Source organism: uncultured Corynebacterium sp. (assembly GCF_946998835.1).
Classification (GTDB): Bacteria; Actinomycetota; Actinomycetes; order Mycobacteriales; family Mycobacteriaceae; genus Corynebacterium.
Window position 1 is genome coordinate 57,672 of record NZ_CAMQAZ010000005.1, and the last position, 57,671, is coordinate 115,342.

Consider the following 57,671-nt stretch of genomic DNA (forward strand, 5'->3'; position numbering starts at 1 on the left):
CGAAAAAATGAAAATTGTCATTGCGGATGACTCGGCACTCCTGCGGGAAGGGGTCGCGGGGCTCGTCGAAAAGCGCGGACATGAAGTGATTGCGATGGTCAACACTGCCCATGGCCTGGTGGCGGACATCGATGACCGTTTTGAGGACACGGGCGAGCTGCCAGATCTGGTGATAACCGATGTGCGCATGCCGCCAAAGATGAGCGATGACGGCCTGCGGGCGGCGGTCGAGTTGCGGGAGCGTTATCCGCAGCTGAATGTCATGGTGCTGTCGCAGTATGTGGCGCCGGCGTATGCGCGTGAGTTGTTCTCGCCGGGCGGTGGCGCTGGGGTTGCTGGGGTTGGCGCTGCTGGAAGTGGTGCGGCTGGGGGCAGTGGTTCGAGTGGCGGGACCGGGTACTTGCTCAAAGACCGCGTTGGCCAGGTGCTGGACTTCTTGGGTTCGCTCGAAGTCGTCGCCGGTGGCGGCGTGGTGATTGACCCTGATGTGGCGACGGCGCTGATGCAGTCCGGCAAATCGGGGCTAGCCAGCTTAACGGCGCGCGAACGCGAAGTGCTAGAGCTGATGGCACGCGGAAAGTCCAATAAGCAGATTGCCGATGACCTCGTGCTTTCCGGGGCGGCAGTGGCGAAACACGTGTCCAACATCTTTATGAAGCTGCATCTGGAGCCCGGCGAGGAAAACCGCCGCGTGCGAGCAATTTTGGAGTTCCTCACGGCGACGTCGGGGCAGATTTAGGGTCGGCAGCAATCGCACCTCTCGCAAAAGCGATGAAAAAATAAGTGTTGATTGTGGCACGAGTCACAATTTAAAGTTGGCTCATACGTTTGCTGTTTCCCTATCGAAAGGACATGTCTACATGACTGTTTACGCCAACCCCGGCACCCCCGATGCAATCTTCACATACAAGGAGCAGTACGAGAATTTCATCGGCGGTAAGTGGACACCTCCAGTAGACGGGCAATACATGGACAACTCCACCCCGGTTACGGGCGAGGTTTTCTGCCGGGTTCCGCGGTCTAACGAGAAAGACATTGAGCTCGCCCTCGACGCCGCGCACAAGGCGAAGGACTCCTGGGCCTCGGTTCCTGCGGCCGAGCGGGCACTGATTCTCCACCGCATCGCGGACCGTCTGGAGGAAAACCTTGAGAAGATTGCCGTCGCCGAGACCTGGGAGAACGGCAAGGCCATTCGCGAGACCCTCGCCGCTGACATCCCGCTCGCAATCGACCACTTCCGCTACTTCGCCGGCGCCACCCGCACGCAGGAGGGGCGCATCTCGCAGATTGACGACAACACGGTCGCCTACCACTTCCACGAGCCACTCGGCGTCGTCGGCCAGATCATCCCGTGGAACTTCCCCCTCCTGATGGCCGCTTGGAAGATCGCCCCGGCCCTCGCTGCCGGCAACTGCATCGTGCTCAAGCCTGCAGAGCAGACCCCCGCGTCGATCCTCATGCTCACTGAGATCATCGCCGATCTGCTTCCGGACGGCGTCCTCAACATCGTCAATGGCCTCGGCACCGAGGCCGGTGCTGCGCTGACCGCAAGCGACCGGATCTCCAAGATTGCGTTCACCGGATCGACTGCCGTTGGCCAGGTGATCAATAAGGCAGTGTCCGACAAGATTATTCCAATCACGCTGGAGCTCGGCGGCAAGTCCCCATCCATCTTCTTTCCCGACGTCATGGACGCCGACGACGCGTTCCGCGAGAAGTGCATCGAGGGCTTGGCCATGTTCGCGCTGAACCAGGGCGAGGTCTGCACCTGCCCGTCGCGAGCCCTGGTCCACGAAGACATCGCTGATGAGTTCCTGAAGCTCGCGGTCGAGCGCGTCAAGCAGATTAAGACCGGCAACCCGCTGGATACGTCGGTACAGATGGGCGCCCAGGCCTCCCAGGAGCAGCTGGACAAAATCTCCGGCTACTTGGAGTCCGGGCCGAAGGAGGGCGCGGAAGTTCTCACCGGCGGCAACGTCGCCAAGCTCGAAGGGCTGGAGGGAGGCTACTACGTCGAGCCGACAATCTTTAAGGGCAACAACTCGATGCGATTCTTCCGCGAGGAGATCTTCGGCCCGGTCCTGGCCGTGACGACCTTCAAGACTCTGGACGAGGCTCTCGAGATTGCCAACGACACTATCTACGGTCTTGGCGCCGGCGTGTGGAGCCGCAACCAGAACAACGCATACCGCGCTGCCCGCGGTATCCAGGCTGGCCGCGTGTGGGTGAATAACTACCACAGCTACCCTGCTCACGCAGCCTTCGGCGGTTACAAGCAGTCCGGCATCGGCCGCGAGAACCACTTGATGATGCTCGAGCACTACCAGGAGACCAAGTGCATGCTCGTCTCTTACGACGAGAACCCGACTGGCCTGTTCTAAGAATCTATCCCTTTGGGGCTAGGCGGTTTGTCGATTCCGATTCACGTCCGACGAGGGTGACGGCAATTGCCTCTGCTCCAACACCCTCCGCACCCGGCAGGTTGCAATGGTCGGCCTTAACCTGACGCACCAGGCGATGGCGACTCCAAATTTAGAGGCCTAGCTCACGGCCGCCAGCTAGGCCTCTCTTTCTTTCTTCACTTTCCGGCGCCACCTGCACACCCGTTTAATCGCGGCACTGGCGGCCCATCCGCCGAGAAAAAGTAGCGGGATGTAGAAGAACACGACATAGGCGACCACCAGGCCGTCCTGGCCATCGGGCGGCGTGGTGAGAAATAGGAATACCAGATCGCCAAGCGCGGCAATTCCTGCGCCGGTAGCTGCTGGGACAATGCTCCGAGCGCTGGTCATCCACCGAGCCGACGAGCTATCACCGGCGAAAACGGCTATTGCTCCGACCAGCATTACTGAGACCAACATGGACACAATCCACGACGCAATTCCTTCGTCGTAGGCGAGATTGGGCTCGGGCAAGATTAGTCCACCCAAAACACTCCACGCGACCGCGGCGAAAAAGGACGCCAGCAAGGGGCGGGTTATACTGTCGAGCCTCATGCGTCCCAGGTTACGTGAGATGACCTCCAGAAAGACCGAATTTCCCCTCCCCAGTGGAGAATCGAGTCACGCCCACAAAACAAAATCCTCCGAGCATAAAGTGGGGTAAGTAGAAAAACTGGCAACCCGAAAACTTACGGGCTGCAAATGTGAAACTGTGCGAATTTATGACACTTTCAAGCAATTTTCCGAACCATTTTTGACATAAACGCAGCCAGTAACTCGGATCGGCCCAACGCCACCAGTCATAAACGTGGTCAGTAACTCGCATTGGGACTAAACGGAAAAAGGTGCCTACCGGCGCAACGCCGAGCGGACACACTTTTTGCTACTTAACCCGATTTTTTAGTGGATTAACACTGCGAATAAAAAAACCAGGCCAGAGAAAAACTCCCTGACCTGGCTTAATGGCTCCTCCAGCTGGACTCGAACCAGCAACCCTTCGATTAACAGTCGAATGCTCTGCCATTGAGCTATGGAGGAATATCCACCGCACAGAAACCAACGAAACCGAGCAAACCAAACCTCGGTCGCGCCGTTCCCTGCGACGGATAGATACTTTACCCAGACCCCTCCCAACTCACAAATCAGCTGGTAGTAGGGCATTTTTCGCTACTCAAATACAACCTTGACCGCCTCTGCTTGCAGTTCGCGGCGGTACTGCTCCATCGCGAGCAGGTCCGCGAACAGTGAGTTGTAGGCGGTTTCGTCGTCTGAGGGGCGCATCCGGGAGAGCATCGCTTTCAGCTGGGCAATCTGGTCACCGACCCACACTTCCTGCAGTCGCGCCAGAATCGCCTGCGAATACGGGCGCAAGGTCTCCTCATCGACAGAGATTTGCTCCACGCCCAGCTCAGTCACAAGATGCTTGACGACGTCCTCCCGCGCCTTATCCATGATTGCGGTCGCCCAGCTATGTGGCTGCGTGGCAGCTTCCCCGCAGGCACCACCTGCAGCCATGATGGCGTCGAATACTGCTCGGTAGGTCGGATGTCCGAAGGTCTCGGGTGCGAGCGCATCGAATACCGGGCCGGTGGTGGCGGGCTCCTGAATTGCCAGCTTGAGGGCCTCACGCTGCGCATAGAGCACAGGGTCCCGCGGGTTTGGATACGGCAGTGCCGGATTTTGCCGGCGCCGCGCTTCCTCCGCCTCCTCGCGGGCACGGGCTTCTTCTTGGCGACGCTGGTAGGGCGTGCGTTTTTCATTCTGTGGCCGATTGGCCTCCTCGCGGACGCGCTGCACCAGCTCGGCCTCATCATTCCAGCCGATCCAGCCGGCGACTTCGCGGGCATACTCATCGCGCAGCGCTGCGTCCTTGAGCTGAGCCAGAACAGGCACCACGCGGCGCAACCCGGAGACCCTGCCATTAGCGGTGGTCAAGTCATAGTCGGCCAGAAGTGTGCGGAGGACAAATTCGATCAATGGCCGTCGTGAAGCGACGAGATCGCGGACTGCGGCCTCGCCCTTCTTCTGGCGCAGATCACACGGATCCATGCCGTCAGGGGCAACCGCGACGTAGGACTGGCCGGTGAAGTTCTGCTCTCCCTCGAAGGCGCGCATGGCGGCCTTCTGCCCCGCCTCGTCGCCGTCGAAGGTGTAGATGAGTTCGCCGCGGAAGAAGTTGTCATCGAGCATGAGACGGCGCAGCAGCTGGAGGTGTTCCTCGCCGAAAGCGGTACCGCAGGAAGCAACGGCAGTAGTCACACCCGAGGCGTGCATGGCCATGACGTCAGTGTAGCCCTCAACGATTACGGCCTGGTGGCCAGCAGCAATGTCCTTCTTTGCCAAATCCAGGCCGAAGAGCACCTTGGACTTCTTGTACAGCATGGTCTCAGGCGTGTTCATGTACTTGCCCAGATTGTCATCGTCGAAAAGCTTACGGGCGCCGAAGCCGATGACATCGCCCGACATGTTGCGAATCGGCCACATGAGACGGCGGTGGAAGCGGTCAATCGGCCCCATCCGCCCCATCTTGGAAAGCCCCGCCTTGTCCAGCTCTTCGAAGCTAAAGCCCAGGCGCTGCAGGTGCTTGGTCAGGGTGTCCCAGCCGGCTGGCGAGTAGCCACAGCCGAACTGTGCCGCGTGCTCGGCGGTGAAGCCACGGTTTTCCAGGAACTCGCGCGCAGGCGCTGCTGCTTGCGTGGAAAACTGCTCGCGGTAGAACTTCTGTGCCTCGCGGTTGGCGGCGATGAGACGCTGGCGGGTTCCCGGCTCCTCGCGACGCCCCGTGCCACCGCCCTCATAGTTAATGTGGAAGCCAATTTTCTCCGCACAGGCTTCGACGGCCTCCGGGAAAGACAGGTGCTCCATCTCCATGAGGAAGCTGAAGACATCACCGCCTTTGCCGGTGGAAAAGCAGTGGTAGTAGCCATGATTGGGGCGTACGTGGAACGACGGCGTGCGCTCGTCCTTAAAAGGCGAAAGCCCTTTCAGAGAATCCGCGCCAGCCGGTTTGAGGTTCACGTATTCTGCAACGATCTCCTCAATCGGAGTCCGCTCGCGGATCGCCGCGATATCGGAGTCCGGAATTCTTCCCCTAGCCATGAAAATAACCTTACCCAACCCGTCCAATCGGCCTCAGCGCGGAGGTTTCGCTTAACGACGAGCCCTCCGCGTCCCAGCCCATAACGTGCCGACTGTGACAGATATGGAAAGATACTAGCCATGGCTGAGTGGAAGAAGATTGCGAGCGGTGTCGGCGCTGCCGCCCTAGTGCTGGCTGGTAGCTATCTGGGGCTCGATGGCGGAGATCAGAACGCATCGGGGTCGGAGGGCTCACAGGGGGCGCAGAATTCCGAATCGCAGAATTCCACCGCCTCCAGTTCGAAATCGAGTCCGAAGCCTGGCCCCAATTCGGGCGGCAACAAGCCAGGTGCCAAGGGTGCCACCTGCGCAGTAGATACCCTGCCGGAGGAGGCCGACGATGTTATCGACCGCATCCTGACCGACCAGGACCACATCTACTCGCAGCACGACGGCAAGCACTTCGGCAACTACGAGGGACGCCTGCCGAAGGAGCGCGGTGACTACTACCGCGAATACACTGTGACCACCCCGGGCAATTCCAGCCGCGGTGCGCGCCGCATTGTGGTCGGCGGCGGAACCGAAAATGACCCGGATGTCTGGTACTACACCGATGACCACTACGAGAGCTTCTGCGAAATTCCAGACGCGGAGGACTAGACAACTATCCCCACGCTGCAGCCACACCGGCAATATGGCGATCGAGCCGCTCTACACGCGACTCCGTCATCGACGCCAGCTGGTCAACAATCACCCGCAGCCGCGCTTGGTCACTCTCCGCGCGGGAATAGAGCCACTGGAACATCGGATCAAGCGTTCCCGGAGCACCCTCCTGCAGATACTCGGCCACCCGGAAAAGGCGATCGCGCTCACGCTCCTGACGGCGAATATGACGCGGAAGATCCATCACATACAGCACGGCGATGGTCTTCAGCATGGTGACCTCGGCCAGAATCGAGCTGGGCACGGCAAGGTCCGCGTCGTAACGCCCGAGCGGAAGCGTCGACCCGGAGGCAGCACGCGTACCCGCGACGGAAGCCGTGACGAAGCGGCCAACCAGCTCCGAGGTCATCCGTTTCAGCGCGACCAGCGAGCGCAGTGAACCGTCGTAGGACGCCGCAGCGGAGACCACCGGCAAGCTGGCAAGACGCCCGGCAGCTTCGACGAGCTCCGCTGGATCGCCACCGAATGCGGCAGCGCCCTTGTCAGCGAGCGCGGCCAGTTCCACCGTGTCCCACAGAACGCCAAGGTCAACGCGGCCAGAGACGATGCCATCCTCGACATCGTGGACGGAATAGGCGACATCGTCAGACCAGTCCATAATCTGCGCCTCAAGACACTGCTTGCCGTGCGGAACGCCCTGGCGAATCCACTGCAGAATCGCGGCATCTTCCTGATAGGCGCCGTACTTGTGCCGCAGCTGACCATCGGGACCGATTGGTGTCCACGGGTACTTACAGGCTGCATCGAGCGCCGCCCGAGTGAGATTGAGTCCGCAGGGCTCCCCTGTGCCATCGAGCACCTTCGGCTCAAGTCGAGTGAGAATACGCAACGTCTGCGCGTTGCCCTCGAACCCGCCGCAACCAGCGGCGATCTCATTGAGGGCGCGTTCGCCGTTATGACCATACGGTGGGTGCCCAATGTCATGCGTCAGGCCGGCCAGCTCCGCAAGATCTTCATCAGCACCGAGCTCGCTGGCAATTCCACGGGAAATCTGCGCGACCTCCAGCGAGTGAGTCAGGCGCGTGCGCGGAGTATCGCCCTCCCCTGGCCCCACGACCTGGGTTTTGTCCGCCAGTCTGCGCAGCGCTGCGGAGTGCAAAACGCGGGCGCGATCTCGTGCAAACGCCGCCCGATGAGATTCCAAGGATTGCACCCCGGGCAGCAACGACTGCTTCGGAGACTCCTCAACAATACGGGCAAGTTCAAAAGATGAATACGAAAATTTACCGGCCACGTAATTATTCTTACGTATCCTTGTAGATATGTCTGACAGGAATCGCGTGTTTCGCCCCCTTTACCTTGCCGCATCGGGTGCTTTCCTCGGCCTGAGCATGCCTCTAATCACTGCTGCACTACCGACCCAACCGCCGGTTCATGCACCCGCTTCACTTCTGGCAATCGCGCCGTCAGCATCGCTCGCACATGCTGAGGCGCCAACGGACGTATCCGGTGAGGTGGCCGATCTCGCCGGCGTTTTGAACGGCGGTGAGGAAGCTCGTCTGAAGGAACAGATTCAGCAGCTTAAGACGGATAAGCGACTCCTGTTCTCGGTGTATTACATCAAGAGTTTCGACGGCATTCAGGGCGAGCAGTGGGCGCAGCAGGCTTGGGAGCACCTCGGCGCTGCCGACAACCGCGGTGTCCTCGTCGTCGCGGTGGAAGACCGCAACCTCGGCGCTTTCGTCGGCAATTCCTTCCCCAGCAATGCGGAAGCTGTCAACAGTGCAGCTCAAGGGCAGCTGCTAGAGGGCGATAACTGGGCGGCTGCGGGTGAAGCTGCCATCGCCGAGGCAGGCGGTGGCAGCGGCTCCGCCGGTGGGTGGGCACTCGGCGCCGGCCTGGGTGGTGCCGCCGTCGTCGGTGGTACCACCTGGGCCGTGGGCCGCCGCAATAAGAAGAAGCGGGATGAGGAGGAAATCGCTCGTGGCCGCAACATCGACCCCGAGGATGTCTCTTCGCTGGACTCGCTGAGCACCAGCTCGCTCGACGTTCTCGCACACGATGAAATTGTCAGTACCGATGAGTCCATCCGCAAGGCCAGCACCGAACTAGACCTCGCTCGCGGTGAGTTCGGCACCGAGCGCATCCGCAGCTTCGACAACGCGCTGAAGCACTCCCGCTCCACGCTCGAGCGCGCGTTTACGCTCCGCCAACAGCTTGACGACGGCTCCGTGACCGACGAGATCGAGCGGCGCAGTGTTCTACTGGAGATTATCTCCACTTGTGGTGTTGCCGATGATCAGCTCGACGGCGAGGCGGAGAATTTCCAGAAGCTCCGCCAGGAGCTGATGAATGCGGAAGAGACCATCGGGAAGCTCACCCAGCGCAGCATCGAACTGCGCTCCCGTATGCCGCGTGCCAGCGAGATTCTCGAAGGTCTGCGCGCGCGCTATGAAGAGCAAATGCTCAGTTCGGTCACCGATAATGTCGACATGGCCACAGAGCACCTGAATCAGGCAGAGCAGTCCATGGCTGAGGCCCGCCGCATGGCTGATTTGCCCGCTGGTCAGCAGAGCGGTCTGATTGATGCACTGTCAACTACCGACTTTGCTCTCGCCCAGGCAGATAGCCTATTGGGTGCCATTGAACACGCTGATAGTGATATTCAAGCGGCTGTCGCCGGGCTGTCCTCCCTCATCGCGGAGGTACGCGGCGAAATCGACGAGGCTTCGCACCTGATGTCTGCACCTCAGGGAGCTAACATCAACCGCGAGCGTCTCAATGCGGCCATTGAAGCTGGCCGTGAGGCACTCGGTGTTGCGGCCAATAAGTCCGATGTGGATCCGCTGAGTTCGTGGACCGCGCTGACCGATGCCGATGAGTTGCTCGACGAGGCACTGGACTCCGCGCGTGACAAGGCTGCGTCGTTTGCTCGCGCTACCGCCACCTTGCAGCACAGCATGCAGGATGCCGACAATCACATCCGCGCTGCAGCTGATTTGATTGCTACTCGTCGTCGCGTGGTCGGCGCTGAAGCTCGTACCCGCCTCGCGGAGGCGCAGCGCGCCTACAGTTCCGCCCAGGGCTTGGCCAATGATGACCCGCGAAAGGCTCTGGCCTACGCACGCCGTGCCCGCAAGCTCGCCGCCGAGGCTGCGGACCTGGCCCGTCGGGATATCCGTCGCTACCAGAACCAGCGCCGCGGTGGCGGAAGTAACGGTTCAATGGTTGCCGGCATGGTGCTGGGCAGCATGCTCAGCAACAACAGCGGCTTTGGCGGCAGCGTCGGAGGATTCGGTGGAGGTTCTAGCCGTCCAGGCGGCTCCGGCAGCACCATGGGCTTCTAGGCGCCCGCACCGCATCACCCCGCACCGTATGAACCCCAACGGCTGGATACGACAACCGACCGCAGGATTCTAGATTCGCACCTGACGTGGCCCATCCACGGACCACGTCGCCAAGGCGGCGGCAAGGAGCCAGTCGTCGAGGTTATCCCGGAGGTCTCCCTCCCCGGCATAGACACCAAAACACCCGCGCCCGAGACTGTCCTCTCGGATGATTCGGGCGAGCTCATAGCCCGGTCGCTCGCTGTCGAAGACTGTGCGGATTCCTCGTCCTTCACTGACCAGAACGAAGGAAACTTCTTCGTCCGGGCTCGTCATGACCAGCGTGCTAGTGCTCAAGAACCGGGCTTTTACCTGCCAACGACGCCCTTGCGGCGATATCACCCAGAAAGCACTAAAGACCCCGTCCTGACAGTTCCAGCCGTCGGACAGGGTCTTTTTGCTCTCGTCGTAAACGACGCCGTCTGCAATAGTTGCTACACGATCCACACCCAAATCATATAGGCAATGAGCACAAGCAAGCAGACAGTGAGAATCCAGCTTGAGGAGACCATGCGGGACTCCAGCACTCGGCGGGCACTGTAGACCAGGAAGATCTTCTCCTCTTCCGGCAGCGCACGGCCCTCATCGGTGTCGAACTGCACCTCTGCGTGGCGCACGCCGCGCGACGCACCGGTGAACTGGCCCCATTTCTCGCCGGTCTTCGCATTCTCGATCACGTAGTTCGTCGAGCCCTCACACACCAACTTTCCTTCAGGACGATCCGGCCCAAAGGTCACTGAGAGCTGCTTGGCTCGCGAAATCTTGTCACGGTCAGACGCAACGGTCGAGAACACACGGCCGTCGGGAAGCGTGGCGGAAACACGGTGATCAGCAGAGGCGTCAATGACCCACTCCCCTTCCGGGGTGTTGAGGCGATCGCCCTGCTCATCACGAATATAGGTGCCGATTTCGGCGCTTTCCTTCAGAATCGGCCAAGTCTGCTCGGACTTTTCCCGAGAGCCATCGCCGAGACTATAGGACTCCCAAAAAACTTCTTCGGCCATTAGCAGCCCACCAGGCGACCGGCGAGGTAGCTCTCCAGCTCGTCAATCTTGACGCGCTCCTGCTCCATGGTGTCACGGTCACGGACAGTCACGGCGTTGTCCTCCAGGGAATCGAAGTCAACGGTGACACAGTACGGTGTACCAATCTCATCCTGGCGGCGGTAACGACGGCCGATGGCGCCGGAGGTGTCGTAGTCGACCGCCCAGTGCTGGCGCAGCTTATCGGCGACAGCCTCAGCGGTCGGAGTCAGGGTGTCCTTCTTCGACAGCGGCAGAACGGCAACCTTAACCGGCGACAGGCGCGGATCCAGCTTCAGCACGGTACGGGTATCAGTGCCGCCCTTTGCGTTCGGGACCTCTTCTTCGGTGTATGCATCGCACAAGAAGGCCATCAGAGCGCGGGTCAGACCGAAGGACGGCTCGATGACATATGGGACGTACTTTTCGCCGGTGACCTGGTCATGGTAGCGCAGGTCCTCCTTGGAGTGCTCGATGTGGCAGCCGAGGTCGTAGTCGGTGCGGTTGGCCACACCCATCAGCTCGCCCCACTCGTTGCCCTGGAAGTGGAAGCGGTACTCGAAGTCGATTGTGCGTGCAGAGTAGTGCGCGCGCTCATCCTTCGGAACGTCGAACTGACGCATGTTCTCCGGGTTAACGCCCAGGTCAATGAACCAGTTCCAGCAGGCGTCGACCCATTCATCGAACTTCTCTTCAGCTTGGTCCGGTGCGACGAAGTACTCAATCTCCATCTGCTCGAACTCGCGAGTACGGAAGATGAAGTTACCCGGGGTGATCTCGTTGCGGAATGCCTTACCGGTCTGGCCGATACCGAACGGCGGCTTCATACGAGCCGTGGTCATGACATTCTTGAAGTTGACGAAGATGCCCTGGGCGGTCTCCGGGCGCATGTAGTGCAGACCCTGCTCGTTGTCGACCGGGCCGAGGAAGGTCTTCATCAGACCAGAGAACATCTGTGGCTCAGTCCAATTACCCGGCTGACCGGTCTCCGGGTCCGGAACATCTGCCAGACCATTGGCCGGCGGGTGACCGTGCTTGGCCTCGTAGGCCTCCAGCAGGTGGTCAGCGCGGTAGCGCTTGTGGGTGTGCAGGGACTCCACCAGCGGGTCGGTGAAGGTAGCGACGTGACCGGATGCTTCCCAGACCTGGCGCGGCAGGATAATGGAGGAATCCAGGCCAACAACATCCTTGCGGCCAGTGACGAAGGTCTTCCACCACTGGCGCTTGATGTTTTCCTTCAGCTCCACACCCAGGGGACCGTAGTCCCATGCCGAGCGGGTACCGCCGTAAATTTCACCACACGGGTAAACGAATCCCCTGCGCTTACACAGGTTGGCGACGGTATCGACAACTGACTTAGGTGCCACGGTCTAGACCACTCCTTATAAATGGCTTTGTATCGCACACCGCACGGATTTTCCGGGCATTCAATTTAGCCCGCTACGCACAGCGAACGACTTAACGAAAAGCAAAATGTCCCGGCCTTCAGAAGACCAGTTAAAAGTTCCCCTACACTCTAGCGCATCTTCTCCAACCGATACCGGGTAGTGTCATTTACATGGCTGGCGAAGATATGCACGAAGTTGGTTCTGGCGAAAACTCTCGTAGTGCGGGCTCCCCTGCTAGCTCTGGGGCACACGCCTCCGCACGACCGACCGCCACCCGCATCGGCCAGCGCAACACTCGTCAGCGTCGTGCTGTCGTGTCAATCATGAGTGAGGCACCGAACTTCCGCTCCGCGGCTGACATCCATAAGTCGCTGACGGAACGTGGGGACAAAGTCGGCTTGACGACGGTCTATCGCACACTCCAGTCCCTTGCGGAATTGGACATCGTCGATGTGCTGCACAACGCCTCCGGGGAGGCACTCTACCGACTGTGCGGTGACCACCACCATCATCACCTGGTGTGCACTGATTGCGGCGCCACCGTTGAGGTCGCCGGCGGTCCTGTCGAACAGTGGGCGCACAATTTGGCGCAGGAGCACGGTTTTAGCCTGACCGGCCATACTGCCGAGGTCTTCGGGCTGTGTGGGGACTGCCAGAAGAAGCAGCCCAGCTCTCACAAATAACGCCTCTAGGCCTTGCCGAACCTGCGGTCACGCTTGGCGTATTCCACCACGGCGGCACGCATGTCATCCCGGCCGAAATCCGGGAACAGTTTGTCCTGGTAGACCATCTCCGCATACGCGGACTGCCAAATCAGGAAGTTCGACGTCCGCTGCTCGCCCGACGGCCGCAGGAAGAGATCGACATCCGGCATGGTCGGCTCGTCCAGGAACTGCGCGAAAGAATCCTCAGTCAGGTCGTATTCGCTGAGCTCCCCCGCGGCTGCCCGACGAGCAATCTCTTTCGCAGCGTCAACAATTTCAGCGCGGCCACCGTAGTTGACGCACATGTACAGAGTCAGCGCGTCATTATCCTTCGTCTGCTCCTCGGCAATCTCGAGTTCCTTAATCACCGAGCGCCACAGACGCGGACGACGTCCCGCCCAGCGCACGCGAACATTCTTCGAATCCAGCTCATCACGACGTCGACGCAGTACGTCACGGTTAAAGCCCATGAGGAAACGGACCTCATCGACCGAACGGCGCCAATTTTCCGTGGAAAACGCATAAGCCGACAGGTGCTTGACACCCATCTCCAGGCAGGCATCGACGCACTCCATCAGTACGGCTTCGCCGCGCTTATGCCCCTCAGTGCGCTTGAGCCCACGCTGCTGCGCCCATCTACCATTGCCATCCATCACGAGCGCGATGTGATTGGGCACGAATTGCTGCGGTACAGGAGGATTCAACACGCCTCCTATTGTGCCCCAACGCTACTGTTTACTGCCAAAAAGCATCCACATGTTCTAGCGCCGGCACCCGGCGGCCAAGGTAGTACTGCAGGTACTTCGCCGTCAGGGTACGCGCCGTCGCCATTCGCCCCTCAAATTCGCTTGACGACGTATCGATGCCCGACCACTGCTCATGAGCAAGTTGCCACATCAGATGCAGAACCTCAGTCGACGGAGTATCTGCACCCGGTGGCCGGCAGTTAGTACACACTGCTCCACCCAGCGCGGGGGAAAAAGCATGATGAGGCCCAGCCTTTCCACAGCCAGCGCATTCAAAGAGACTCGGCTGCCAACCAGCTTGCGCCATTGCCCGCAGGATGTAGGAGGTCAGCAACAAATCGGGACGATGCCGCCCGACCGCAATATCATCGAGCGACTGTGTGGTGAGATCCCACAATTCGGGAGCTGGCACTTGCTCCTCGCCGACAATACGTTCGGCAACGTCCAGGACTGCACACGCACAGGTGTAGCGCGCATAGTCGTCGACAAGCGGTGCCGCCCACGTGCGCACAGTATCCGCGCCCGCGATGGTGGACAGCCCACGACGTGGATAGATGTTGACATCCACGTCGACGAATGGCGACAGGCGGGAGCCGAAGCGGCTCTTCGCGCGGCGTACCCCTTTGGCGACACCGCGGACGAGACCGTGGTCGCGGGTGAAAAGGACGATGATGCGGTCGGCTTCGCTGAGGTCGTAGCGGCGTACGACCAGCGCACGGTCGCGATACGGCTCGACCAATTCTTTAGAATCCCAACTTGCCCAGCTGCTTCGGGTCCGACTGCCAGTCCTTCAACACCTTTACCCGCAGGTCAAGATAGACATTCTGGCCGAGCAGCGCGATGAGCTCCTTGCGGGCCTTGTGAATGGTGGTGCCCATGCGTCGACCGTCGCGCCCCATGAGAATGGACTTCTGCCCTGGGCGTTCGACATAGATTACGGCGTGGACGTCGAGCACACCCTCCCGGTCCTGGCTCGGCAGCACCTCATCAATCTGAACTGCCACGGAGTGCGGCAACTCATCGCGCAGACCACCGAGAGCGGCCTCGCGAATCAGCTCTGCCATGCGGGTATGCAGATCCTCGTCGGTGATGTGATCCTTCGGGTACAGACGCGGCCCCTCCGGCAGCTGGGAAGCCATGACATCAATCAGTGTATTGATGTTCTCGCCGGACTTCGACGACAGCGGCACCAGCTCGGCATCCGGTCCGAGCAGCTCCTGCAGCTCAATTAGGCGCTCGATAATGGTGTCTCGCGAAACCTTATCCACCTTGGACACAATGCCCATGATGTTCTTGCAACCCTTGGAGACGTTCTCGTAAATCCAGCGGTCGCCGGGACCAATTTTCTCATCGGCAGGAACGACCACCGCAACCAAGTCCACATCCGAATAGGTTTCCTGAACCATGTCATTCAGGCGCTCACCGAGCAGCGTGCGCGGCTTGTGCAGCCCCGGCGTATCCACGACGACAATCTGGCAGTTGTCGCGGTGAACCACACCGCGCACCGGGTGGCGCGTGGTTTCCGGCTGGTTCGCCGTAATGGCGATTTTCTCGCCCACCAGCGCATTGGTCAGCGTGGACTTGCCGGTGTTCGGACGCCCCACAATGGAAACGAACCCGGAGCGAAAGCCCTCCGGCGCGCTGTAATCATCAGCATCGCCGCCGAGTCCGGCATTGGCCAGCATGTCATCAAGATTGCCCATCAGTATCTTCTTCCTCGGAGTAGAACTCCGCAGTCGGCTCCACCACCACAGTGCGTACCCGCATACGACCACGACGGTCACGGGAGCCCTCGGCGGTAAACTTCAGTCCCGCATATTCTACGTACGAACCCGGCAATGGCACACGTCCAAGTGCATAGGCCAATAGACCAGAGACTGTATCCACCTCATCGGTGACCTCATCATCGAAGACGAGTTCGCGCCCGTGGGCCTCGTCGTAAAGCTCTATGAGCTCGCCCAAGCTGAGGCGCGCCTGCACGCGGTAAGAGGCATTGCCCAGCGGTTCGATGGGCGCCTGCTCGGCCTCGTCGTACTCGTCAGCAATTTCACCGACGATTTCCTCAAGAATGTCCTCGATGGAAATCAGGCCGGCGACAGAACCGTACTCATCAATGAGAATGGCGATGTGGTTGCGGCTGCGCTGCATCTCATCGAGCAGGTCATCCAGAGGTTTGGAGTCCGGCACGAAAACGCAGTCACGCATGACCTCGGAGACGCTGACACCGCGGCCGCCGTCGGTACGCGAGTAGGTCTCCTGGACAATGTCCTTCAAGTAAATGACGCCGACGATATCCTCGACGCTTTCACCAATTACCGGCAGCCGCGAGTGCCCCGACTTCACGCACAGCGCCACGGCCTGACCGCAGTGCTTATCAGCCTCAATCCACACCATCTCCGGGCGCGGAACCATAACAACGCGTGCCGACGTCTCTGCGAGATCGAACACCGACTGAATCATGCGGCGCTCATCGTGTTCCACAATACCGCGCTCCTGGGCGATATCGACCATCTCGCGCAGCTCGACTTCAGTGGCAAACGGACCATCGCGGAAGCCACCGCCAGGGGTGATGATGTTACCGAACCAAATCAGCAGCTTTTCCAGCGGACCCAGCACCTTGGCCATAAAACTCAAGATGACCGCGGTGGCCAGCGAAATCGAGTACGGGTTCTTTCGACCCATTGTGCGGGAAAACACACCGAGAACCAGGAAGGTGAACAGAGCCAGCAACGCCACGGCAGCCGCAATGGCCCAGCTCTCCGGCTCGAAGAACTTCAAGCAGACAGCTGCAAGTGTGACTGCACCGATGGATTCGCACAGTGTCCGCAAAATCACCAGCACATTGACGTGCCGGGCACGGTTTTCTACAACCTTGAGCAGCGCATTAGCACCCGCGACTTCGTCGCGTTGCAGCTCTGCGACGCGCGCACGCGAGATGCCTGAGACCGCAGTCTCCACTGTGTTGAGTCCGCCAGCGCAGATCATCGCCACGACGGCGACAATTACCAAAGTGATCATCGCTCGTTAGAACGCTCCGGGAACGCGTTGGGGTTAATTGGCTTTTCGGAAAAGCTCACGCCACGACGATCGATGTCGTCGTACCAGTCCGCCAACAGCCCATTCTGCAAGGAGAACATCTGGCGCTCTTCCTCGGCCGTGACGTGGTCATAGCCGAGTAGGTGCAGCACGCCGTGCACAGTGAGCAGAACTAGCTCGTGGCTCAGTGGGTGACCTGCGCGCTCGGCCTGGCCCGCGGCAAACTCGGGGCACAACACGATGTCGCCGAGCATGGCAGGACCCGGGCTGGCCGCGTCAGGGCGGCCTGAGCCGGGAGTGAGCTCATCCATCGGGAAACTCATCACATCCGTGGGCCCCGGCAGATCCAGCCAGCGCACGTGGAGGTCCTCAATCGTCTTCAAGTCGACAATGTGAATGCTCAGTTCAGCTGCCGGATGCACGTCCAGGCGGCCTAGCGCATAACGGGCTACGTCGATAAGCGACTCTTCATTGACGCCCTGACCGGACTCGTTGAAAACTTCAATGCTCATGTAAATTCAGCGTCCTTTATCACTTTGTGGCGGACTGTCGCTTGCGTGAGGACTCGGCGCCCTGCTCAATGCCCTCGTTATAGGCATCGTAGTCATCGTAGGCCTCGACAATTGCGGTGACCAGGGGGTTGCGCACGACGTCGGCGGCGACGAGGGCGGGAAACGCAATTCCCGGCACACCACGCAACACCTCGCGTGCGACGGCCAGGCCAGACTTCTGTCCGCGGGGCAGGTCGACCTGGCTGGCATCACCTGTGATGACCATCTTCGAACCGAATCCCAGACGAGTGAGGAACATCTTCATCTGTGCCGGAGTAGTGTTCTGTGCCTCATCGAGAATGATGAACGCATTGTTCAAAGTACGACCGCGCATGTATGCCAACGGTGCAACCTCCACTACCCCGGTTTCCATCAACTTAGGAATCAGGTCCGGTTCCAGCATTTCGCGCATCGCATCGTGCAGCGGCCGAAGGTAGGGGTCGATCTTTTCGTGCAGGGTGCCTGGTAGGAAGCCCAGGTTCTCACCGGCTTCCACCGCCGGTCGAGTCAGAATAATACGCTCTACCTGCTTATTCTTCAGCGCAGCAACGGCCTTAGCCATGGCCAGGAAGGTCTTACCAGTACCGGCGGGGCCGATGCCGAAAACCACGTTGTAGCGGTCGATGGCATCGACGTAGTTCTTCTGCCCCTCAGTCTTAGGACGCACGGTCTTGCCGCGGTGCGTCACAATCCCGCCACCGAGTACCTCGCTGGCGGATTTCTCACCGCGATCGACAATGCCCACCGCGTGCCGCACCGACTCCGGGGAGAGCTCATGGCCACGCCGAGCCATTGCCTCCAGCTCCTTGAACGCGCGGGCGGCCAATGAGACATCAGCCGGGGAGCCCTTGATTGTCACAACCCCGCCGCGGACATGGATATCCGCTGCCAGTAAGGATTCCAACAGACGGAGATTCTGATCCGCGTGACCGACCACAATCGGCGCGACGTTGTCATCGAGTTCGACCACAGCGGTGGTACGAGCAGCTACTGAATACTTTGTCATTATGCGTCTATCCTACTGACCACTCGCAGGTGTGCCGCCCCACCGCTTCGTCAGCGGCCCCAGCGCGCTGAGAGCGGCAGCTCCAGCCAGGGCGCTGCGCAGAACCGTCGGGCCGAGCACTACCGAGCTCGCACCAGCGGCACGGAAGGCCTCGAGTTCCCCAGGGCTGACTCCCCCTTCCGGGCCGACAATGAAGATTGCCCGGTCGGCAATTGCTGCCTGTGCGGCAAAGTCCACGAACGGTGTCGTTTCCTCCTCGTGCAGAACCGCCACCATGCCACCGTCGGCCACGGTATCCCGGATGAGCTGCTCAATATCGGCGGAGCTGTGCAGATCCGCGACCGGCGGAATCCATGCACGGCGAGCCTGCTTGGCAGCCTCGCGCGCAGCCGACTGCCACTTAGCGCGGGCCTTGGTGACCTTCGCGGTCCCCTGCCAGCGAGCCACGCAGTTCAATGCCGCCCACGGGACAATCTCATCAACCCCGGCCTCGGTCATCAAGTCGACAGCGAGCTCAGCACGATCCGACTTCGGCAGCGCCTGCACCACGGTGACATGTGGCTTTGGCCGTGCGCGTTTTTCGGCAGCGACCACGCGAACATGGACTTCACGCGGATCTACGTGCATGAGCTGTGCCCTCGCCACCAAATCCGCACCATTGGCCAGGAGGATCTCGGAGCCCTCCTTCAACCTGCGGACGCTGATGTGCTTCGCCTCCGGCCCGAGAACTCGAATAATCTCCTCCGGGCGTGGCAGCTCGGTGAAATCACCGAGGAATACGGGCAAACTCATGCGTGCTTCACACTCACTGGGGGGAGGGCTACGGGAGGGCGTGTTTAACGTCGGCGGAAACGGGAGAAGAAACCGTGCCGCTCACTGGAATTTGACACCTTGGCATCGTCATCGCGGTGATCGCGCAGCTTCTCTAGCAATTCACGGGACTTGCGGTCCAGTTTCGTCGGCACCGTGACATCGACATGTGCGACCACGTCACCGTTGCCCTCGCCGCGCAGATGCGGCATGCCCTTGCCAGACAGGCGAATCTGCTCTGCCGGCTGAGTTCCCGAATCGACCTTGATGGTCATCGGCTTACCCAGCAGGTCCTCGACCTCGAACTCAGTGCCAAGTGCGGCATCAACCATGGGCACCTGGACGTTAAAGTGCAGGTCATCGCCCTCACGCTCGAATACGGGGTGCGGATCCATGGCGACCTCGACATAGAGGTCACCAGCCGGACCACCGCCAGGGCCGACCTCCCCCTGACCAGCCATGCGAATACGCATGCCATCAGAGATACCTGCCGGAACATTCACCGTCAGGTCACGGCGAGCACGCACGCGGCCGTCACCACCACAGTTGGTGCACGGATCCGGAATAATCTCGCCGGTGCCCTCACAGCTCGGGCACGGCCGCGAGGTCATCACATTGCCCAGGAAGGAACGCTGGACCTGCTGAATCTCGCCGGTGCCCTCACAGCTGGTACACACCTTCGGCTTGGCCTTCGACTTCGAACCGGTTCCCTCACACTGGTCACACAGCACCGCGGTGTCCACTGTGATTGGCTTGCGGACACCGGTGAAAGCCTCATCGAGGCCAAGAGAAATACGCAGCAGCGCATCTGCACCTGGCTGTACGCGCGAGCGACGCTGACGCGTGCCGCTGGCACCTCCGAAGAACGCCTCGAAGATATCGCCGACTCCGCCGCCACCGAAACCGCCGAAGCCACCGCCTGGCATGCCACCCTGCGGATCGAGAGGGTCACCTCCCATGTCCACAATCCGGCGCTTCTCAGGATCCAGCAGGACCTCGTTCGCCTCAGAGGCCTCACGGAACTTCTCTGCAGCTTCTTCATCACCCGGATTACGGTCTGGGTGGTACTTGAGCGCCAGCTTTCGGTACGCCTTCTTAATCTCAGCGTCCGTAGCGTCCTTCTCCACTCCGAGGATGCCGTAATAGTCGCGTGCCAACTTTAGCTACTTCCTTTCAATACCCGGCCAACGTACTGTGCAACAGCAGCAACCGAGGAAATTGTTCCCGGATAATCCATAAACGTGGGGCCAACTACTCCCATACCACCCAAAATTTCGGTGCCGGTGCCGTAGCCAGTTGAAACCACTGAGGTAGCGCGCAGCTCCTCGTCCTCGTTTTCCTCACCGATGGAAACGCGAACGTGGTGCAAGTCCTGCGCCGCTGACAGCAGTTTCAGCACGACCACCTGTTCCTCGAGAGCCTCGAGAACCATGGGCAACGTAGAAGGCAAGCGACCGGCCATATTACCACGGGTCAAGTTCGACGCTCCGGCCAGGATGAGCCTGTCATTCGGCTTTTCAATGAGCGACTCCACCAGCACAGTCGAGCAGCGGATGATTACATCCCGCAGATCGCGCGGGGCGTTGGCCGCAAGGTCGGAAATCGCAATCGACGCGTCGGCAAGCGTGTGCCCCGACATCGCGCGGTTGAAATGTTCGCGCAGCAGCGGCACCAGATCGGGATCCATCGGCGCGGGCAACTCAACATTCCGCTGCTCCACGCGCCCGGTATCGGTGATGACCACCAGCAGCAGCCGCGCATCAGCGAGCTGGACGACCTCGCAGTGACGGACGCGGGAGACCTCCAACGTCGGCACCTGCACCACCGCAACCTGACGGGTTAGCTGAGCGAGCAGCTGCACACTGCGGCGCAGGACGTCCTCCAGATCGACGCCGCCTTCGAGGAACTCCAAAATGGCGCGACGCTCCGCCCGAGACAGGGGCTTAATTTGCGAAAGGCTGTCCACAAAAAGGCGGTAGCCCTTCTCAGTCGGGATACGCCCCGACGATGCATGCTCCTGCTGGATATAGCCCTCGGCCTCCAGCACCGCCATGTCATTCCTGATGGTCGCCGAGGACACGCCCAGATTGTGGCGCTCCACCAGAGCCTTCGAGCCGACGGGCTCCTGGGAGGCTACGTAATCCGAGACAATTGCCCGAAGAACTTCCTGCCTGCGCTTATCCGTCTGAGATGACATGCGGATAGTTTAACTAAGGATGTCAACAATTATTGCGTCGGCCAGCAAACGACCGCGATTTGTCAGCTGAATCCGCTGGCCACCATCACCGGAAACAAACTCCACCATGCCCGCTTCCGCTTGCCGACGTGCCTTCCCCAGCTCATCCTCGCCGAGCAGATTGGCATCAATGCCCTCGGCCAGGCGCAGGCCCAGCATGATTTTCTCAGTGTGCCGATCTTCGGCGGTCAGCTCCTCTGAGTCCTTAATCGGCAACTCACCGCCGGAAATAGTCGCCGCGTAGCGAGCCGGATGCTTGACGTTGTAAAACCTCGTGCCATCCAGATGCGAATGCGCACCGGGGCCCGCACCCCACCAATTGCCATCGCGCCAGTAGAGCATATTGTGGCGACACTGGCCGCCCGGTTTCGCCCAGTTGGACACCTCGTACCAGGAGAAACCGGCCTGACTCAGGGCGGCATCGATGCGCTCGTAGCGGTCGGCGAGATCGTCGTCGTCAGGCATGGGCAGCTCCCCGCGACGCACCTTGCGCGCCATCGCGGTACCGGGCTCAACAATGAGCGAGTACGCCGAAACATGATCGACATCGGTGGCCAGGACGGCCTCCAACGTCGTATCGAGATCGGTCATCGACTCCCCCGGCGTGCCGTAAATGACGTCGAGGTTGATGTGCTCAAAACCGGCCGCGCGTGCCTCCGCTACCGCTGCAGCAGGACGCCCCGGTGTGTGCGTGCGATCCAGCGTGGCCAGCACATGCGGCACCGCCGACTGCATGCCCAAGCTCACCCGGGTAAACCCCGCCTCGGCCAGGCCGTCGAAAAACTCCGGGGAGGTCGACTCGGGATTCGACTCGGTGGTGACCTCGGCATCGTCGGCAAGCCCAAAGCTGTTGCGCACACCGTCGAGCAGACGGCGAAGACCGCTCGCCCCCAACATCGACGGCGTGCCACCGCCGATAAAGACCGTGTCGGCGCCCCGCGCGAGTTCGGGGTGCTTTACGACGGCCATCTCGAGCTCAGCCACAATGGCATCGAGGTAATCCCCCTGTGTTGCGCCACTGCCCAGCTGCCCTGGCGTGTACGTGTTGAAATCACAGTAGCCACAGCGGGTGGCGCAGAAGGGGACGTGTAAGTAGACACCGAAGGAATCGGTGTGTGCGGAGGCTTCGCTCACGCATGCTCCTTGGCTCGACGTTGCTTGACGCGGCGGACAATTTCATCGATGCGGGCGCGCTCCATGAGAAACTCAGGGGGCCTACGGCCGCGCAGCGCATTGGCGACAGCCGGATGGGTCTCAGGAACTGCGACACACCAAGCGGCGGCAGCCGACAGCGCGCGGCGACCGGACTGCGCGTAGAGCTGCGTAAGCACGACACTGCCGAGATTTTCCACGCCTCGGATGTTCTCTGCAGAGACCCAGTCGGCGAGTTCTTCCAGGTAGGAGGCCACGGCATCGGAACGAGCAATCATTGCCTGCGTTACTGTCGGGACCGCGACGGGATGCCTCAGCGGTGCCGGAATTAGCGATAGCGACTGCACGTCCGGCGACTTCGGTGTCGGATGTGGATGCTGACGTAGCGCCGAACCGGAGGACAGCGTACCGATGCGCCCCGAGCGAATACCGGAGGTGAAAGCTTGACGCAGCCCATCGAGTTCACCAATCAGGGGGCGGCAGTCTTCGACAGCCTCATCGACGATGTCAGCGAGCTCGAGGACGCATTCGTCAACTAGCTCACGGTCCACATCGGCGACCGCCTGAGCGAGGTGCTCGATGTGTTCGGCAACTTCGTCACCGATGTCGTAGAGCTCTTGGGTCACTTCGCGCAGGCGTAGCCGAGCATCGAAGTGGTTAATCATTGCCCGCCCTCCCACGACATCTTTGATCTCGGTGACATCATTGCTGTTTTTCAGCTTTCGAACATCGACGAACACCGCCAAACATTGGCGAATACCGGAAAGCTCCGGCGAATTTCGGCGAATTTCGGCGTTTCCGAAAGCTGAAAACTCCTTAAAAATTTCTAGCGCCCCTCACCTTAATGGGGTGAGGGGCGCTAGCCCGGTAACAACACGCTGCCGTTTTCTACCGACAGCGGGCCAATAGCGTATTAGCGCTGGTAGAGGGCCTCAATGTCACGCGAGTAGTTGTCCATGACAATATTGCGCTTGACCTTCATAGTCGGGGTCAGCTCGCCGCTTTCCTCAGTGAAGTCGCGGTCCAGGATGTGGAACTTCTTAATGGCCTCTGCATGCGAAACCAGCTCGTTAGCGGAGTTGACGGCATCCTGAATCTCGGCGCGCAGAACCGCACTGGAGGCAGCGAGCTCACGAATCGAGGTGTGCTCGGAAACAGAGTGCTCAATCTTCCACTTCTCCAGTGCCTCCTCATCAAGGGTGACCAGCACGGAGACGAACGGACGACCATCGCCAATGACAACTGCCTGGGACACCAGTGGATGCGCACGCATGCGGTCTTCCATCGGGCCCGGTGCGACGTTCTTACCGCCGGCGGTGACGATGAGGTCCTTCTTGCGGCCGGTGATCTTCAGGTGGCCTTCCTCGGTCAGCTCACCGAGGTCACCAGTCTTGAACCACTCACCGTCGATGAAGGCATCCTTGGTTGCCTCTTCGTTCTTCCAGTAGCGGTCGAATACAACCGGACCACGCAGCAGAACTTCACCATCGTCATTGATGGCGGCGGAGCAGCCACCTACCGGACGACCAACGGTACCAATGATTTGCTCGCTCGGGTTGTTCACAGTGATGGCAGCCGTGGACTCGGTCAGACCGTAGCCTTCGTAGACAGGCACACCGAGACCACGGAAGAAGTGGCCGAGGTCAGAGGACAGAGCCGAACCACCGGAAATGGTGTACTGCACCGCGTCACCCATAGCTGCGCGAATCTTAGCAAACAGCAGGCGATCGTAAAGCTGGCGACGCAGCTTCAGTACGCGCGACGGACCTGCCGGAGTATCCAGTGCCTTGGAGTACTCAATGGCAGTGGCTTCTGCACGCTCGAACATAGCCTGACCAAATGCGCCCTTCTCCTTCGCGGAGGCGTAGGCGGAGTCGCGGACCTTCTCAAACACGCGCGGCACACCGAGAATCAGGTGCGGGCGAGAACGCTGGAATTCCAGGGTGACGGTCTTGGTATCAGCCCAGTGAGACTGGGTAGCACCGGCGATAATCGAAGCCAGGGACACTGCGTGTGCCAGGACGTGTGCCAGCGGTAGGAAGGTCAGAATGCGGTTACCCGGACGGGCAATCAGACCAATCTCGTTGGTGAGGATGGCGCGGGCCTCCGCCAGCCAGTTGCTGTGCAGGAGCACGCACCCCTTCGGACGGCCAGTGGTACCGGAGGTGTAAATTACGGTTGCCAGGTCGTCGGCCTTGGTGTCCTTGATGCGACGCTCGACCTCGTCGCCGTCAATGTCGCGGCCTTCGTAGCTAATGGTGTCGGTAGCGGAAGCGTTAATCTCCAAGACGCGACGCAGCTGGGACTCACCCTCAGGGTTCTCGGTACCCTTTTCGACCAGCAGCGGCTTCATGCGGTCGGTGTGCTCACGCGACTCGGTGAATGCGAAAACCGCACCAGAGTTTTCAATAATCCAACGGATCTGGCCAGAGGAAGAGGAGCCGTAAATGGGGACAACAGCAGCGCCAGCCATCCAGATAGCGGTATTGATCAGGTTCCACTCGTAGCGAGTCTCACTGAGCAGCGCCACGCGGTCGCCCGGCTGAACACCGTTGGCAATAAGACCCTTGGCAACTCCCTTTGCCTCGTCATAAAACTCCTGAGCGGTGACATTTACCCACTCAAAGTTCTTCGGACGGGTGAAAAGCACCAGCTTCGGGCGCTTTTGCACCAGCTCCTGCAGCGAGGTAATGATCGTTTCATTCTCGCCGATGACGTATTTCGCCTCAGTAGTATATTCACGCATCGAGTTACAAACCCCTACTTTCGGTAGTTCTGACCGTCGTTAGTTTCGTTAGAAATCAACTTAGAACATGAAACCCGGCACCGTTGTGATTTCGGTAAATATTTCGGCAACGAAGTGATTTGTCTTACTTCTGGCAAAGTTTTTCTAAAGTGGCATGATGGAAAGGGTGACACAGGCAGCTTCCAATCCTCCCCTTTCCTCTCCACTCGCCGACCTAGCCAAAGATGTCGGTGTTGGTGTTTCCTACTACTCCACCGAGGGACAACTAGTGCACGTCTCCCGTGAGACGGTGCTGAAGACCCTCGCTGCTCTCGACATTGATTTAGGCTCAAATCCCAGCGATGCCGACATCAACGAGGCGCGTCGTGTGTGGGCAGATAAGCAGTGGTCTCGACTTCTCCCACCCGTCGTTGTCTCACGCCGGGGCAACTTCCACCGAGTTCTGGTTCATGTTCCAGACGGCAGCAATGTCGGCGTGACTGTGAAATTGGCGGACGGCGCCGAATGGCCCTGTGCTCAGGTCCATCACTTGGTGCCGCCGCGCCAAGTCGGCGATGTGCTGATGGGCGAAGCTGCTTTCGCGATTCCAGAGGATTTGCCGCTCGGTTGGCATCGTTTACGGGCGGTCAATGGTGACAATGTCGCTGAGTGCGATCTAGCCGTAACGCCGAACCGTCTCTCCACTGCGGACAAGTATGTACAAAATCCAGCACATGGAATCATGGCGCAGCTGTACTCGGTGCGTTCCAGCCGCAGCTGGGGTATCGGCGATTTCGCTACTCTCGGCGACTTAGCTCAGGTCAGCGCTCAGCATGCGGGCTCCGACTTCGTTCTCATTAATCCATTGCACGCCGCGGAGCCTCTACCTCCGGTGGAAGACTCGCCGTACCTGCCCACCACGCGCCGCTACGTCAACCCGCTCTACGCTCGCCCAGAGCTTATCGACGAGTTTGGGTACCTGGACAAGGACGAGGCCGATGAAGCTCGCGCGTTGGCAGCTTCTTTCCACCAGCTCAATCGCAGCCCGGATGAGATTGACCGCAACCCCATCTACGCTGCAAAGCTCAAGGTTTTGCGTGCAATTCACAAGATTCCGCTGTCAAGCGCCCGCCAGGCGGAGTTTGACCGCTGGCTGGAGGCCGAGGGCCGAGGTATTTACGACTACGCGCAGTGGTGCACCGAGCGTGAGCTGGCCGACCGCACTGCTGCCCGCAAAACCGGTGTCAACGACGGTATCGAGTTGGTGCCACCGCTGGGCAACCATGCCAGCGTCGAGTCGCTACGGGAGGAAATCTTCCACTTCCACCTCTGGGTGCAGTGGATTCTCGATCAGCAGCTCGGCCAGGCACAAGAGGCCGCGTTGGATGCGGGTATGCGCATCGGCATCATGGCTGACCTCGCCGTCGGCGTGCACCCCGGCGGTTCGGATGCGAAGAACCTCGCCGACTGGCTCGCTCCAGCCATCTCGGTTGGTGCCCCACCGGATGGTTTTAACCCGCGTGGCCAGGACTGGTCGCAGCCGCCGTGGAACCCCCACAAGCTCGCTGAGGCCGGTTACCGTCCATGGCGCGACATGCTGCGCACAATCCTCCGCCACTCCGGAGGTATCCGTGTTGATCACATTCTGGGCTTGTTCCGACTCTGGGTCATGCCGCGGATGGAGTCGCCTGTCAACGGCACCTACCTGTACTTCGACCACGAGGCAATGGTTGGCATCCTCGCGCTAGAGGCCGAGCTCGCCGGTGCCGTCGTCGTAGGCGAAGACCTTGGCACTTTCGAGCCGTGGGTGCAGGACTACCTCGCTTCGCGGGGAGTTATGGGTACCTCGATCGTGTGGTTCGAGTCCGAAGGCGACCATCCCAAGCCTCCGAACGCATATCGCCAACTGTGCCTATCTTCTGTCACTACGCACGATTTGCCGCCGACAGCGGGCTACCTCGCAGGCGAGCACATCAAACTGAGGGAGCGTCTGGGACTCTTCCTTTCCGATGTCACGGAGGAAGACCGCCGAGATTTCGAGTGGGTTCGCAAGGTGTTGCGCGCCGCCAAGAATAACGGGTGCTTTGCTGGCACCGCAGCAGCAGACATGGATGTCGATGCTCTGACCCGCAACAACCTGCCACCGATTGATGCCCTGGTCACAGGTCTGCACAACTTCCTTGACCAGACTCCTTCTGCACTAAAGTGCGCGGCGCTGGTGGACATGGTTGGCGATCGTCGTACTCAGAATCAGCCGGGCACGACCCACGATCAGTACCCGAACTGGTGTATCCCGCTGACAGATGCCGAAGGCAAGGCCGTGCTTGTGGAGGACCTTCCTCGTTTTTCGGGCTTCAGGCGCTAATTGGTTTGCTCTCGAACTGGCGTAATTGCTCACCGAAATCGGGCTTATATGGGCTTATATAAGATGCCGTTCCTTATATAAGCCCATTTTTCATTCAATCCACCGGAATGATACACGCATGTACTAGCCGCATGTAGGTGAGCTTTCCACGCAACTCATAACAGACCCCGATGCCCCCAGATGCGCAGGCCAGATGAAGAAAAACGGCACCACCACCAAAGGAACCGTCAGATGGCGATGTACCCCCAACTGCGGTAGTGAACTGCTCCACAATCCGGCGTTAAGTAGCAAAACTGACAACCCCAAACCTGACAACCCCAAAAATTATGGGCTGCACATGTGAAACTGTGTGACTTTATAGCACTTTCAGGCAGTAGGTTCAGGCCATTTTGCTATAAGCGGGGTCACTAACTCGATTTGGCCCACCGTCGCTGACATTAGCGAGGTCACTAACCAGCATCGACCCACCACCGCCAGCTATAAACGCACTCACTAACTCGCTTTTTTTTGGGGGGGGGAAAGAAGCGAAAGGTTCCCACCCCGAGACTCGCCGGGCAGACACACTTTTAACTATTAACCCTCGAAAGCCAACACGACTGGGGGCTCTCTCGGTGAGCAAAAGTGCGGGCTATAAGGCGGGCTATTAGGTGCTGACCATGTAGGCGCGGCGTGTTGGGTCAGGTCCCAGTACTGAAACCGAACTTAGTACTGACGCCGAACTTAGAACTGGAAATCAGTGACTGCGCCAGCAATGAGAATGAGAAGAAGCAAAACGATTAAGGCAAGTAGGACCTTTGAGTGCCTCGACCGATGCATGCTAACTCAGCTCCCTACTACGACTGCGAAATATGTGTGGACGACCCAACTTTAGCCCGTTGGGCAAATTTCCTAATACTTTAAGACATACCTTAAGTCAGAGGCGGACTTCCGACACGTACGGGGCTACCAGTGCTACGCCGCGCTTACCCGTCGCTGTCCGCTTTTCCACGCACCCGCGAGGGCTCCTGCCGGCGCACCCGCGGCTCCCGCGAACGTTCCTGCCAGCGCGACGACCACTGCCACAGGCGGCCACTGACAACATCGATAGCGCCGACCAGGACGAAGGCGACCACCCCTCCGACCACCAGCAGAACTGCGCATAGCACGCTGACCTGCGCAAGCAGTGGCAACTGAATCAGCCACTGCCCTACCCTGTCGAATACTTCTGCCATGGTTGTCAACCTACCCTGCCGGATACCGGAATAACTAGCGGGCGGTGGTCGCGGTGCTCGTCGTCAAGCGCAAATCCGCGAAACGCGAAGCTAGGCATCGGCGCCCAACAGACCGCGACGTTCGAGGAGTGGCTGAATATCCTTGTCGCGGCCTCGGAAGGCGCGGTAGGCGGCCATGAAATCGATGGCGCCACCGCGGGAGAGAATCTCCTCGCGGAAGTGGCTGCCGCCGCGGATCGTGGCGCCTCCGTTGTCGGTGAACCATCCAAAGCCATCGGCATCGAGAACCTCTGCCCACAGGTAGGAGTAGTAGCCCGCCGAGTAACCGCCGGCGAAGATGTGGTTGAAATAGCGGGAGCGGTAGCGCGGAGCCAGGTGCGGGATGTCGAGACCGAGCTCAGCAAGTGCTTCTGCTTCAAAAGCGTCAACGTCAGTGACCTTCGCCGCTTCCTCCTCGGTGAGGCTGTGCCACGCCAAATCGATAGCGCACGCCGCGAGGTATTCGACCGTTGCGAACCCCTCACCAGCGGTGCGGGCCTTCTTCACCGACTCGACCAGCTCCGCCGGAATCGACTCACCAGTGCGAACGTGGACAGCGTAGTTGGCCAGAATAGACGGCTCGAGAGCCCAGTTCTCGTTGATCTGTGAGGGGAACTCCACGAAGTCGCGCGGGACGTTGGTGCCCGAGAAGGTCGGGTATGTGACGTCGGAAAGCAGACCGTGAAGGGCGTGCCCGAACTCGTGGAATGCGGTGGTGACCTCGTCGAGTGTCAGCAGCACCGGGGTTCCCGGCTCGGTTTCGGCAATGTTCATCACATTGACCACAACCGGCAGGCGCCCCAGCAGACGCGACTGGTCTCTAAACGAACTCATCCACGCGCCACCGCGCTTGGTCGGACGTGAGAAGTAGTCCGTGATAATCAGGCCGATGGTCTCGCCGCCACCCTGGCGCACCTCCCACACGGTCGTGCCCAGCGCGTATCCCTGCAGGTCATCGCGCTTGACTACCTCGATGCCGTAGAGCTTGCGCGCAGCGTAGAATACGCCATCTTCGATGACGCGGTGCAGCTCGAAGTAGTTCTTGAGTTCCTCTGTGTCGACCGCGAATTCTTCCGCTTTACGACGGCGCTCCCAGTACGGCCAATCAGCGCCGTTAACCGCCTCATCGCCGGCCATATCTGCGACCCGCTTATACTCGCCCTCTGCGTTGGCGACGGCAGCTGGTGCCAGGTCTGCGATGAGTTTGCGCGCAGCGTCGGCGGTGGTGGCCGTCTCCTTCGCGATGACGTAATCCGCATGCGTGTCATAGCCCAGCAGTTTGGCGCGCCGGGCCCGCAGGCGCGCCATTTCCAGCACGATGTCGGAGTTGTCGAATGTGCCGGAGTCAGCGCCCGCGCGCCCCAGCGAGGCTTCGTACAGCTTGGCACGAGTTGCGGGATTATGCAGGTCAGCGAGCTGCGCGGGAGTTGATGGCAGGTCGAGCGGAATCAGCCACGGTGCATCGGTGTCTGCCTTTTTCGCGTAGGCGGCGAAGGAGGCAATGGCGTCGTCGGAAAGCCCGGCGAGCTCCTCGCGGTCGTAGATTTCCACAGCACGGGCGACGGTGTCCTTCAGCAGGTTTTCACCGAAGGCGGTGGACAGCTCGGACAGGCGGGAGTTGATGCGGCTGAGCTCGGCCTTGTCTTCATCGCCAAGATCCGCACCGGCGCGTTGGAAGTCCTCGCGAACCTTCTTCAGCAGTCGCTGTGCCTCTTCCGGGTTGGTGGCATCGTCGACGCTGTCGATGGCGTTGATGCGCTGCCACAGGTCACTGCGCATGCGAATCTTGTCCAGATGCGCCGAAAGCTGCGGGGCAATCTCGGCTTCAATTTCCATGCGGACATCGGTGGCATCCGTGCCTGCAACGTTGAAGAAGTAAGCCGCGACGCGGTCCAAATCCTGGCCCGCCTTTTCCATCGCCTCGATGGTGTTCACAAAGGTCGGTGCCTCCGACGACGTGGCGATGGCGTCAATCTCGCGCGCATGGTTGCGCATTGCTTCACTAAAGGCCTCGCGGACGTGACTGTCATCGATTTCCGCAAAATCCGGCAATTCGCAGAACAATTCCGACGGTGTCAGCAGTGGGTTTCGTGCATCATTGGTCATAGTGAATTCAACTGTAGCGTGCTCGGAAAACCCTCGGGGTGTACCTACCGCCTACAGCAGACTCCCCGACCTTCTGGCAGGACCAACCGTGACGAGGAGGCGTTTTCCGCCATGACCGAAATAACGATTTCCGCGCCCTGCGGACAGCTGACCGGCCGTGTTCGCGATGGCGTGATGCACGTCTTCAACATCGACTACGCAGATGCCGCTCCGTTCGCTACGTCGATGCCGGTGGCCGATGGCCCTCGGTCGGGCACTCGGCGCTGTGAGCCCGACCGCGAATTGGTCCTCACTATCACCGCACCGGCTGAGCTGGCGGATGCTCCCCATCCTGTGTTGCTGTGGATTCACGGCGGCCGTTACGAATTTGGACACCCTTCCGAGCCGTGGACCGATGCGTCGGCCTTTGCGCAGGCTGGCATCGTCACCATTTCACTGGGCTACCGCAAGGGACTGGAGGGATTCTGGCGCGATAGTCAGGTGGAAAACTACCGGGCCCTAGATGACCTCTACCTGGGGTTGCAGTGGGCTCGTCGTAATGCGCCTGCCTTCGGCGGCGATATCGACAATGTCACCATTTCCGGACAGTCGGCGGGGGCGGCACTGGCACTCACGCTCGCTACCGATGAACGCACACGCGGACACATCCACCGCATCATTGCCATGTCGCCGGCCTTTTCGCTGCTGTCTGGCTCGCGCCTGCGCCGCACACTCGCTGGTATCGGTGTGGGACGTGCGCCATCCACCGAAGTTTTCTCACGTGCCGACGAACGCAAGGTCGCCCGGGCCCAGAAACTGGTGTCTGCGGCTTCTCCTTCAGATCCAGCAGTCGGGCCCCGCTTTGCTAGTTTCTCTCCCACACTTCCCACGATGGTGACCGCAACTAGCGAGGAGTTCTTCTCGGAGCCGCCAGTCGTGGCGATGGACAAGCTGCCCATGCGGGAGTGGATGGCCCGGCGCTACGCGAAAGGCCATCACGGCCACGGCGAGTTTCCGACCAGCGCATATGCCGAGCACCCGATGGGAAACGTCATTTCCGACTCAGCGATTCGTTCCTATGTTGTGAAAGTCGCCGAACGATCAGTGGCAGCTGGGCTGGATGTGTGGGCAGCACAGTTCGAACCGGGAGAAGGGCTGGGGTACGCACCCGCTGGCCGAACCAGAGGTGCTCCCCATTGCATCGAGATCGCGCGATTCTTCGGTGTGAAAGAACCTAACCACCCGTTTCACCAAGTGGCTGTCGAGTTCATCCGCGAGGGCACCTCAAATATGCCGCGCTACAACGATGGCCGGCAAGTGACGACCTTTGCCGGCGCTGACGGGCAGGCCGTCGAGGGAATCGCCATTGATGCATGGGCGGCTCCGCGCCAGCTTTTTGGCGCATAAGGCGCATAAGGCGAGCGCTGCGTGTTTTACACAACGAATGAGCTCAGCAACTTTAGGCTGGCAGGGTCTGGATGTACTGGTAAATCTCCACGCAGACCAAAATGGTAATTAGCGTGATGAGTACTGCAATGAGTTTCCTGCGGTCCATAGCCACCGTTCTTACCGAAGCACCAGGTTGGGCGCAAGCTTTACCAATTGTGTTTAACTGTCAACCATGGAACCACTTGATTTACTAGCCCCCGAAAACTCTGCGCTGCAGCCAGTCGACCCAGCGCTAGCAAAGGTAAAGCGAATCGGGCACGCCGCTCCCCTACTGGTCATCACGGTTGCAGCTGCCGTAGCCGCAGTGGCGTGGACTCCGTGGATGTGGTTGGGAGTCCTCGCCTGCGTGCTCTACTTCGCATATATCTACTGGCTCATCGGCCGTAGAGTTCGTGCCCACCGATACCTCGAAGGCGACAACGACTTCATTGTTGCGTCCGGGCGCTGGTGGCGCTCGGTCACCGTCGTTCCTTACGGACGGATTCAGTTCATCGATATTGATGAAGGGCCTCTCCTCCGGCTATTTGGGTTGGCGACATTGAAGCTCAATACAGCATCGGCGAGCTCGGATGCGGCCATCCACGGTTTGCCACGCGAGGAAGCTCTTGCCCTGCGCGCACGTCTATCTCAGCGTGCCCATGACCGGATGGCGGGTCTCTAAATGAGGCATAGAGTTCATCCACTATCCCCACTCCTCAAAAGCTTCACCACCATCGCTGCGGTGACTGCATTCGCAGTTGCGAATCAGTGGCAACTGGCCGTTGCGGTCGTGACTCAGCTCTACGACTGGGCATGGCTTGGCCTACTTATCGGTACCGGCGCGGTCGCCATAATTATTGGACTGATTGCCTTTTTCTCATGGCTGTCCTGGCGTTATACGTTCTACGAGCTCACCGACGAGGAAGTCCGCTACGGCTCAGGCTGGCTGTTGCGTTCTCGTCGCGCGGCACGGCTCGACCGCGTGCAAGCGGTGGATATCAACCAACCGTTGTTGGCGCGCATTTTCGGTCTCGCCGAAATTGTCATTGAAACGGCCGGCGGCACCAATTCACATTTCACAATCAAGTATCTCACTCCCAAGCAGTGCGAGAAGTTCCGCGCTGACGTGTTGGGCGAGGTAGAAAAGCTGGACACCGAGCTGGCACATTCGCTTTACGACGGCGACAGCTCCACCGCGCCCAAAGACTCCGGCGCTCACGTGTCCTCCCGCATGCCTGACGCAAAAACTATCTTTGGCCCCGTCGATGTCGGACGACTGGTCGCATCTACGGCCATTGGTCCCGGACTTCTCGTTGGCATAGCACTTGTCCTCCTCGCCGTTGTCTCTGCGCTGTTCACCGACTTCATTGTGGAAATCCTCAGCGGAGTAACCATCACTACTTTGATTGTGATTGGCAGTTTCGCTGTCGGCCTTTTCGGGGTGCTAAATCAGTCGTGGGATTTCACGCTGAAGGTGTCGTCGGAAAGCAGGCGCCTGGCGATTACCGCCGGGCTGTTGTCGACACGTGCTCAGACTGTTCCGATTGATCGCATTCATGGCATTAAAGTGGTGCAGCCGCTGTGGTGGCGCCCGTGGAAGTGGTCCCGCGCAGATGTCTCGGTGGCGGGTTATGGCCTGGACAGTACGCAATCAAATAGCACACTGGTGCCCGTGGCGCCGACGACGGAGACGGACTCGATTGTCGATTACCTGATGACTGAGATTGCGGGACCGGCAGCGGCCGATGACCTGTTGGGCTCTTGGCAGACTCCACGTTCGGCATGGTGGCTCAGCCCCATTGACTGGAAGTTCCAGAAGGTCACTGCCACGCGGCGAGGCCTGTTGGTGACGAAACAGCGATTCTGGCACACGCAGTTCATTGTTCCCTGGCAGCGTATTCAGGGGCATACGCTAACCATTTCTCCGCTGAAGAAAGCGGCGGGAGTGGCAAACGTGCGAATCGACATGGTCCCAGGAACTGTCACACCGGTGGCAACGGAATTGGAGCTAGCAGATGCGTACCAGCTCGCCGCGTTAATTCAGGAACACAAGGCTGTTTAAAAGGCTGTTTTAATGAGGCCTCCCAGTATGGCCGCCTCGCGCGGCCATACTGGATCTCGCAGGAAAACTCTCGCTGCAGGCTAGTGGCATAGTCATTACGCTGGAGTGCATGACTATCGCCAAGGAAGATTACGAGTGGTACCGCAGTGCGGTGTTCTATGAAGTGCTCGTCCGAGCCTTCTTTGACTCTGACAACAACGGCTCCGGTGACCTCAAAGGGTTGACGGAAAAGCTCGACTATCTGCAATGGCTCGGTGTTGACTGCCTCTGGCTGCCACCTTTTTACGACTCCCCACTGCGCGACGGTGGTTACGATATCCGCGACTTCCGCGCCGTGCTCGACGAGTTTGGCACGGTCGAGGATTTCAAGGAGCTTCTCGACGAGGCCCATGCGCGCGGTATCCGCGTTATTACCGACCTGGTAATGAACCACACCTCCGATAGCCATGAATGGTTCCAGCAGTCGCGTACTGACCCGGATGGCCCTTACGGCGATTTTTATGTCTGGACCGATGACCCGGACACCTACTCGGGCGCACGCATTATCTTCGTGGACACTGAGGACTCCAACTGGACCTACGACCCGGTGCGCGGCCAGTACTACTGGCACCGTTTCTTCTCCCACCAGCCGGATTTGAACTACGACAATCCGGCGGTCCAGGAAGCGATGCTCGATGTACTGCGCTTCTGGTCCGACCTCGGCATTGACGGTTTCCGCCTCGACGCTGTTCCCTACCTCTTCGAGCGCGAAGGCACTAACTGCGAGAACCTGCCTGAAACCCACGCGTTTTTGAAGCGCTGCCGCAAGGTCATGGACGAGGAATACCCGGGCCGCGTCCTGTTGGCAGAGGCCAACCAGTGGCCTTCCGATGTCGTGGAATACTTCGGAGACCCGGAGGTCGGCGGCGACGAATGCCACATGGCTTTCCACTTCCCACTCATGCCACGCATCTTCATGGCCGTGCGCAAACAGTCCCGCTTCCCTATCTCGGAAATCCTGGAGTCCACACCAGAGATTCCGTCTTCGGCTCAGTGGGGCATCTTCCTGCGCAACCACGACGAGCTGACGTTGGAAATGGTCACCGATGCCGAGCGCGACTACATGTATGCCGAATATGCGCACGATCCACGGATGAAGGCCAATATCGGCATTCGCCGTCGTCTAGCGCCGTTGCTGCAAAATGACCGCACTCAGCTTGAGCTTTTCAACGCCCTGCTGCTGTCCCTGCCTGGTTCACCGGTGCTCTACTACGGTGACGAAATCGGTATGGGCGATAACATCTGGCTCGGCGACCGCGATGGCGTGCGCACACCAATGCAGTGGTCCCCCGACCGCAACGCCGGATTCTCCAAGGCAGATCCAGGCCGGCTCTATCTGCCGACCATTCAGGATGCGACCTATGGCTATCAGGCGGTCAATGTCGAAAACCAGGCGAGCTACTCCAACTCCCTGTTGAATTGGGTGCGTCGACTAATTCAGGTCCGCAAGCGCTATGAGGCTTTTGGTCTCGGCGACTTCCGAGAGCTAAACAGCGACACCGCCTCTGTTCTGACCTATCTGCGCACATACGGCAATGAAGTGCTGCTGTGCGTCAACAACCTGTCTTCCTACCCCGCAGCCGTCTCGCTGGATCTTTCCGAATTCGCCGGCGCCACACCAGTGGAGCTGACCGGTTCAGTGCCTTTCCCCACGATTGGCACCGATTCCTACCAGATCACGCTTCCTGGCCACGGTTTCTACTGGTTTGAAATCCAGTTGCCGCCAGAGACCAATCCCGAAACCAGCGCCTCCATGTCCGCGCCGACAATTCCGGTAGCACAGGCCATTTCGGACGCACCGGTGACATCATCACGCCAGAGTTTTAAGCCCTCCACCGATGCCAACGGCTGACCCGAAAGATGTCAACGCAGACGGTCAGAGCAAACGTGCGAACGACCTCGTCCACTCATACACAACTACATAGCCGAACAGTGATTTTCACGTCCCGAAAGGCGAACTAACTGACATGACTATTCCCACCGCCGATTTCATTGCCGAAGAGTTGGCAGACACACTGGTCAAGATGCGCTTTTTCGCTGACAAGGCATCTGACATCGACCACGTCGAGATTCTCTCTCTCGACTCCGTAATTCGCGACCTCCCTGACAGTCCCGATATCGACATCGCACTGATCAAGGTGCATACCGCGGATTCCGCACCGACCTATCAGCTCCCCATCGCCTGGGCGGAGGATGTCCCCGATGGCCAGGAGCAGGCGCTGTTAGTTCGCGCCGAGGGGATTGTCGGCTACGACGCTCTCATCGATTCGGATGCCATCACGGCACTCGGCAAGAAGCTTTCCGACGAAGGCAAGCTCGGTCGCATGGAGCTGCGTCGTGTGCCGGGTTCTGAGCAGCCACGACCGGAATCCAGTCGCCCGATGGGAGTTGAGCAGTCGAATACCTCGGTCATTTTCGATGACCGCGTGATGTGCAAGTTCTTCCGTCGCCTCTACCCCGGCATCAATGCCGATGTGGAGCTGCTGGCCGCACTCGCCCAGGCGGACTGCAAGTTTGTCCCTGAGCTCTATTCCTGGGTAGAGACCACCATCGGTGAAGACACCTACACCACCGCCATGCTGCAGGAATTCGCCCCGAACTCGGTCGACGGCTGGGAGCTGGCTCTTGGCGCAGTGCGTGATGCTATCCGCGAGAGCCAAACCCCATTGGAGGACTTGGGCACCGACTTCTCATCCGAAGCCCGCGCGCTCGGCGAAGCTGTAGCTGCCGTTCACAGCAGCCTCGCAGCCGCCGTTGCGGTGAAGAAACGCCTCGCTGGTGCGGAACTGATGGCACCGCTTCGTGCTCGCCTGGACTTCGTCGCTGGTGTGGTGCCGGAAATTGCCGAGGTCAAGGACAAGGCCCAAGCGGTGTTTGATCGTGCGGAGGCTGCGGTGCCGGAAGGTGGCGCCGTCGTCCAGCGAATCCATGGTGATTTGCACCTGGGCCAGGTACTGCGCACGCCGGGCTCGTGGCGATTGATTGATTTCGAAGGTGAACCATCGCGCCCATGGGAGGAGCGTCGACTGCCAGATCACCGCCTGCGCGATATCGCCGGTATGATTCGCTCCTTTGATTACGCGGCGCACTACCCGCTGCTGACGGGACGCGAAGACACCGAGGCGGTTACCAAACGTGTTGAGCAGTGGGCTCGCCGCAGCATCGATGCTTTCCTGGAGGGCTACGGCGACACCGGCGACCAGGCGCTGTTGGAGGCCTTTGTGCTGGATAAGGCCATCTACGAGTGTCTTTACGAAGCGCAGAATCGTCCCAACTGGCTGCCGCTGCCGCTTGGGGCTGTGCGCTCGCTGTTAGGATAGGGCTTTTGTCGCAGTAATTTCATAGCGGGATTCTCTGTCCCGCAAGATAGAGGTCTTTCGTGCGTCTGCTCAGCAGAATCCTATCCACCACGCGAGTGCTCTGGCCTTTCTACATCGGGGTCATCATCTGTTCGCTGGCCACCGCCGCCGCATCGCTGATTAGTCCTTTCCTCATCCGCGATGCCACCGATGCCATCGTCGGTGCGGTCTCCGGCGATGAGGGGCTGAGCCAAGCGGCGATGTCCGACACCACTCGCACCGTAATCTGGCTGGTCATCGGACTGCTAATTGCTGATCTGACGCAAACGATTGTGCACAACATCGGTGGCTACCTGGGTGACGTGATGACCGCTCGCATGCGTGAGATTCTGTCGACCCGCTACTACGCCAAGCTGCTGTCGCTCCCGCAGCGCTATTTCGACAGCCAGGTCACCGGCACGATAATCGCGCGGCTGGAACGTTCGATTACCAATATCACGCAGTTCCTCCAGGCGTTTTCCAACAACTTCTTCCCGATGCTGTTGACCGTCGGTGCCGTGCTGGGTATCACCGCCTGGTACTACTGGCCGCTGGCTGTGCTGCTGATTATCGTTTTCCCGGTCTACACCTTGCTGACTGCGTTGACTTCGAAACGTTGGCAGAAGATTGAAGCCAAGAAGAACGAGCAGATTGATATCGCCGGTGGCCGTTTTGCAGAGGTCATCGGCCAGGTCAAGGTTGTCCGTTCCTTCACCGCCGAACTACGTGAAATTGCGTTTTTCGGTTCCCGTTTCCGCCGCACCATCTCCCTGACCCATGAGCAGTCAACGTGGTGGCACCGCATGGATGCCCTGCGCGGCGGCATCTTAAATATCATTTTTGCAGGCATCTATCTGCTGCTTTTCCTTCGCACATTGTCGGGTGAATTCTCCATTGGCACCATGGTCATGCTCATTCAGCTGATTAACATGGCGCGCCAACCGGTGACCATGATGAGTTTCCTGGTCGATGCTGCCCAGCGCGCAGTCGCCGGGTCCCGCGATTATTTCAAGGTCATGGAGCTGACTCCAGAAGCTCGCACGCAGCCGGAACTCCTCCATACCGCAACTGCGAATAACGGTGACTTGGACTTCACTTCGGAAGGCTCCACCTCGACCACTGAGTCCGCCGACAGCGCATACCAGCTCTGTCTAGAGCGTGCGGCCGAGCAGAAGGCTGCAGGCGCTCCTATCGTCGACTTCGACGCAGTGGACTTCGCCTACGAAGAGGACAAGCCGGTACTCTCCAATGTCAGTTTCCAGGCGTACTCAGGCCAGAAGATTGCCCTGGTCGGCGAGTCGGGCGGCGGTAAGTCCACCATCGTCAACCTACTGCTCGGCTTTTATGCCCCGACTGCAGGCCGCTTGAGCGTGCTGGGTTCGGATGTCTCCGAGGTTTCCGGTTCCACTCTGCGCGCTGGCTCAGCAGTCGTATTCCAAGATTCGTCGCTGTTCTCCGGCACGATTCGGGAAAACATCGCCTACGGCAAACCCACCGCCACCGATGAAGAAATCATCGCTGCTGCCAAGAAGGCCAACGCTGACGACTTCATCCGCAGCTTCGCCGACGGTTACAACACCACTATCGGCGAACGGGGCTTGAAACTCTCGGGTGGTCAGAAACAGCGCATCGCTATTGCCCGCGCCATTTTGAAGGACGCTCCCCTACTCATCCTCGACGAAGCCACCTCGGCGCTGGATACCAAGGCCGAACGCGAAGTGCAGCGGGGCTTGGACAAGCTGATGGAGGGGCGCACCACGGTTATCATCGCCCACCGCCTGTCCACCATTTCCGATGTAGACACCATCGTCACGCTACGTGACGGTCACGTCGACGAGGTGGGTGCGCCCGCCGAGTTGGCGCAGACAGGCGGCATCTACGCCGAGCTACTACGTCTGACGGCTTCGGCCTCCGCGGCGGATCGCTTACGCCTGAAGAAGTACGGCATCAAGGGGTAGCGCGCCGTCGTTAAGCGTGTGGGAAATGCTTGACGACGCCCCCCTGCGCCCTGTTACGGACGGGGAACGAGGTAGCGGCCAGCGGCTGGAACAATTTCCACTGTGACCGGCATCGGGAACATGAGGTCGCCATCAGCGTAGGCATTCATCCTTCGTGCTGGGCCGATATATTCCACATCAGCCTTCTTGGCGCGGTAGGTGCTGACCTCACTATTTTTGTCGACGGTGCCGTCGAACACGGACTTGAATGCCAGGGCGGCCTTAACGCGCCCGGCCTTGCCGATGACGGTGATGTCCATCAGACCGTCGGCGTGGTCTGCGGACGGGCAGATTTTCATACCGCCGCCGTAAGAGCGAGTGTTGCCGAAGGCTGCCAGCGTAATTGGGTCTTCGAGAACTCGCTCATCGTCCAACGTAATGCGAAACGGCAGCGAGTGGAACGCCAAGAACTCGCGGATTATGGCCAAATTGTAGCGGTTCCGGCCGTGTGGCCAGGTCATCTGATTGACACGGTCGGAGACAATGGAGTCGAAACCGGCACACATAATGGTGCCGAACCAGCGCTGCTCCCCCGCCGCACTCGTGATGCGGCCGAGGTCTGTGGTCGTCCAAAAACCATCGGCGATCACGTGAGCGGCATCGCGAGCATTGCTACGCGGAAGGTTGTACTCGCGACCGTGGTCGTTTCCGGTGCCCGCGGGAATGATACCGAGTGGAATTCCGGTCTGTGCCTGTTCCTGCAGTGCGAGGTTAGTCATCCCGTCGCCACCGCAGACGGCTAAAGCATCGATGCGGCCGTCAGCGATGACCTCCCGGATGAGCTTGCGGGCGTCGTCGGGATTCGAACCTTGAAGTGCGATAACGTCGATACCGCGGTCGGCGAACACTCGACTTGCTCGAGCAGAGGCGATTTGGGAAGCGCCATGACCAGCATGGGGGTTGGTGACCAGAGCAAGGGTACGAATCTCAGTTGTTCCCAGGGGATAGTTGAGATTCTTGTCGTTAGCGTTCATCGAAGAAATACCTATTTTTACGCGGGCTTTTGACCGGCCAATACTAATCCTTATGCGATTGTGTTACCGCGTCTAACTGAAGCCTACCAAGACTACTTGACATTTTTTGAGAAACCGTAACGCGCTGTCGCTATGATAAAAGACATAAAGATGTGCACCGATGCCCAAGGAGACGCGCAGGATGCCCAACAAGCTCACGATTCCATACCGCATGCGTTGGTGGGGCTGGGGTGTTGACGGCAACGACAAACCAATCACCGCGGCCAGCGAGAAGCTCCTGCAGCGCGAAATCGGTATGTCGCTGGATGCGAGTAACCCGCCGCGCAACATCGCCGATGTCGCCATCCCCGATAGCCGTCTGAGCACCGAGGATATCGAGATACTGAGCGCTATTGTCGGCCCGGATGCCGTCGCCACCGACCACGACACCCGCGTCAAGCACGCAGTCGGCCGCTCCTACCCCGACTTAGTTCGACTGCGCGCAGCCAAGCTCGACATCGCCCCGGATGCGGTCGTACTACCGAAGACTGAAAAGCACATTGAGGACCTGTTCACGATCTGCGCTGAGCACAAGATCGCAATCGTTCCCTTCGGCGGCGGCACCTCAGTCGTTGGCGGTGTCGAGGCAGTTGACGGCGGTATGGGCAAAGCCATTGCGGTGTCTATGACCGCATTCGACAAGATTATCGAGATTGACAAGGTCGCTGGCACGGTCACCGTCCAGACCGGTGTATTCGGCCCTGACCTGGAAAAGGAACTGTCCAAGGCCGGCTTCACCGCCGGGCACTTCCCGCAGTCCTTCGAGTACTCCACTGTCGGCGGTTGGGTCTCTTGCCGCTCGGCAGGCCAGGAATCCTCTGGTTACGATCGTATCGACCGCAATGTGATTGGCATGCGCGTCGTCACGCCAGCCGGCACCATGGAGTTCCGCGACATGCCGTCGTCGGCATCCGGCCCGAACCCACGTGAGCTTTTCTTGGGTTCGGAGGGCACCCTGGGCATCATCACGCATGTGACGATTGCCCTGAATCAGCGCCCACGCAAGGAGATGCTCTTCGACACCTACTTCTTCAACTCCTTTGAGGACGCCGCCGAGGAACTGCGCAAACTGGAGCAGAACGGCAACATCCCCCACCTGGCGCGCATCTCAGATGAAAAGGAGACCCTGTTCGGTCTCACTCAGCTCGGCTCCGCCAGTATGTCCGAGAACGTCACAAAGTACCTGAAGCTGCGCGGTATCAACACCCCGTGCATGGTGATTTTCGGTTTCGCCCAGACCGACCCGGTTACCGCCCGCGTCACGCGTGAACGCCTGGCCGCTCGCCTGCTGACCAAGAAATGCGTCCGAATGGGCTCGATCCCGGGCATGGCCTGGGTGAACCATCGCTTCTCCTCACCGTACCTGCGCGATGTCATGATGACTCGCCGCGTCGGCGTCGACACCCTGGAGACCGCCACCACCTGGGATAACGCGGCCACACTACGCCACGAAATTGCCTCCGCAATGGAAGCCGCTGGCGAGAAGCACGGCACCCCGGTGTACGTCTTCTGCCACATCTCGCACATGTACGAGTCCGGCTGCTCGCTGTACTTCACGTACTTCTTCCGAGAGACCGAAGGCCAGATTCTCCAGCAGTGGATGGATATTAAGACTGCGGCATCAGAAGCCATGATGGATTACGGTGGCACCATCACCCATCACCACGGGATTGGCCAGGATCACAGCCCGCAGTACTACGAGGAAAACACCGAGTTGTTTGCCAAGGTCATGCGGGCAATTAAGGCCGAACTCGACCCGGCGGGCATCCTCAACCCAGGCAAGCTGGCTACCGGTCCGCGCTCTTTGGCCGAGCGTTACGACGGCAACATGATCTAACCCTGTTGCCGTCGCCTGTGGCCCAACCGCTAGCTGCGACTACTGAGCCAGACTGACCAGTTCACTGGCGTAGATTTCCGGCGATGTTGGGCCGTCATAAATAAACAGTGAAACGTAATCGTCAAGGGTAAAAGATTCAAGTGCTGCGGTCATTGTCGCTGTCGCTTCTTCCTGGTTTCCAACCGAAAATGCGGTGGATGGCTGGAGATGGTCGGCTAAATCACGGGTGCGATTTCGTCCGTGCGACCGCAAACAGCGTGGCGTTTTAAGTGCCTAAGTGCGCTTTCCTAGTTACGACCTGTCTGAGGTGGCACGGACTGGAGACAGCAGCAACACATCTGCAGCGATGGTGCAATAGCAGCGAAAGCTCGGTTCATAGACTCAGAGCGGTTGGACGCTGGGTGCATGGCCATCGAGGTGTCTCCTTCCTGGAAATCCGTGGAAATGACTCGTAAACGACAAAACGTTTTATGAATGGTTTCTTGAATCAATATCCGTGCCGGTCGTTGATAATGAACAACTTAGTCTATTTCTGAATGGCCCGCAATGGGTTACGCCCGAAATAGTGCACAATCTGTTACGTCCACTTCACAACTTCATCACTTATGTCAGATAGGTTCACCACTATCACCGTCTTCGGGAAAGTCGAGGAAGAAAGACTATGCCTGCCACGCACGCTCCTCAGCGCGATCGCTCCGCTGCGGTTTTGAACAAGGCTCGTCGGAAAGCGGACCTAAATCGTCTGCGCACAGATACAGCTAAGGGCGCAATCCCTGATCTGCTGGTCGTCGGCGCGGGCATCACCGGTGTCGGCATCACATTGGATGCGGCCTCGCGGGGCCTCAATACAGTTCTCGTCGAATCGAAGGACCTAGCTTTCGGCACCTCTCGCTGGTCATCGAAGCTAGCCCACGGCGGCCTGCGCTATCTTGCGAGCGGTAACGTCGGCATCGCTCGCCGCTCAGCTATCGAGCGTGGTGCGATGCTCGATGTCACCGCTCCGCACCTGGTACACAACCTGCCACAGGTTGTGCCGGTGATGGACCAATTCGCGCCGCTGACCCGAATTCTGCCGCGTGTGGGATTTTTGGCCGGCGACTTCCTGCGCATTATCGCTGGCACCTCGGCGACTACCCTGCCGCTGTCACGCACTGTCGGTCCTCGCCGTGTAGTTGAGCTGTCGCCGACCGTCCGTGAGCGCGACGTGAAGTTCGGCTACGTCAACTACGACGGACAGCTGCGTGACGACGCGCGCCTGGTCGCCGCTATCGCGCGAACTGCAGCTAGCTACGGGGCAACTATTCTGACCCGCGTACGCTGCGAGACCGCTTCCGGCACGAGCGCCATGCTGACTGATGAACTCACTGGCGACACCTTCGAGCTGCCGGCTCGCGCCGTCGTCAATGCCACTGGTGTATGGGCTGCGGAGCTTGCGACGAACATCAAGATTCGCCCATCGCGCGGCACCCACCTGGTTCTCGATGCCGAGAAGCTGGGCAACCCGACCGGCTCTCTCACAGTGCCGGTGCCCGGTCACACCAATCGTTTCTGCTTCGTCCTGCCCGCAGAACACAACCGCGTTTATATCGGCTTGACCGACGAAGATGCCCCGGGACCAATCCCCGATGTGCCAGAGGTGCCGGAGGAGGACATCGATTTTCTGCTCGAAGTCATTAACCAGGCACTTGAGGTTCCGCTTACCCGTAACGACGTCATCGGCGCTTTCGCTGGGCTGCGTCCTCTCATTGACGCGGGCGAGGCCAATACCGCTGACCTCTCCCGCGAGCATGCCCTGCTGGAAGCCCCGAATGGCCTGATTTCCATTACCGGCGGCAAGCTCACCGAGTACCGCCTGATGGCTGAGCAGACTGTGGACAAGGTCGCGGAGAAGCTCGGCGTTACCCTCGCTCCATGTACCACCCGCACTATTCCTGTGCTGGGCTCTGAGCCGGAGGAGCTCGACCGTGCCCGTACCGCTGCCGCCGCTGGCCGCATCCCGATGCCATTGTTCCAGCGCTACGGCGCAGAGTCCTTTGAGGTCATCGAGTCCTGCCCGCTCGACCGACCGCTCGATCCGGTGGCAGAAGGCCTCGATGTCACGCGCGCCGAGTTTGCCTGGCATGTGACCCACGAGGGAGCTCTCAGCGTTGACGATATTCTCGATCGTCGCACGCGCCTGGGGCTGGTCAAGGTCGACCGCGATGCCGCTTTACCAGCCGCGGAGGAAGCACTGAGGCTGTGCGCCTTCTGACTCCTCGCTTTTTCTGTATACACGGAAACTATGAGTCTAAATAGCGATGTCACTTTCCCCTCCCTCGATGAACTCCGCGCCCGCGGGACCGTCAAGTGGACCGCGTATTCGCCGGATGTGCTACCGCTGTGGGTCGCCGAATCCGATGCAACTACCTGCCCTGCCGTCAGCGCCGCGATTCACGAAGCCTGCGAGCGTGAGCAGTTCGGTTACCTCTCGCAGGACATCTCGGACCTCACCACCGCAACTGCGAACTTTTCTGAAGCGCGCTACGGATGGCACCCAAACCCCGACAACATCTTTGCTGTCGCCGATGTGGTTCGCGGTGTCACGCTCGCGGTGGAACGCTTCACCCGCCCCGGATCGGCGATTGTCGTCCCGACCCCTGCCTACATGCCGTTTTTCCAGGTAGGCCCCGCACTGGCACGCGAGACCGTGCACATTCCCACGCTTGCCGACGGCCCGGATCTCGGCGCCCTCGAGCGCGCCTTTGCCGATGGCGCAGGTTGCCTGATTTTGTGCAATCCGAATAACCCGCTCGGTTTTACTTACTCTCCGGAAAAGCTACGTGAAATCACTGACTTGGCCGACCGTTTTGGCGCGCGGGTCATCTCCGACGAGATTCATGGCCCGGTCGTTCTGGATGGCACTCACACTCCAACGGCATCGGTATCCGAGACTGCAGCGGCAGTGACGATTACGGTAACCTCCACCTCTAAGGGGTGGAATACCGCTGGCTTGAAGTGCGCGCAGATTATTTTTAACGACGACGACGCCAAAACCTGGCTGGAGCTGCCTTTCATTGTGCGCGAAGGCGCCTCTATTCTCGGAGTCGCTGCTGCCACCGCTGCCTACCGCGATGGTGTGCCCTGGTTGGAAAACTTTGTCGACATCCTGCGCGCTAACCGTGAAACTCTGCGCACACGTTTGTCTACCATTGCGCCGCAGGCTCGCTTTACCCCACCACAGGCTTCATTTTTGGCATGGCTAGACCTGGGAGACGTGGCTGGTGTTGACAAAGCTGACCCAGCTGCGTGGTTGGTGGAAAACGCCAAAATAGCACTCAACCCCGGCTTCGCATTCGGCGAAGGCGGGGCTGGGCATGTGCGGCTTAACTTTGCGACTTCTCCGGAAATTCTCGGGGAAGCCCTGGACCGCCTTGATGCGGCCCTGCACCTATAGTTGGCGTTTTAGTTAGTGACGGTGACGGTGCCGTCGGCGTTCACAACGACGTCGGCAGCCAGTGCGCGAGCCATGTTCATACGAACGTGCTGGCCCTCACCGTCGGTGCGGTCAAGCGGGTAACCGGACGGGATTGCAGTCTGAGCGAGGACGGAATTGCGCTGCTCCTCGGTTAGGTCCGGGAAGCGAGTCTCCAGCAGACCTGCGTAACGCTTCGGGACGACGACCGGCTGGTCGGCTGGACCGACCTGCTTGAAGTCGTAGGTCATGCGCTCGGTGTACTGCTGAACTGCAGCTTCAGTGCTCATGTACGGAGTGTCCTTAGCGACGCAGTTGGCGATGGTATCACCACAGCGGTACTCGAGCTCAGCGCGCAGCTCTTCCATCGCTTCTTCGATGAGCGGGCGGAACTCCGGGTCTGCCCAGCGGTCAGCTGCAGCCTGGTTGCCCATCATACGGCCGCCCATGACATCCAGCGGGTAGTGCACACCCATGACGAGACGGGACTGGCCAGCCTCGGAAGCTCGTGCCTGAATCTGCGGTGCGACCTCCGGCAGCATCAGAGCCAGCATGGTCGAGGTCCATGCCGCCTTATTGGTGTGGCCGGACGGATACGACGGCGTGGTCGAGTACGGGTCATCCTGGCCATCGCGGTAGTAGCGCTCGACGCGCTCCGGAGCCACCACAAACGGGCGGTCATAACCGTAGGCGTACTTCTCAAAGAAAGTCGAGCTGACCAGGCCACCGCCACGGGCGAGGTTGCCAGACAGCAGTGCCTTCACCTTCGGCAGGCGTCCCTCGTCAAAAGCATCACGGAAATGCTGGCCCAGCTCTGCACCAAAGGCAGTGGAGATGTTGACTAGCGGATCCAGGTAGTCGTCATCGAGGGCAAGTTCCTGTGCCTGCGGGTCATTCTTAGCCTCATTATTAATACGAATGACGGTTTCGAGGTTCTGATCCAGGACCTCCGGATGCATGTCCCGCGTCTCGACGAACGGGTGAACCACGTAGAAGTAGAACGCGTTATCGGTCGCGGCATCGGACGGGTACGCACGGAGAAGCTGGTCCGGACGGTATGGAGTTGGGGTCGGCGCAATAGCGCCGGCATTCTCACTGGAAAGAGCCGACTGCTGATTAGCAAACTCTACCTGCGGGCCTGCCACCGATGCCGCAGCGGTTGCCGGCGTGAGTCCCATAACAACTGCCATAGCTGCGGTAGCTGCGCCAACACGGGTACGGGCGGCAGTGCGCTTGTGCTGCTTCAAAGAAGACACTGAGGGCATTCCTTTCCAGATTGCTACAACGAAAGCACCAGTTGTGAAGTGCTCTATAAGTCAAAGGCTGACAAAATCATCACTTATGTTAAGCACTCCGTGAGGTTTCGGCGCGTTGAAAGGAAAACGGTTACCAGACCACCTGTTTCGCGGGCGTTTGGCCCCGGTACAGTTAACCGAGTTTTCACTGATAAAAACGGAAAAAGAAACCGGTTGGCGGTACAAATTTCCGCCAACCGGTAAGAATTCAATTCCTGCCCCAAAATGGGGCTAAAAGTGTGGACTACTTAGAGTAGTCGTAGAAGCCTCGACCGGACTTCCGGCCGAAGTGACCTGCCTCAACCATGCGCTTGAGCAGCGGAGGCGCAGAGTAGGTCGGCTCCTTGTACTCGTCGAACATGGCATCGGCGATGAACTTGATGGTATCCAGACCAACCATGTCTGCCAGAGTCAGCGGGCCCATTGGGTGCGCACAGCCATTGACCATGCCTGCGTCGATGTCCTCTGCGGTGGCAATGCCGTCCTGCAGCATACGAATAGCACCGAGGATGTACGGCACGAGCAGAGCGTTAACGATGAAGCCCGAACGGTCCTTAGCGCGGATGACGGTCTTGCCCAGTGCTTCAGAGGCGTACTTGTACGCGCGCTCTGACTGAACCTCACCGGTGGTCAGGGTAACGACGTGCTCTACCAGCGGCAGAACCGGAACCGGGTTGAAGAAATGCAGACCCATGACGCGCTCCGGGCGCTTGGTGGCTGCAGCAATGGACTGAATCGGCAGCGAGGAGGTGTTGGAAGCCAGGATGGCGTCGTCCGACTCAACGATTTCATCAAGCTGGGAGAAGACGCTGGCCTTTACTTCCGGGTTCTCCACGATGGCCTCGATAACCAGCTCACGGTCAGCGAAGTCTTCCAACTTGGTGGTGAAGCTAATACGCCCCAGAATCTCATCGCGTGTGGACTGCTCCAGCTTGCCACGAGAAACTGCTTTATCCAGCGACTTTTCAATTCGAGCTCGTCCGGACTCGAGGAATTCTTCCTTGGCCTCCCAGACCTTGACATCGCTGCCGGCCTTTGCACAGACCTCAATAATGCCGGAGCCCATTTGGCCGGCGCCGACGATCCCTACTCGCGAGATGCTATTTGCCATTGGCATATCTCCCTACCTTCTACTCTGGTTTAATCAGTCAGCATTGTGTTTTATCCGAGTGCGCATTCGCTTGACGACGTCCACAGCACACCGGCTCTCTACACGCTACTAACTTCGCGGGCTCCTCGGGCAGGCTTTGCATGACTTTTCTGCCGATTTCCGAAGAATGCCGCCAGCCGAGTTAGTACTGCATCCGCTCTTCCAGCGACTGCTGGATCTCTGTCAGCTGCTGCCGCGAGGTGCTTGCGAACTCTCGCAGGTCGTTTCCGCCGTGCTTTTCAAGCTCTTCCCACTGGCCGATTAGGGTATCCAGGCTACCTTCCATCAAGGTCAGGTAAGCCATATCCGCGTGCGGCCCCTCTTCGTTGTCAAGGCGAGTCATGGTGCTCGTATCGAGCTTCGTCTCGGACGGATCGACATCGACACCGAGTGTCTTGATAAGCCGCTCTTCCTCTTCAGCGAGGACGGGTTCGGCCTGCTGCGCAATCTTACGGGTCTCTTCCGAGACTGTTTTCTTTGCAATCAGCGTCTGCGAGGCTTTCTTCAATGCCGCAGTATCTGCTGCAAGCTGAGCCAGGTTGTCCCGAATGGCAGCGCTAGAGGCAACGACACCAGGGGTCTGACTGTTCTGCGTTTGGTTGTCCTCCATGGCTGTCTCATCAGTATCGCTACAGGCGCTCAAGCCGACGATAAGAATCGAGGCGAGCATGGCGGAGCCGATTCGAAGGCAGCGACCCCTGAGGGAATATGTACCGCCGCTGGGGGCGGTTGCGGTATCGCGGATAGAGTCTGCGGACATTAATCGACCTGCAGCTCGCCCATGCGATCCCAGTCCTGCTTATCCGGCAGTACCTGCGAGACGATCTTCGGGGTCTCTGCGAGCAGTGGCTTCATGGCCTCCAGGCCCTTGGCGAAGTGCTCGGAGTTGACGTGTGCTTCACCAGCATCGTCATCGAATGCCTCGACGAGAATGTACTGGTTGGGGTCTTCTACGCTGCGGGACCATTCAAACCATTTGTTGCCAACCTCTGCCCGGGTGGCAGCGGTGAACTCAGCGACATGGTCCATCCATTCGTCGGCAAACTCCGGCTTAACTTGGTAATTCACAACGATAAAAATCATGTCGCCCACTGTAGGCGTGTCCAAGCGGAATTGCACCCTCCGAACAAAGCATTTCGCTGTATTTTACTGAGAATTTTTCTTACGCTGACCTCAGCTGACGGTTATATTGGGTCCTATGATGAACACCCCGCTCATTCTCACCTACCAAGATAAGACCCCGCGCATTCATTCCAGCGCCTGGATCGCGCCCGGCGCGGTCATTATCGGAGATGTCGAAATCGGTGCGGATAGCTCCGTGTTCTACGGTTCTGTCCTCCGCGGCGATGTCGCACCGATTCGTATTGGCCAGCGCACCAACATCCAGGACAATTCCACCGTTCACGTAGACCGAGGCGTGGCCACAATTTTGGGCGATGATGTCACGGTCGGACATATGGCGTTGGTCCACGGCACCACAGTCGAGGACGGGTGCCTCATCGGCATGAAGTCCACCCTATTGTCACGCTCTCACGTCGGCGCTGGCAGTCTCATTGCCGCAGGTGCCGTGGTGTTAGAAAATCAGGTAATCGAGCCGAGGTCACTGGCTGCAGGCGTGCCAGCTAAGGTACGTCGCCAGCTCTCAGCCGAGGAAGCAAAGGGCTTCATTGCCCATGCGGGCCGCTATGTGGAGACAGCGTCTAACCACCGCCATCTCCGCGAGGTCGACCTGGATATGGTGACTTTTAACTAGACCACTGTCGCACCGGCAGCGGCCATTTCCGCCAGTGCAGCCTTGCCGCGTTCCGGATCCACCGCCGCGACCTGATTGCTCAGTACGCGAACGGAAAAGCCCTCTTTGAGGCCATCGAGCACGGTTGCGCGTACGCAGTGGTCAGTCGCAACACCCACCACATCGATCTCTTCGATGTCCGAAGCCCGGAGAGCGTCGGCAAGCGAAACGCCAGCCTCCGTCGTTCCCTCGAAACCGGAGTAGGCGGCGGCGTACTCCCCCTTCGTGACGTCGATACGCACGGCGGCGGGATTGAGCTGCTCAAAGAAAGCGATGGCACGCTGCATACCGGGGTGGATTTCCGCACCCGGGGTACCCGCAACACAGTGCTTCGGCCAAGTATCGACGAAATCCGGGGTCTCGGAGAAATGTGTGCCCGGATCGATGTGATTGTCACGAGTAGTCGCGAGAACCGAATACTTATTCGCCGTGCCCGCGACATGCAGATACGTGGCGGTGTACGCTGCCTCCGCGCCGTCTACGGCAAGTGCGCCACCCGCGGAAAAGTCATTCTGAGCGTCGACGACTACCAGTGCCATGCGTGGGCGCGCCGGGCGCTGTTGTTCCTCGGAGCCGGCATCGTTGCTGGTATCTGATTCGTTGTCCGCGTTATCGGCGTTGTCCGCGTTGACCTGTCGGTAGATTTCGGAGAAGGAAGCGTTCATGGTCTATATCTTGCCACGCGCGCACATTTAAAGGAGCATGCTAACTATCAGCAAGACTTCAACAGCTACCGACAACAAAGTGTCAATCCGGTGTAGCGGTTAGAATCGTTTCGATAATCCTTTGATACGATGTCGGCTCTTAGTCGCGTCCTCCAATGCGGGAGGTTTTTATGGCAGGCGGACTTGTCGCACTGCTTGACGACGTTGCCACGATTGCACGCGCTGCAGCGGCAACAACAGACGATATTGCGGCTGCGGCCAGTAAAGCTAGCGCTAAAGCCGCAGGTGTAGTAGTAGATGACGCTGCGGTGACACCTAAATTCGTCGAGGGTGTCTCGCCGAAGCGTGAGCTGCCGATTATTTGGCGTATCACCAAAGGTTCTCTGGTCAACAAAATCGTCATTATTCTGCCGATTGCGCTGCTGCTCAGTCAGTTTCTCCCCTGGGCACTAACACCGATTTTGATGCTCGGTGGCACATACTTGTGTTTTGAGGGCATGGAAAAGGTCTGGGAGAAAATTAAGCACCGAATCTCTCCGGAACAGACTGAACTGGAGCGGATGGAGTCGGCGACCAACCGTACGCCACAGAATGAGGATTCACTGGTGAAGTCGGCAATTTTCACCGACTTGATTCTCTCAGCGGAGATTATGGTGATCTCTCTCAACGAGGTCGCTGATCAACCACTGCTCAACCGCGCACTCATTCTTATTGTGGTGGCGCTCATCATCACGCTCGCGGTCTATGGCGTGGTGGGTTTCTTGGTCAAGATTGATGACATCGGCCTGCACCTGCAGTCCAAGAAATCAACTGGCATCAGCAAGTTCGGTGAGATGCTGGTCAAGGCCATGCCAATCGTTTTGACCACAATCGGCATTATCGGCACGTTTGCCATGTTGTGGGTCGGTGGCCACATCATGGTCGTCGGCCTCGATGAACTGGGCTGGCACCTTCCCTATCAGCTGGTTCACCACCTGGAGCAGCTGGCCTCCGGTGGTTTCCTCAGCTGGTCGGCCAACACGACCGGCTCACTGATTTTCGGCGCCATCTGGGGCGCAATCATTGTGGCAATCGTTGCCGTACTGCCCTTCGGCCATGACAAGCACAACGAGCATGACACGAAGGGTACGACCAAGGCATCTGCGTAACAGGCTGCGTAACTGGCGCTGACGCTTAGGAGTACGTGACCTCACCGTCGACGTACACCCAGCGTCGCGCACGGCGTACGAAACGGGAGCGCTCGTGCATCGTGCCGGAGCCCTCGTAATCGCGGAAAGCCGCTTCGAACTCGACGACCCCCTCGCGGTCGTCTTCACCACCGTCGACCGTGTCGATGATGGTGAGTCCCTCCCATTTCACGCCGTCATCCACATTGATAATTTCCGGGCGGTAGCGCGGGTGCCACGTCCGCCAGATGTAATCCGCCTCGTGAGCGGAGTAAGCGCTGTACCGCGCTGCCATCAGCTCAGCTGCGGTCACTGCCTCTCGCTCACCGCGGTGCAGCGGGCCACAGCACATCCCGTAGAGTCCCCCACCGCACGGGCACGGATCGGAGTCGGTCACGCGGGCGCGAGCAAAAAATGCGTTCCCACTCCCCGCCTTAGAGTCGCTACCTGTTCCCAATCCAGCCTCCGTCACAGCACTGTTTTCTCGTAACTGCCAACTCATCGTTGCCAGCCCCTCCCCAATCTCACATGTCGTATTAAACACGTCCTAACAACGCCTTTACATACCTACCAATTGCCCCACAGCACCGCTAGTCGGTTTAACCCCGGCAGGCTTGACGACGTCTACCGCGTCGCCCTCGGCATTCCTTCCGCAAACCCCGCAGCGGATTGAATTCCCACCACTGCCCGCTCAGCAAACTGCTCGATGGTGGCCGAACCGGCGTACGTGAACGAAGAACGCACACCCGAGATAATACGATCGATTTGATCCTCCACACCTTCGCGCCCCGGTTCCAGGTAAATCTTCGCAGTAGAGATGCCCTCTTCGAACATTTCGCGCCGAGCCTTTTCAAAGGCCTCTACCTGCGCATTTCGACTCTCCACCGCGCGGTGCGAAGCCATGCCGAAGGACTCCTTGAACATGCGTCCGGCGGCGTCTTTCTGCACGTCTCCCGGGGACTCGAAGGTGCCAGCAAACCACGAGCCAATCATCACGTTGGAGGCACCTGCTGCCAACGCGAGGGCCACATCGCGGGGATCCTTCACACCACCATCAGCCCAGACATGCACACCACATTCACGAGCAGCCGCTGCGCATTCCAGTACGGCGGAGAACTGTGGGCGCCCCACACCGGTCTGCATTCGAGTTGTGCACATCGCACCCGGGCCAACACCGACCTTAATAATGTCAGCTCCTGCCTCCGCGAGGTCGCGGACACCATCGGCAGTCACGACATTGCCGGCCGCAATTGGCACTGGGGGGTTAAGTGCACGGACTCGTCGTAAAGCATGGAGCATCGATTCCTGATGACCGTGTGCCGTATCCACGACCAGCACGTCGGCGCCTGCGTCGAGCAGTGTTCTTGCACGCCCCTCAACATCACCGTTGATTCCGAGTGCCGCACCAACACGCAGCTTGCCTTCAGCATCAACGGCTGGCTTGTAGAGGGTCGCACGCAACGCGCCCTTTCGCGTCAGCACGCCAACCAACGCACCGTCTGCGTCTACTACCGGCGCGAGCTTGCGTCCGGAAGCAGTGAGCTGGTCAAAGGCGTCACGGGGTTCAATGTCGGATGGAAGCGTAAATAGCGAGGTGGACATGAGCGTCCCTACCTGTGCAAAGTTATCCACTCCCGCCAGGTCACGCCCCGTAATCAAACCCACCGGCTTGTTGTCTTCCACCACCACAGCCGCACCGTGGGCACGCTTCGGAAGGAGATGGCGCGCATACCCGGCGGTGTGATGAGGCTTGACGACGATTGGAGTATCGAAAACCAAATGCGCGGACTTGATTTGACGGATGGTCTCAGCAGCGATTTCTGCGGGGACATCCTGCGGCAAAATCGCAATACCACCTCGCCGAGCGGTGGTTTCGGCCATCCGACGTCCCGAGATGGCCGTCATGTTGGAGACCACAATCGGAATGGTCGTGCCGGTGCCATCGTTGGTGGACAAATCGACACCCATGCGAGAACCCACGGATGACTTCGACGGCACCATGAAGACATCGCTGTAGGTCAACTCGTAGGGCGCGGACTGATTGTTGAGAAATTTCACATCCCCTAGGATAAGTCGATTTGCCCGGCGCGCACGACGGGAGTGGGCAGAGTCGGGGACCTGTAGCGAATACGGCCTGGTGTAGGTTCGTACACGATGCCAATGACTCAACCGGGATTTTTCATCCCAGGAAAGATGCTTAGCAAACTCTGATGAAAACGCCGATCAAAGATTACCTGTCCGAAATCGTCGAATCTGTCCGTCCCGATGAGTCTGGCGAGGTAGCGGACTATATCCCTACTCTTGCCGAAGCTAACCCAGACCGTCTTGCACTGGCTATGACCACGGTGTCCGGACGCACTTACACTGCGGGCGACACCGATGCTGAATTCACCATTCAGTCGATGTCCAAGCCCTTTGCCTACGCTGCAGCCATCACCGAGCATGGCAAGGATAAAATCGACAGCATCGTGGGCACTGAACCTTCCGGCGAGGCCTTTAACGAGCTGTCGTTGGAACAGGGCACGCACCGCCCGAAGAACCCGATGATTAATGTCGGCGCGCTGGCAGTCAACCAGTTCGTGTGTGAACCTGGCGCCAACTGGAAGGCCCGCACCAACCATATGCTGGACCTTCTTTCGACGTTGGCTGGCCGCAAGCTCCGCGTTGACCACGAAGCCTATGAAAGCGAAATGGACACCGCACATCGAAACATGTCCATCGCGCACATGTTGGCTGCTTACGGCTTTATCGAAACCACGCCTCACGACGCTGTCCGAGGCTACACCGCACAGTGCTCCGTGCTAGTCAACACCCGCGATGTCGCTATGATGACCGCAGTGTTGGCCAACGGCGGCGTCAACCCGGTAACCAACCAGACTGTGCTCGGCCGCTCGGTTGTTCGCCGAGTCTTGTCCGTGATGGCGATTGCCGGCATGTATGACGAGGCCGGTGAATGGTTTACCGAGGTCGGGATTCCCGCCAAGAGCGGTGTTGCCGGTGGCTTGTTGGGCGCGCTACCGGGCCAGGCGGGGCTCGCAGCCTTTTCACCGCGTTTGAATGACCACGGCAACAGTGTCCGCAGTATTGCTATCTTCCGAAAGCTCTCCGAAGACTTGGGCCTTCATCTCATGGATGCCGAAGCCATTGGTTCGCGAGCGTTGCGCGGCACGCGCGTCAGCAATGGCCGCTCCATTATCGAGATCCAGGGCCCGGTCAACTTCACTGCGGCCGAGATTGTGCTCAACAGGTTGGCGACTGTGACCCCGTCGGAAAGCGAAATCGTCTTCGATGTCAGCCGTGTCGGTTTCGTCAATCCAGTGGGACGCACGCTGATTCTGGAAGCGATGCGACGCCTGAGCCACGAGGGCAAGGAGATCTTGTTCTACGACCCGGAGGGCGTGCTGCCTAATCCGGATATGGGCGAGGGGCTGCTTCCGGTCATCCTCCAAGACGCGCCGTAAATTTCGCTCACCGAAATCTAAAATGAGTGGCGTTCAGGTAGTCTTGAACGAGCGTAACGCCCGATAGACAATAGCGCGAGCATAACCGGAGGGATATAAATGCAGGTCAGCGATGTAGCGTTAGTCTTCGAAGGTGGCGGAACACGCAATAGCTACACGGCGCCTTTCGTCGAACGACTACTTCGCGAGGACATCAATGTCGGTTGGGTCGGTGGCGTAAGCGCCGGCGCTTCTCACGTAGTCAATTACCTTTCCCGGGACATCCAGCGCTCTAAAGACAGCTTCACCGACTTCATTGCACAGCCGACCAGCAGTGGCTGGCGACCGATGCTTCGCGGGCGCGGTTATTTCGATGCCGAGTACATTTACGAAGACGCAGGACGTCCGGACGGTGCCATGCCTCTGGATTACGAGACCTTTAAGAACAATCCGACTCCCTACCGGATTTCTGCCGTCCGGGCGGATACGGGTGAAACCATCGACTGGGGGCCGGACGATATCCCAGATTTGCCTACGTTGATGAAGTACACCCGCGCCAGCTCAACGATTCCCGGTGTCATGCGTATGCCCTATATAGATGGTGTGCCTTTTGTCGACGGCGCACTGGGATCGTCAGGTGGCATTCCAATTGATGCTGCAGAAGCAGACGGTTTTAAAAAATTCCTCATTGTGTTAACTCGCCCGAAGGGGTTCCGCCGCACGGCCCCATCACGCCCTAAGCTTCTGCGCCAGGTTTTCCGCAATAACCCAATGGTGGCAGAGCTGCTTATCACAAGGCACGAGCGATACAATGCCTCTCTTGATTGGGCCGCTGAGCTTGAGCACAAAGGCCAGGCCTATGTTTTCTATGCCAATAACATGAGCATCACGAAGGCGGAGCGGAGGCAGGCAAAGTTGCTGCACAATTACGAGCTCGGTCGAGCACAAACCGATGCCGAGTGGCCAGCAATTCGCGAGTTCATGGGCGTTTAACCTCCGACACCCCCAGGAAGCTTTTCGTTTACTCCTCTTTACTGCGTACTTAACCTTGTGTTAACCTTTGTATAGCGAACAACCTCGTTAGGTGAGGCTCCTATATCTCCATAGGCCGCTGCCCTGCACTTCATCGAGAGTTTCGGCAGACTCTCGAAGCAAGGTCTCATCTCAAGTGGCCACTTTTAGTTAAGGCATTACATTGCCAACGCTCTTAGGCGAGGGAGCCATAATTTATTAATCAACAGACATTCCCTCCTAGCAAAGGAGCTGGGATACCTGGAAAAGGACCCCACAATGACACAGACACAGAACACCATGGCCAACTTCTTCAAGCCGAAGTCTTCAATTAGCCCCTACAGCCTCCTCCCGGACACGGTCAGCATGCACATGACGGAGTCGTACATTGCAGTTCCGGAGGACATCACCGTCGGGGAGGCGCTGAGCAACTACGCAGCTGAATTCGCTGGTCTCGATGACAATGCCTGTGTCTTCCTCGTCGACGATGAAGGCTACCTGACCAGTGACATTACGCTGAAGGAACTTCGCGAGTACGCCGACCGCGACGCCTACATGAACACCGTCGGTGTTCCCGTAAAGGATTTCATCAAACCCGAGGATCCAGCTGCTATTAGCGCTCGCCAGCTTATCGACGAGCGTCGCAGCGAACTGCCCGTCGTGCGCAGCGGCAAGCTCGTAGGCGTTCTAACCGACCGCATCTCCGAGCGAATTCTCGGTAGGGATAAGTCCGCTAAGAAGGCGAAGAAGGGATTCTTCTCGCCGCTCAGCGCATTCTTTGGCGCTGCCAAGAACTAGGACAATTTGCTTGGGTAACTAATCCGAGCAGCTCAGAGTAACTCAATAGGCCAGCTAGCGTTTGCTAGCTGGCCTATTGTTGTTGGCACACTGTTCTGACCGCCGCGGGAGGCAATCGACAGGAGGAAACCATGACACGAGACTGGATTCGAGTAGCCCTGGGCATGTTCGCGGTTGCGTTTGGAGCCAACCTCTTTGCCCCACTCCTGCCTGCATATCGAATGGTCGATGCCCTCACCCAGTCCCAGGTCACCTTCCTCTTCGCGATCTATGTCGCAGGGCTCATCCCCGCGCTACTCATCTGCGGCCCACTGTCCGACCGACTCGGCCGTCGCGCAATCATCCGCCCCGCACTGATAACCTCGGCTCTCGGCTCAGGAGTCCTACTCACCGGTGTCTGGTTCCACTTCCCATCACTGCTGATAGGACGCCTTATCGTCGGCATTTCAATGGGTATGGTGATGGCCGCTGGTGCCTCGTGGATTAAGGAGATCGCGCCGGTCGCACCCCAAATTTCCGCCCGGCGCGCAACCGTTGCACTCTCC

At 59.2% G+C, this 57,671-nt stretch carries 50 protein-coding genes and 1 tRNA gene (2 of these 51 cut by a window edge); 22 read left to right on the forward strand and 29 right to left on the reverse strand.

Features of this window, described 5'->3' with window-relative positions; translation table 11 throughout:
- From Q0U90_RS02735 to Q0U90_RS02745, 3 genes are all read left to right on the forward strand, one after another.
- Positions 1-11: the end of a histidine kinase gene (locus Q0U90_RS02735; protein ID WP_297451387.1), read on the forward strand. Its footprint begins 769 nt before the window's first position; only the last 11 of its 780 coding nucleotides appear in the window; its start codon lies off the left edge, out of view; it ends in the stop codon at positions 9-11.
- Entirely contained in the window at positions 8-739 is a 732-nt protein-coding gene (locus Q0U90_RS02740) for a response regulator transcription factor (protein ID WP_297451390.1), read from the forward strand. The genes Q0U90_RS02735 and Q0U90_RS02740 overlap by 4 nt, the downstream gene beginning before the upstream one ends.
- A gap of 121 nt (positions 740-860) precedes the next feature.
- Positions 861-2,381 (forward strand): aldehyde dehydrogenase family protein, encoded by a 1,521-nt coding sequence (locus Q0U90_RS02745; RefSeq protein ID WP_297451393.1) that lies wholly within the window; start codon positions 861-863, stop codon positions 2,379-2,381.
- A 177-nt stretch (positions 2,382-2,558) separates the two neighbouring features.
- Here Q0U90_RS02745 and Q0U90_RS02750 read toward each other — a convergent pair whose 3' ends face one another.
- From Q0U90_RS02750 to dnaG, 3 genes are all read right to left on the reverse strand, one after another.
- Complete coding sequence (locus Q0U90_RS02750; RefSeq protein WP_297451396.1) at positions 2,559-2,996, reverse strand: hypothetical protein; 438 nt, start codon at positions 2,994-2,996, stop codon at positions 2,559-2,561.
- A 408-nt stretch (positions 2,997-3,404) separates the two neighbouring features.
- A tRNA-Asn gene (locus Q0U90_RS02755) sits at positions 3,405-3,479 on the reverse strand.
- Positions 3,480-3,608: 129 nt separating this feature from the next.
- Positions 3,609-5,540: a DNA primase gene (dnaG, locus tag Q0U90_RS02760; protein WP_297451399.1), complete on the reverse strand. Its 1,932-nt coding sequence runs from the start codon at positions 5,538-5,540 to the stop codon at positions 3,609-3,611.
- Positions 5,541-5,660: 120 nt separating this feature from the next.
- On the opposite strand from dnaG, the gene Q0U90_RS02765 reads away from it, so the two are divergent.
- Positions 5,661-6,179 (forward strand): ribonuclease domain-containing protein, encoded by a 519-nt coding sequence (locus Q0U90_RS02765; RefSeq protein ID WP_297451402.1) that lies wholly within the window; start codon positions 5,661-5,663, stop codon positions 6,177-6,179.
- Positions 6,180-6,183: 4 nt separating this feature from the next.
- On the opposite strand, the gene Q0U90_RS02770 is transcribed toward Q0U90_RS02765, so the two are convergent.
- Positions 6,184-7,476: a deoxyguanosinetriphosphate triphosphohydrolase gene (locus Q0U90_RS02770; RefSeq protein WP_297451405.1), complete on the reverse strand. Its 1,293-nt coding sequence runs from the start codon at positions 7,474-7,476 to the stop codon at positions 6,184-6,186.
- A gap of 28 nt (positions 7,477-7,504) precedes the next feature.
- Here Q0U90_RS02770 and Q0U90_RS02775 point away from each other — a divergent pair, with 28 nt between their 5' ends.
- On the forward strand, positions 7,505-9,529 hold the full coding sequence (locus Q0U90_RS02775) for a TPM domain-containing protein (RefSeq protein ID WP_297451408.1): 2,025 nt from the start codon (positions 7,505-7,507) through the stop codon (positions 9,527-9,529).
- Between the two features lie 69 nt (positions 9,530-9,598).
- On the opposite strand, the gene Q0U90_RS02780 is transcribed toward Q0U90_RS02775, so the two are convergent.
- Genes Q0U90_RS02780 through Q0U90_RS02790 form a run of 3 tightly spaced genes read right to left on the reverse strand, consistent with a single transcriptional unit; the run spans position 9,599 to position 11,957 of the window.
- The gene (locus tag Q0U90_RS02780) at positions 9,599-10,015 is read right to left on the reverse strand and encodes a hypothetical protein (protein ID WP_297451411.1); all 417 of its coding nucleotides are present in this window, start codon (positions 10,013-10,015) and stop codon (positions 9,599-9,601) included.
- The gene (locus tag Q0U90_RS02785; RefSeq protein WP_297451414.1) at positions 10,003-10,572 is read right to left on the reverse strand and encodes a hypothetical protein; all 570 of its coding nucleotides are present in this window, start codon (positions 10,570-10,572) and stop codon (positions 10,003-10,005) included. Before Q0U90_RS02785 ends, Q0U90_RS02780 begins: the two co-directional genes overlap by 13 nt.
- On the reverse strand, positions 10,572-11,957 hold the full coding sequence (locus Q0U90_RS02790) for a glycine--tRNA ligase (RefSeq protein WP_297451417.1): 1,386 nt from the start codon (positions 11,955-11,957) through the stop codon (positions 10,572-10,574). The genes Q0U90_RS02785 and Q0U90_RS02790 overlap by 1 nt, the downstream gene beginning before the upstream one ends.
- A 191-nt stretch (positions 11,958-12,148) precedes the next feature.
- Here Q0U90_RS02790 and Q0U90_RS02795 point away from each other — a divergent pair, with 191 nt between their 5' ends.
- Positions 12,149-12,661, forward strand: a complete 513-nt coding sequence (locus Q0U90_RS02795) for a Fur family transcriptional regulator (RefSeq protein WP_297451420.1) — start codon at positions 12,149-12,151, stop codon at positions 12,659-12,661.
- A gap of 5 nt (positions 12,662-12,666) precedes the next feature.
- On the opposite strand, the gene Q0U90_RS02800 is transcribed toward Q0U90_RS02795, so the two are convergent.
- The 12 genes from Q0U90_RS02800 to Q0U90_RS02855 form a co-directional block, all read right to left on the reverse strand.
- The gene (locus Q0U90_RS02800; protein ID WP_297451568.1) at positions 12,667-13,398 is read right to left on the reverse strand and encodes an isoprenyl transferase; all 732 of its coding nucleotides are present in this window, start codon (positions 13,396-13,398) and stop codon (positions 12,667-12,669) included.
- A gap of 19 nt (positions 13,399-13,417) precedes the next feature.
- A complete protein-coding gene (gene recO / locus Q0U90_RS02805) occupies positions 13,418-14,167 on the reverse strand; it encodes a DNA repair protein RecO (protein WP_297451423.1) in 750 nt (249 codons plus the stop codon).
- Positions 14,168-14,171: 4 nt separating this feature from the next.
- Positions 14,172-15,113: a GTPase Era gene (era, locus tag Q0U90_RS02810; protein ID WP_297451571.1), complete on the reverse strand. Its 942-nt coding sequence runs from the start codon at positions 15,111-15,113 to the stop codon at positions 14,172-14,174.
- Positions 15,114-15,117: 4 nt separating this feature from the next.
- Positions 15,118-16,446 (reverse strand): hemolysin family protein, encoded by a 1,329-nt coding sequence (locus Q0U90_RS02815; RefSeq protein ID WP_297451426.1) that lies wholly within the window; start codon positions 16,444-16,446, stop codon positions 15,118-15,120.
- Positions 16,443-16,976 carry an rRNA maturation RNase YbeY gene (gene ybeY, locus Q0U90_RS02820; protein ID WP_005511056.1) on the reverse strand — a complete coding sequence of 178 codons (534 nt, stop codon included), beginning with the start codon at positions 16,974-16,976 and terminating at the stop codon, positions 16,443-16,445. The genes Q0U90_RS02815 and ybeY overlap by 4 nt, the downstream gene beginning before the upstream one ends.
- Positions 16,977-16,995: 19 nt before the next feature.
- Complete coding sequence (locus Q0U90_RS02825; RefSeq protein WP_297451441.1) at positions 16,996-18,021, reverse strand: PhoH family protein; 1,026 nt, start codon at positions 18,019-18,021, stop codon at positions 16,996-16,998.
- Positions 18,022-18,033: 12 nt separating this feature from the next.
- Positions 18,034-18,813: a 16S rRNA (uracil(1498)-N(3))-methyltransferase gene (locus Q0U90_RS02830; protein ID WP_297451444.1), complete on the reverse strand. Its 780-nt coding sequence runs from the start codon at positions 18,811-18,813 to the stop codon at positions 18,034-18,036.
- 44 nt (positions 18,814-18,857) lie between these two features.
- Positions 18,858-19,988 (reverse strand): molecular chaperone DnaJ, encoded by a 1,131-nt coding sequence (dnaJ, locus tag Q0U90_RS02835; protein WP_297451447.1) that lies wholly within the window; start codon positions 19,986-19,988, stop codon positions 18,858-18,860.
- A gap of 2 nt (positions 19,989-19,990) precedes the next feature.
- Entirely contained in the window at positions 19,991-21,028 is a 1,038-nt protein-coding gene (gene hrcA / locus Q0U90_RS02840) for a heat-inducible transcriptional repressor HrcA (RefSeq protein ID WP_070834038.1), read from the reverse strand.
- Between the two features lie 9 nt (positions 21,029-21,037).
- On the reverse strand, positions 21,038-22,201 hold the full coding sequence (gene hemW / locus Q0U90_RS02845) for a radical SAM family heme chaperone HemW (protein ID WP_297451454.1): 1,164 nt from the start codon (positions 22,199-22,201) through the stop codon (positions 21,038-21,040).
- Complete coding sequence (locus Q0U90_RS02850) at positions 22,198-22,959, reverse strand: hypothetical protein (RefSeq protein WP_297451457.1); 762 nt, start codon at positions 22,957-22,959, stop codon at positions 22,198-22,200. The genes hemW and Q0U90_RS02850 overlap by 4 nt, the downstream gene beginning before the upstream one ends.
- A gap of 173 nt (positions 22,960-23,132) precedes the next feature.
- Positions 23,133-24,965 (reverse strand): long-chain fatty acid--CoA ligase, encoded by a 1,833-nt coding sequence (locus Q0U90_RS02855; protein ID WP_297451459.1) that lies wholly within the window; start codon positions 24,963-24,965, stop codon positions 23,133-23,135.
- Positions 24,966-25,119: 154 nt separating this feature from the next.
- Between Q0U90_RS02855 and malQ the strand changes: the two genes are divergently transcribed.
- A complete protein-coding gene (gene malQ, locus Q0U90_RS02860; protein WP_297451462.1) occupies positions 25,120-27,309 on the forward strand; it encodes a 4-alpha-glucanotransferase in 2,190 nt (729 codons plus the stop codon).
- Positions 27,310-28,271: 962 nt separating this feature from the next.
- On the opposite strand, the gene Q0U90_RS02865 is transcribed toward malQ, so the two are convergent.
- Complete coding sequence (locus Q0U90_RS02865) at positions 28,272-28,520, reverse strand: hypothetical protein (protein ID WP_297451465.1); 249 nt, start codon at positions 28,518-28,520, stop codon at positions 28,272-28,274.
- Between the two features lie 90 nt (positions 28,521-28,610).
- Positions 28,611-30,665: a M3 family metallopeptidase gene (locus Q0U90_RS02870; protein WP_297451468.1), complete on the reverse strand. Its 2,055-nt coding sequence runs from the start codon at positions 30,663-30,665 to the stop codon at positions 28,611-28,613.
- A gap of 111 nt (positions 30,666-30,776) precedes the next feature.
- Between Q0U90_RS02870 and Q0U90_RS02875 the strand changes: the two genes are divergently transcribed.
- From Q0U90_RS02875 to Q0U90_RS02900, 6 genes are all read left to right on the forward strand, one after another.
- Positions 30,777-32,051 carry a carboxylesterase family protein gene (locus Q0U90_RS02875; protein WP_297451471.1) on the forward strand — a complete coding sequence of 425 codons (1,275 nt, stop codon included), beginning with the start codon at positions 30,777-30,779 and terminating at the stop codon, positions 32,049-32,051.
- A 214-nt stretch (positions 32,052-32,265) separates the two neighbouring features.
- A complete protein-coding gene (locus Q0U90_RS02880) occupies positions 32,266-32,754 on the forward strand; it encodes a PH domain-containing protein (RefSeq protein ID WP_297451474.1) in 489 nt (162 codons plus the stop codon).
- A gap of 60 nt (positions 32,755-32,814) precedes the next feature.
- Positions 32,815-34,134, forward strand: a complete 1,320-nt coding sequence (locus Q0U90_RS02885; RefSeq protein ID WP_297451477.1) for a PH domain-containing protein — start codon at positions 32,815-32,817, stop codon at positions 34,132-34,134.
- A gap of 109 nt (positions 34,135-34,243) precedes the next feature.
- The gene (treS, locus tag Q0U90_RS02890) at positions 34,244-36,025 is read left to right on the forward strand and encodes a maltose alpha-D-glucosyltransferase (RefSeq protein WP_297451480.1); all 1,782 of its coding nucleotides are present in this window, start codon (positions 34,244-34,246) and stop codon (positions 36,023-36,025) included.
- Between the two features lie 115 nt (positions 36,026-36,140).
- A complete protein-coding gene (locus Q0U90_RS02895) occupies positions 36,141-37,493 on the forward strand; it encodes a phosphotransferase (RefSeq protein ID WP_297451483.1) in 1,353 nt (450 codons plus the stop codon).
- Positions 37,494-37,552: 59 nt separating this feature from the next.
- The gene (locus tag Q0U90_RS02900; protein ID WP_297451486.1) at positions 37,553-39,469 is read left to right on the forward strand and encodes an ABC transporter ATP-binding protein; all 1,917 of its coding nucleotides are present in this window, start codon (positions 37,553-37,555) and stop codon (positions 39,467-39,469) included.
- Between the two features lie 53 nt (positions 39,470-39,522).
- On the opposite strand, the gene Q0U90_RS02905 is transcribed toward Q0U90_RS02900, so the two are convergent.
- Complete coding sequence (locus Q0U90_RS02905) at positions 39,523-40,482, reverse strand: diacylglycerol kinase (protein WP_297451489.1); 960 nt, start codon at positions 40,480-40,482, stop codon at positions 39,523-39,525.
- Between the two features lie 181 nt (positions 40,483-40,663).
- Between Q0U90_RS02905 and Q0U90_RS02910 the strand changes: the two genes are divergently transcribed.
- The 3 genes from Q0U90_RS02910 (at position 40,664) to Q0U90_RS02920 (ending at position 45,791) form a co-directional block, all read left to right on the forward strand.
- Entirely contained in the window at positions 40,664-42,358 is a 1,695-nt protein-coding gene (locus Q0U90_RS02910; RefSeq protein ID WP_297451492.1) for an FAD-binding oxidoreductase, read from the forward strand.
- 661 nt (positions 42,359-43,019) lie between these two features.
- On the forward strand, positions 43,020-44,609 hold the full coding sequence (locus Q0U90_RS02915; protein ID WP_297451495.1) for a glycerol-3-phosphate dehydrogenase/oxidase: 1,590 nt from the start codon (positions 43,020-43,022) through the stop codon (positions 44,607-44,609).
- A 30-nt stretch (positions 44,610-44,639) separates the two neighbouring features.
- A complete protein-coding gene (locus tag Q0U90_RS02920; RefSeq protein WP_297451499.1) occupies positions 44,640-45,791 on the forward strand; it encodes an aminotransferase class I/II-fold pyridoxal phosphate-dependent enzyme in 1,152 nt (383 codons plus the stop codon).
- Between the two features lie 8 nt (positions 45,792-45,799).
- On the opposite strand, the gene Q0U90_RS02925 is transcribed toward Q0U90_RS02920, so the two are convergent.
- The 4 genes from Q0U90_RS02925 to Q0U90_RS02940 form a co-directional block, all read right to left on the reverse strand.
- On the reverse strand, positions 45,800-47,065 hold the full coding sequence (locus Q0U90_RS02925) for a phosphatase PAP2 family protein (RefSeq protein ID WP_297451503.1): 1,266 nt from the start codon (positions 47,063-47,065) through the stop codon (positions 45,800-45,802).
- A 283-nt stretch (positions 47,066-47,348) separates the two neighbouring features.
- Positions 47,349-48,215: a 3-hydroxybutyryl-CoA dehydrogenase gene (locus Q0U90_RS02930; RefSeq protein WP_297451506.1), complete on the reverse strand. Its 867-nt coding sequence runs from the start codon at positions 48,213-48,215 to the stop codon at positions 47,349-47,351.
- Between the two features lie 181 nt (positions 48,216-48,396).
- A complete protein-coding gene (locus Q0U90_RS02935; RefSeq protein WP_297451509.1) occupies positions 48,397-49,014 on the reverse strand; it encodes a hypothetical protein in 618 nt (205 codons plus the stop codon).
- The gene (locus tag Q0U90_RS02940; RefSeq protein ID WP_297451512.1) at positions 49,014-49,337 is read right to left on the reverse strand and encodes a putative quinol monooxygenase; all 324 of its coding nucleotides are present in this window, start codon (positions 49,335-49,337) and stop codon (positions 49,014-49,016) included. The genes Q0U90_RS02935 and Q0U90_RS02940 overlap by 1 nt, the downstream gene beginning before the upstream one ends.
- A gap of 115 nt (positions 49,338-49,452) precedes the next feature.
- Here Q0U90_RS02940 and Q0U90_RS02945 point away from each other — a divergent pair, with 115 nt between their 5' ends.
- Positions 49,453-50,007, forward strand: a complete 555-nt coding sequence (locus Q0U90_RS02945; RefSeq protein ID WP_297451515.1) for a gamma carbonic anhydrase family protein — start codon at positions 49,453-49,455, stop codon at positions 50,005-50,007.
- Here Q0U90_RS02945 and Q0U90_RS02950 read toward each other — a convergent pair.
- Positions 50,004-50,711, reverse strand: coding sequence for an isochorismatase family protein (locus Q0U90_RS02950; RefSeq protein ID WP_297451518.1), 708 nt, complete (start codon positions 50,709-50,711; stop codon positions 50,004-50,006). The two genes, Q0U90_RS02945 and Q0U90_RS02950, sit on opposite strands and share 4 nt — an antisense overlap.
- Positions 50,712-50,881: 170 nt before the next feature.
- Between Q0U90_RS02950 and Q0U90_RS02955 the strand changes: the two genes are divergently transcribed.
- On the forward strand, positions 50,882-51,859 hold the full coding sequence (locus Q0U90_RS02955; protein ID WP_297451521.1) for a DUF808 domain-containing protein: 978 nt from the start codon (positions 50,882-50,884) through the stop codon (positions 51,857-51,859).
- A 25-nt stretch (positions 51,860-51,884) separates the two neighbouring features.
- Here the strand turns inward: Q0U90_RS02955 and Q0U90_RS02960 are convergent, their stop codons facing one another.
- Both Q0U90_RS02960 and Q0U90_RS02965 read right to left on the reverse strand, forming a co-directional pair.
- The gene (locus tag Q0U90_RS02960) at positions 51,885-52,421 is read right to left on the reverse strand and encodes a YchJ family metal-binding protein (protein WP_366516618.1); all 537 of its coding nucleotides are present in this window, start codon (positions 52,419-52,421) and stop codon (positions 51,885-51,887) included.
- Between the two features lie 80 nt (positions 52,422-52,501).
- Positions 52,502-53,935, reverse strand: coding sequence for a GuaB1 family IMP dehydrogenase-related protein (locus tag Q0U90_RS02965; RefSeq protein WP_297451525.1), 1,434 nt, complete (start codon positions 53,933-53,935; stop codon positions 52,502-52,504).
- Between the two features lie 152 nt (positions 53,936-54,087).
- On the opposite strand from Q0U90_RS02965, the gene Q0U90_RS02970 reads away from it, so the two are divergent.
- From Q0U90_RS02970 to Q0U90_RS02985, 4 genes are all read left to right on the forward strand, one after another.
- Positions 54,088-55,338, forward strand: a complete 1,251-nt coding sequence (locus Q0U90_RS02970) for a glutaminase (protein ID WP_297451528.1) — start codon at positions 54,088-54,090, stop codon at positions 55,336-55,338.
- Positions 55,339-55,437: 99 nt separating this feature from the next.
- Positions 55,438-56,310, forward strand: a complete 873-nt coding sequence (locus Q0U90_RS02975; protein WP_297451532.1) for a patatin family protein — start codon at positions 55,438-55,440, stop codon at positions 56,308-56,310.
- A 297-nt stretch (positions 56,311-56,607) separates the two neighbouring features.
- The gene (locus Q0U90_RS02980; RefSeq protein WP_297451535.1) at positions 56,608-57,126 is read left to right on the forward strand and encodes a CBS domain-containing protein; all 519 of its coding nucleotides are present in this window, start codon (positions 56,608-56,610) and stop codon (positions 57,124-57,126) included.
- 131 nt (positions 57,127-57,257) lie between these two features.
- Positions 57,258-57,671, forward strand: partial view of an MFS transporter gene (locus Q0U90_RS02985; protein WP_297451537.1) — the 5' portion only. Its footprint extends 759 nt past the window's final position; only the first 414 of its 1,173 coding nucleotides appear in the window; it begins with the start codon at positions 57,258-57,260; the stop codon falls past the right edge of the window.

Bases quoted from the DNA above. Each gene is read 5' to 3' on its own strand.
- Q0U90_RS02740 (WP_297451390.1), top strand. From the start codon at position 8: ATGAAAATTGTCATTGCGGATGACTCGGCACTCCTGCGGGAAGGGGTC.
- Q0U90_RS02745 (WP_297451393.1), top strand. From the start codon at position 861: ATGACTGTTTACGCCAACCCCGGCACCCCCGATGCAATCTTCACATAC.
- Q0U90_RS02750 (WP_297451396.1), bottom strand. From the start codon at position 2,996: ATGAGGCTCGACAGTATAACCCGCCCCTTGCTGGCGTCCTTTTTCGCC.
- dnaG (WP_297451399.1), bottom strand. From the start codon at position 5,540: ATGGCTAGGGGAAGAATTCCGGACTCCGATATCGCGGCGATCCGCGAG.
- Q0U90_RS02765 (WP_297451402.1), top strand. From the start codon at position 5,661: ATGGCTGAGTGGAAGAAGATTGCGAGCGGTGTCGGCGCTGCCGCCCTA.
- Q0U90_RS02775 (WP_297451408.1), top strand. From the start codon at position 7,505: ATGTCTGACAGGAATCGCGTGTTTCGCCCCCTTTACCTTGCCGCATCG.
- Q0U90_RS02785 (WP_297451414.1), bottom strand. From the start codon at position 10,572: ATGGCCGAAGAAGTTTTTTGGGAGTCCTATAGTCTCGGCGATGGCTCT.
- Q0U90_RS02795 (WP_297451420.1), top strand. From the start codon at position 12,149: ATGGCTGGCGAAGATATGCACGAAGTTGGTTCTGGCGAAAACTCTCGT.
- era (WP_297451571.1), bottom strand. From the start codon at position 15,113: ATGCTGGCCAATGCCGGACTCGGCGGCGATGCTGATGATTACAGCGCG.
- Q0U90_RS02815 (WP_297451426.1), bottom strand. From the start codon at position 16,446: ATGATCACTTTGGTAATTGTCGCCGTCGTGGCGATGATCTGCGCTGGC.
- ybeY (WP_005511056.1), bottom strand. From the start codon at position 16,976: ATGAGCATTGAAGTTTTCAACGAGTCCGGTCAGGGCGTCAATGAAGAG.
- Q0U90_RS02825 (WP_297451441.1), bottom strand. From the start codon at position 18,021: ATGACAAAGTATTCAGTAGCTGCTCGTACCACCGCTGTGGTCGAACTC.
- Q0U90_RS02830 (WP_297451444.1), bottom strand. From the start codon at position 18,813: ATGAGTTTGCCCGTATTCCTCGGTGATTTCACCGAGCTGCCACGCCCG.
- hrcA (WP_070834038.1), bottom strand. From the start codon at position 21,028: ATGTCATCTCAGACGGATAAGCGCAGGCAGGAAGTTCTTCGGGCAATT.
- Q0U90_RS02855 (WP_297451459.1), bottom strand. From the start codon at position 24,965: ATGCGTGAATATACTACTGAGGCGAAATACGTCATCGGCGAGAATGAA.
- malQ (WP_297451462.1), top strand. From the start codon at position 25,120: ATGATGGAAAGGGTGACACAGGCAGCTTCCAATCCTCCCCTTTCCTCT.
- Q0U90_RS02865 (WP_297451465.1), bottom strand. From the start codon at position 28,520: ATGGCAGAAGTATTCGACAGGGTAGGGCAGTGGCTGATTCAGTTGCCA.
- Q0U90_RS02870 (WP_297451468.1), bottom strand. From the start codon at position 30,665: ATGACCAATGATGCACGAAACCCACTGCTGACACCGTCGGAATTGTTC.
- Q0U90_RS02875 (WP_297451471.1), top strand. From the start codon at position 30,777: ATGACCGAAATAACGATTTCCGCGCCCTGCGGACAGCTGACCGGCCGT.
- Q0U90_RS02880 (WP_297451474.1), top strand. From the start codon at position 32,266: ATGGAACCACTTGATTTACTAGCCCCCGAAAACTCTGCGCTGCAGCCA.
- treS (WP_297451480.1), top strand. From the start codon at position 34,244: ATGACTATCGCCAAGGAAGATTACGAGTGGTACCGCAGTGCGGTGTTC.
- Q0U90_RS02895 (WP_297451483.1), top strand. From the start codon at position 36,141: ATGACTATTCCCACCGCCGATTTCATTGCCGAAGAGTTGGCAGACACA.
- Q0U90_RS02905 (WP_297451489.1), bottom strand. From the start codon at position 40,482: ATGAACGCTAACGACAAGAATCTCAACTATCCCCTGGGAACAACTGAG.
- Q0U90_RS02910 (WP_297451492.1), top strand. From the start codon at position 40,664: ATGCCCAACAAGCTCACGATTCCATACCGCATGCGTTGGTGGGGCTGG.
- Q0U90_RS02915 (WP_297451495.1), top strand. From the start codon at position 43,020: ATGCCTGCCACGCACGCTCCTCAGCGCGATCGCTCCGCTGCGGTTTTG.
- Q0U90_RS02920 (WP_297451499.1), top strand. From the start codon at position 44,640: ATGAGTCTAAATAGCGATGTCACTTTCCCCTCCCTCGATGAACTCCGC.
- Q0U90_RS02930 (WP_297451506.1), bottom strand. From the start codon at position 48,215: ATGGCAAATAGCATCTCGCGAGTAGGGATCGTCGGCGCCGGCCAAATG.
- Q0U90_RS02935 (WP_297451509.1), bottom strand. From the start codon at position 49,014: ATGTCCGCAGACTCTATCCGCGATACCGCAACCGCCCCCAGCGGCGGT.
- Q0U90_RS02940 (WP_297451512.1), bottom strand. From the start codon at position 49,337: ATGATTTTTATCGTTGTGAATTACCAAGTTAAGCCGGAGTTTGCCGAC.
- Q0U90_RS02945 (WP_297451515.1), top strand. From the start codon at position 49,453: ATGATGAACACCCCGCTCATTCTCACCTACCAAGATAAGACCCCGCGC.
- Q0U90_RS02950 (WP_297451518.1), bottom strand. From the start codon at position 50,711: ATGAACGCTTCCTTCTCCGAAATCTACCGACAGGTCAACGCGGACAAC.
- Q0U90_RS02955 (WP_297451521.1), top strand. From the start codon at position 50,882: ATGGCAGGCGGACTTGTCGCACTGCTTGACGACGTTGCCACGATTGCA.
- Q0U90_RS02970 (WP_297451528.1), top strand. From the start codon at position 54,088: ATGAAAACGCCGATCAAAGATTACCTGTCCGAAATCGTCGAATCTGTC.
- Q0U90_RS02975 (WP_297451532.1), top strand. From the start codon at position 55,438: ATGCAGGTCAGCGATGTAGCGTTAGTCTTCGAAGGTGGCGGAACACGC.
- Q0U90_RS02980 (WP_297451535.1), top strand. From the start codon at position 56,608: ATGACACAGACACAGAACACCATGGCCAACTTCTTCAAGCCGAAGTCT.